Annotated in this window: 47 protein-coding genes and 1 pseudogene (2 of these 48 cut by a window edge); 26 read left to right on the plus strand and 22 right to left on the minus strand. The window is 71.5% G+C overall.

Translation table 11 applies throughout. The features are described 5' to 3' along the window. On the plus strand, positions 1-747 hold the 3' portion of the coding sequence (locus tag ACIREI_RS27820) for an AI-2E family transporter (RefSeq protein WP_403338739.1). Its footprint begins 285 nt before the window's first position; the window shows 747 of its 1,032 coding nt (coding positions 286-1,032); its start codon lies beyond the left edge, outside the window; it ends in the stop codon at positions 745-747. Here ACIREI_RS27820 and ACIREI_RS27825 read toward each other — a convergent pair. Next, positions 681-2,849 (minus strand): SpoIIE family protein phosphatase, encoded by a 2,169-nt coding sequence (locus ACIREI_RS27825; protein WP_403338181.1) that lies wholly within the window; start codon positions 2,847-2,849, stop codon positions 681-683. The two genes, ACIREI_RS27820 and ACIREI_RS27825, sit on opposite strands and share 67 nt — an antisense overlap. A gap of 179 nt (positions 2,850-3,028) precedes the next feature. Between ACIREI_RS27825 and aspS the strand changes: the two genes are divergently transcribed. From aspS to ACIREI_RS27840, 3 genes are all read left to right on the plus strand, one after another. Next, positions 3,029-4,792 carry an aspartate--tRNA ligase gene (gene aspS / locus ACIREI_RS27830; protein ID WP_403338184.1) on the plus strand — a complete coding sequence of 588 codons (1,764 nt, stop codon included), beginning with the start codon at positions 3,029-3,031 and terminating at the stop codon, positions 4,790-4,792. A gap of 152 nt (positions 4,793-4,944) precedes the next feature. Continuing rightward, on the plus strand, positions 4,945-5,874 hold the full coding sequence (locus ACIREI_RS27835) for an intradiol ring-cleavage dioxygenase (protein WP_403338187.1): 930 nt from the start codon (positions 4,945-4,947) through the stop codon (positions 5,872-5,874). Between the two features lie 134 nt (positions 5,875-6,008). Further along, positions 6,009-7,328, plus strand: a complete 1,320-nt coding sequence (locus ACIREI_RS27840) for an MFS transporter (RefSeq protein ID WP_403338190.1) — start codon at positions 6,009-6,011, stop codon at positions 7,326-7,328. Between the two features lie 52 nt (positions 7,329-7,380). Here ACIREI_RS27840 and ACIREI_RS27845 read toward each other — a convergent pair whose 3' ends face one another. Together ACIREI_RS27845 and ACIREI_RS27850 are read right to left on the minus strand one after the other, a co-directional pair. Next, on the minus strand, positions 7,381-10,569 hold the full coding sequence (locus ACIREI_RS27845; RefSeq protein ID WP_403338193.1) for an FG-GAP-like repeat-containing protein: 3,189 nt from the start codon (positions 10,567-10,569) through the stop codon (positions 7,381-7,383). A 207-nt stretch (positions 10,570-10,776) separates the two neighbouring features. Continuing rightward, positions 10,777-11,457, minus strand: a complete 681-nt coding sequence (locus ACIREI_RS27850) for a hypothetical protein (protein WP_403338195.1) — start codon at positions 11,455-11,457, stop codon at positions 10,777-10,779. 204 nt (positions 11,458-11,661) lie between these two features. Between ACIREI_RS27850 and ACIREI_RS27855 the strand changes: the two genes are divergently transcribed. Genes ACIREI_RS27855 through ACIREI_RS27865 form a run of 3 tightly spaced genes read left to right on the plus strand, consistent with a single transcriptional unit; the run spans position 11,662 to position 14,920 of the window. Next, positions 11,662-12,288: a DUF4956 domain-containing protein gene (locus tag ACIREI_RS27855; RefSeq protein WP_403338198.1), complete on the plus strand. Its 627-nt coding sequence runs from the start codon at positions 11,662-11,664 to the stop codon at positions 12,286-12,288. Further along, positions 12,285-13,079, plus strand: a complete 795-nt coding sequence (locus ACIREI_RS27860) for a polyphosphate polymerase domain-containing protein (protein WP_403338200.1) — start codon at positions 12,285-12,287, stop codon at positions 13,077-13,079. Before ACIREI_RS27855 ends, ACIREI_RS27860 begins: the two co-directional genes overlap by 4 nt. Further along, positions 13,076-14,920 (plus strand): carbohydrate-binding domain-containing protein, encoded by a 1,845-nt coding sequence (locus ACIREI_RS27865; protein WP_403338203.1) that lies wholly within the window; start codon positions 13,076-13,078, stop codon positions 14,918-14,920. Before ACIREI_RS27860 ends, ACIREI_RS27865 begins: the two co-directional genes overlap by 4 nt. A gap of 51 nt (positions 14,921-14,971) precedes the next feature. Here ACIREI_RS27865 and ACIREI_RS27870 read toward each other — a convergent pair whose 3' ends face one another. Both ACIREI_RS27870 and ACIREI_RS27875 read right to left on the minus strand, forming a co-directional pair. After that, positions 14,972-15,337, minus strand: coding sequence for a PH domain-containing protein (locus ACIREI_RS27870; protein ID WP_403338205.1), 366 nt, complete (start codon positions 15,335-15,337; stop codon positions 14,972-14,974). Between the two features lie 85 nt (positions 15,338-15,422). Beyond that, positions 15,423-15,899, minus strand: coding sequence for a hypothetical protein (locus ACIREI_RS27875; RefSeq protein ID WP_403338207.1), 477 nt, complete (start codon positions 15,897-15,899; stop codon positions 15,423-15,425). 341 nt (positions 15,900-16,240) lie between these two features. On the opposite strand from ACIREI_RS27875, the gene ACIREI_RS27880 reads away from it, so the two are divergent. From ACIREI_RS27880 to ACIREI_RS27890, 3 genes are all read left to right on the plus strand, one after another. After that, positions 16,241-16,702, plus strand: coding sequence for a zinc ribbon domain-containing protein (locus tag ACIREI_RS27880; RefSeq protein WP_403338210.1), 462 nt, complete (start codon positions 16,241-16,243; stop codon positions 16,700-16,702). Between the two features lie 221 nt (positions 16,703-16,923). Beyond that, on the plus strand, positions 16,924-18,276 hold the full coding sequence (locus ACIREI_RS27885) for a polysaccharide lyase family 1 protein (protein ID WP_403338213.1): 1,353 nt from the start codon (positions 16,924-16,926) through the stop codon (positions 18,274-18,276). A 90-nt stretch (positions 18,277-18,366) separates the two neighbouring features. Further along, positions 18,367-18,714, plus strand: coding sequence for a DoxX family protein (locus ACIREI_RS27890; protein ID WP_403338216.1), 348 nt, complete (start codon positions 18,367-18,369; stop codon positions 18,712-18,714). A 78-nt stretch (positions 18,715-18,792) separates the two neighbouring features. Here ACIREI_RS27890 and metG read toward each other — a convergent pair whose 3' ends face one another. Continuing rightward, positions 18,793-20,409 carry a methionine--tRNA ligase gene (gene metG / locus ACIREI_RS27895; RefSeq protein WP_403338219.1) on the minus strand — a complete coding sequence of 539 codons (1,617 nt, stop codon included), beginning with the start codon at positions 20,407-20,409 and terminating at the stop codon, positions 18,793-18,795. A gap of 107 nt (positions 20,410-20,516) precedes the next feature. Next, a complete protein-coding gene (locus tag ACIREI_RS27900; RefSeq protein ID WP_403338222.1) occupies positions 20,517-22,241 on the minus strand; it encodes a VWA domain-containing protein in 1,725 nt (574 codons plus the stop codon). A gap of 277 nt (positions 22,242-22,518) precedes the next feature. Here ACIREI_RS27900 and ACIREI_RS27905 point away from each other — a divergent pair, with 277 nt between their 5' ends. Beyond that, the gene (locus ACIREI_RS27905; protein ID WP_403338225.1) at positions 22,519-24,609 is read left to right on the plus strand and encodes a PhoX family protein; all 2,091 of its coding nucleotides are present in this window, start codon (positions 22,519-22,521) and stop codon (positions 24,607-24,609) included. Positions 24,610-24,734: 125 nt separating this feature from the next. Here ACIREI_RS27905 and ACIREI_RS27910 read toward each other — a convergent pair whose 3' ends face one another. Beyond that, positions 24,735-24,953 carry a hypothetical protein gene (locus tag ACIREI_RS27910; RefSeq protein ID WP_403338228.1) on the minus strand — a complete coding sequence of 73 codons (219 nt, stop codon included), beginning with the start codon at positions 24,951-24,953 and terminating at the stop codon, positions 24,735-24,737. Positions 24,954-25,119: 166 nt separating this feature from the next. After that, a complete protein-coding gene (locus ACIREI_RS27915; RefSeq protein ID WP_403338231.1) occupies positions 25,120-26,064 on the minus strand; it encodes a LysR substrate-binding domain-containing protein in 945 nt (314 codons plus the stop codon). A 178-nt stretch (positions 26,065-26,242) separates the two neighbouring features. On the opposite strand from ACIREI_RS27915, the gene snpA reads away from it, so the two are divergent. After that, positions 26,243-26,896, plus strand: a complete 654-nt coding sequence (gene snpA / locus ACIREI_RS27920) for a snapalysin (protein WP_403338742.1) — start codon at positions 26,243-26,245, stop codon at positions 26,894-26,896. 162 nt (positions 26,897-27,058) lie between these two features. Here snpA and ACIREI_RS27925 read toward each other — a convergent pair whose 3' ends face one another. Beyond that, positions 27,059-29,005 carry an FUSC family protein gene (locus ACIREI_RS27925; RefSeq protein ID WP_403338234.1) on the minus strand — a complete coding sequence of 649 codons (1,947 nt, stop codon included), beginning with the start codon at positions 29,003-29,005 and terminating at the stop codon, positions 27,059-27,061. Positions 29,006-29,034: 29 nt separating this feature from the next. Next, positions 29,035-29,985 (minus strand): endonuclease/exonuclease/phosphatase family protein, encoded by a 951-nt coding sequence (locus ACIREI_RS27930; RefSeq protein WP_403338237.1) that lies wholly within the window; start codon positions 29,983-29,985, stop codon positions 29,035-29,037. Positions 29,986-30,181: 196 nt separating this feature from the next. Between ACIREI_RS27930 and ACIREI_RS27935 the strand changes: the two genes are divergently transcribed. Next, complete coding sequence (locus ACIREI_RS27935; RefSeq protein ID WP_403338240.1) at positions 30,182-30,382, plus strand: hypothetical protein; 201 nt, start codon at positions 30,182-30,184, stop codon at positions 30,380-30,382. Positions 30,383-30,497: 115 nt separating this feature from the next. Further along, positions 30,498-30,968, plus strand: coding sequence for an NUDIX domain-containing protein (locus tag ACIREI_RS27940; protein ID WP_403338242.1), 471 nt, complete (start codon positions 30,498-30,500; stop codon positions 30,966-30,968). A 420-nt stretch (positions 30,969-31,388) separates the two neighbouring features. On the opposite strand, the gene ACIREI_RS27945 is transcribed toward ACIREI_RS27940, so the two are convergent. Beyond that, a complete protein-coding gene (locus ACIREI_RS27945; RefSeq protein ID WP_403338245.1) occupies positions 31,389-32,174 on the minus strand; it encodes an alpha/beta fold hydrolase in 786 nt (261 codons plus the stop codon). Positions 32,175-32,272: 98 nt separating this feature from the next. Between ACIREI_RS27945 and ACIREI_RS27950 the strand changes: the two genes are divergently transcribed. Then, positions 32,273-33,598: a PLP-dependent aminotransferase family protein gene (locus ACIREI_RS27950; RefSeq protein ID WP_403338745.1), complete on the plus strand. Its 1,326-nt coding sequence runs from the start codon at positions 32,273-32,275 to the stop codon at positions 33,596-33,598. Here the strand turns inward: ACIREI_RS27950 and ACIREI_RS27955 are convergent. Then, entirely contained in the window at positions 33,513-34,439 is a 927-nt protein-coding gene (locus ACIREI_RS27955) for a hypothetical protein (RefSeq protein WP_403338247.1), read from the minus strand. The genes ACIREI_RS27950 and ACIREI_RS27955 overlap by 86 nt on opposite strands. 259 nt (positions 34,440-34,698) lie before the next feature. Then, entirely contained in the window at positions 34,699-35,148 is a 450-nt protein-coding gene (locus tag ACIREI_RS27960; protein ID WP_403338250.1) for a hypothetical protein, read from the minus strand. 122 nt (positions 35,149-35,270) lie between these two features. Between ACIREI_RS27960 and ACIREI_RS27965 the strand changes: the two genes are divergently transcribed. From ACIREI_RS27965 to ACIREI_RS27975, 3 genes and pseudogenes are all read left to right on the plus strand, one after another. Beyond that, positions 35,271-36,494 carry a PP2C family protein-serine/threonine phosphatase gene (locus ACIREI_RS27965; RefSeq protein ID WP_403338253.1) on the plus strand — a complete coding sequence of 408 codons (1,224 nt, stop codon included), beginning with the start codon at positions 35,271-35,273 and terminating at the stop codon, positions 36,492-36,494. A gap of 70 nt (positions 36,495-36,564) precedes the next feature. Beyond that, a pseudogene (locus tag ACIREI_RS27970) lies at positions 36,565-37,215 on the plus strand (hypothetical protein); the annotation flags it as partial. Positions 37,216-38,664: 1,449 nt separating this feature from the next. Next, entirely contained in the window at positions 38,665-39,024 is a 360-nt protein-coding gene (locus ACIREI_RS27975) for a hypothetical protein (protein ID WP_403338777.1), read from the plus strand. On the opposite strand, the gene ACIREI_RS27980 is transcribed toward ACIREI_RS27975, so the two are convergent. Together ACIREI_RS27980 and ACIREI_RS27985 are read right to left on the minus strand one after the other, a co-directional pair. Next, positions 39,014-41,011 carry an Ig-like domain repeat protein gene (locus ACIREI_RS27980; protein ID WP_403338256.1) on the minus strand — a complete coding sequence of 666 codons (1,998 nt, stop codon included), beginning with the start codon at positions 41,009-41,011 and terminating at the stop codon, positions 39,014-39,016. The two genes, ACIREI_RS27975 and ACIREI_RS27980, sit on opposite strands and share 11 nt — an antisense overlap. Before the next feature lie 228 nt (positions 41,012-41,239). Beyond that, complete coding sequence (locus ACIREI_RS27985) at positions 41,240-42,016, minus strand: NPP1 family protein (protein ID WP_403338259.1); 777 nt, start codon at positions 42,014-42,016, stop codon at positions 41,240-41,242. Between the two features lie 369 nt (positions 42,017-42,385). On the opposite strand from ACIREI_RS27985, the gene ACIREI_RS27990 reads away from it, so the two are divergent. The 3 genes from ACIREI_RS27990 (at position 42,386) to ACIREI_RS28000 (ending at position 47,784) form a co-directional block, all read left to right on the plus strand. Beyond that, the gene (locus ACIREI_RS27990; RefSeq protein ID WP_403338262.1) at positions 42,386-46,147 is read left to right on the plus strand and encodes a hypothetical protein; all 3,762 of its coding nucleotides are present in this window, start codon (positions 42,386-42,388) and stop codon (positions 46,145-46,147) included. Between the two features lie 191 nt (positions 46,148-46,338). Next, on the plus strand, positions 46,339-46,992 hold the full coding sequence (locus ACIREI_RS27995; protein ID WP_403338265.1) for a hypothetical protein: 654 nt from the start codon (positions 46,339-46,341) through the stop codon (positions 46,990-46,992). Between the two features lie 141 nt (positions 46,993-47,133). After that, positions 47,134-47,784: a Uma2 family endonuclease gene (locus ACIREI_RS28000; RefSeq protein WP_403338268.1), complete on the plus strand. Its 651-nt coding sequence runs from the start codon at positions 47,134-47,136 to the stop codon at positions 47,782-47,784. Between the two features lie 8 nt (positions 47,785-47,792). On the opposite strand, the gene ACIREI_RS28005 is transcribed toward ACIREI_RS28000, so the two are convergent. Further along, positions 47,793-47,954, minus strand: coding sequence for a hypothetical protein (locus tag ACIREI_RS28005; RefSeq protein WP_403338271.1), 162 nt, complete (start codon positions 47,952-47,954; stop codon positions 47,793-47,795). A 119-nt stretch (positions 47,955-48,073) separates the two neighbouring features. On the opposite strand from ACIREI_RS28005, the gene ACIREI_RS28010 reads away from it, so the two are divergent. From ACIREI_RS28010 to ACIREI_RS28030, 5 genes are all read left to right on the plus strand, one after another. Then, entirely contained in the window at positions 48,074-49,444 is a 1,371-nt protein-coding gene (locus ACIREI_RS28010) for a helix-turn-helix domain-containing protein (RefSeq protein WP_403338274.1), read from the plus strand. A 72-nt stretch (positions 49,445-49,516) separates the two neighbouring features. After that, complete coding sequence (locus tag ACIREI_RS28015; protein WP_403338277.1) at positions 49,517-50,521, plus strand: permease; 1,005 nt, start codon at positions 49,517-49,519, stop codon at positions 50,519-50,521. Beyond that, entirely contained in the window at positions 50,518-51,324 is an 807-nt protein-coding gene (locus ACIREI_RS28020) for a TIGR03943 family putative permease subunit (RefSeq protein ID WP_403338748.1), read from the plus strand. Before ACIREI_RS28015 ends, ACIREI_RS28020 begins: the two co-directional genes overlap by 4 nt. 138 nt (positions 51,325-51,462) lie before the next feature. Further along, complete coding sequence (locus tag ACIREI_RS28025; RefSeq protein ID WP_403338280.1) at positions 51,463-52,206, plus strand: GAF and ANTAR domain-containing protein; 744 nt, start codon at positions 51,463-51,465, stop codon at positions 52,204-52,206. A gap of 28 nt (positions 52,207-52,234) precedes the next feature. After that, positions 52,235-52,510, plus strand: a complete 276-nt coding sequence (locus ACIREI_RS28030; protein ID WP_403338283.1) for a ribosomal protein L7/L12 — start codon at positions 52,235-52,237, stop codon at positions 52,508-52,510. Between the two features lie 15 nt (positions 52,511-52,525). On the opposite strand, the gene ACIREI_RS28035 is transcribed toward ACIREI_RS28030, so the two are convergent. From ACIREI_RS28035 to ACIREI_RS28055, 5 genes are all read right to left on the minus strand, one after another. Continuing rightward, the gene (locus tag ACIREI_RS28035) at positions 52,526-53,311 is read right to left on the minus strand and encodes a hypothetical protein (RefSeq protein WP_403338286.1); all 786 of its coding nucleotides are present in this window, start codon (positions 53,309-53,311) and stop codon (positions 52,526-52,528) included. Between the two features lie 199 nt (positions 53,312-53,510). After that, entirely contained in the window at positions 53,511-54,119 is a 609-nt protein-coding gene (locus ACIREI_RS28040) for a Uma2 family endonuclease (RefSeq protein ID WP_403338289.1), read from the minus strand. Between the two features lie 260 nt (positions 54,120-54,379). Then, entirely contained in the window at positions 54,380-55,390 is a 1,011-nt protein-coding gene (locus ACIREI_RS28045; RefSeq protein WP_403338292.1) for a hypothetical protein, read from the minus strand. Between the two features lie 306 nt (positions 55,391-55,696). Next, positions 55,697-55,948, minus strand: a complete 252-nt coding sequence (locus ACIREI_RS28050; protein ID WP_403338294.1) for a DUF397 domain-containing protein — start codon at positions 55,946-55,948, stop codon at positions 55,697-55,699. Further along, a protein-coding gene (locus ACIREI_RS28055; protein ID WP_403338296.1) for a helix-turn-helix domain-containing protein crosses the window boundary here: on the minus strand, positions 55,945-56,402 show its 3' portion. 364 nt of this gene lie beyond the right edge of the window; the window shows 458 of its 822 coding nt (coding positions 365-822); its start codon lies off the right edge, out of view — the gene reads right to left on this strand; it ends in the stop codon at positions 55,945-55,947. Before ACIREI_RS28055 ends, ACIREI_RS28050 begins: the two co-directional genes overlap by 4 nt.

The raw sequence follows: 56,402 nt of genomic DNA on the forward strand, positions 1-56,402 counted from the left end.
CACTTCGGGGCCGCCGGGACCTCGCTGGACGACCTCGCCTCCAACGCCAAGGAGCTGCTCAGCGACTTCGGGGGGACGGCCGCCTCCGGGGTCATCAGCGGGGTGAGTGTCGTCGCGGAGAGCATCGCCATGGCCGTGCTCGCGCTGCTGCTCGTCTTCTTCTTCCTGCGGGACTCCGACCGGGCCGCCGGCACTTTGCGGTCCGTCGTGCCGCGTGGGGGCGGGGACGTCGTCGAGGCCATGGCCCGGCGGGCCTTCCAGGCGGTGGAGGGGTTCATGCGGGGGACCACCTTCATCGCCCTCATCGACGCCCTGTGCATCACCGTCGGGCTGCTCGTCCTCGACGTCCCGGGCGCGGTCGGGCTCGGTGCGCTCGTCTTCGTCGGGGCCTACATCCCCTATCTCGGCGCCTTCATCTCGGGGGCCGTCGCCGTGCTGGTCGCGCTCGCCGACCGGGGGTTCGTCATCGCGCTGTGGGTGCTGGGGGTCGTGCTCGCCGTGCAGGTCCTGGAAGGGCATGTGCTGCAGCCCGTGATCCAGAGCCGGACCGTGCAGATGCACCCGGCCGTCGTCATGGTGGCGATCACCGCGGGGGCGTCCGTGGCCGGAGTCCTCGGCATGCTGCTGGCCGTACCGCTGACCGCCGCGGCCTTCGGCGTCGTACGCGAACTGCAGGACCGTTACGCGAGCCCGGAGCCCCCCGAGCCGTCCGCGCCCCCCGAACCATCGGCGCCCACGGCCTCGTAGAGCTCGAACCAGATGCTCTTGCCCTCGCCCCGGGGGTCCACTCCCCACGTCTGGGCCAGCAGCTCGATCAGCATCAGGCCCCGCCCGGACGACGCCAGTTCCCCGGGGCGGCGCTTGTGCGGCAGGTCGTCGCTGGTGTCCGTCACCTCGACCCGTATCCGGCGGCCTCCCGGCTCGCCGCGCACCTCGGCGAGGAGCAGGGCGTCGGCGTCGGTGTGCACGAGGACGTTCGTGAGCATCTCGGACAGGAGCAGCACGGCCGAGTCCACCTGGTCCTCGGACGCCCAGTCGTGGAGCAGCTCCCGCAGCTGCTGCCGGGCCACCGCCACCCGCTCCGGCTCCGCCTGGGCCACCGACATCATGGTGCGGCGGATCGTCGGCCGGACGGCCACCGGGGCGCCGCAGCCGCAGCCGTCCCCCTCCCGGCACAGCAGCAGCACCGCTATGTCGTCCTCGCGCCGGTCGGCGAGCGGGCCGGTGGTGTGGTGGGAGGACGGGCCGTGCACGGCCTGGACGAGGGCGTCGGCGAGCGCCTCCAGGTCGCCGTCGTGCTCCTCGAGAATCGCGCGGATGCGCTTCCAGCCGGTCTCCAGGTCGTGGCCGCCTGTCTCGATCAGGCCGTCCGTGCAGATCAGCATGGTCTCGCCGGGTTCCAGGGTGATCCTGGTCGTCGGGTAGTCGGCGTCCGGGTCGATGCCGAGCGGGAGGCCGCCGGCCGTCGGGCGGGCGAGCACCGTGCCGTCGCTCATGCGGATCGCCGGGTCCGGGTGGCCGGCGCGGGCGATGTCCAGCAGCCCGGTCGTGGGATCGACCTCGACATACAGGCAGGTCGCGAAGCGCAGGTCGGACGGGTCCTCGTCGAGGGCGCCGAACGTCATGCCGTGCAGGAAGCGGGAGGCGCGGGAGAGGACGGCGTCGGGGCGGTGGCCCTCGGAGGCGTAGGCGCGCAGCGCGATGCGGAGCTGGCCCATCAGGCCCGCCGCGCGGACGTCATGGCCCTGGACGTCGCCGATGACCAGGGCGAAGCGGCCGCTCGGGAGCGGGATCATGTCGTACCAGTCACCGCCGACCTGGAGTCCGCCGCCGGTCGGCACATAGCGGGCGGCGACGCTCATGCCCGGTATCTCGGGGCCCAGCTTGGGCAGCATCGAGCGCTGGAGACCGTCCGTCAGTTCTCGTGCCGACTCGGCGGCCTCGGCGCGGGAGAGGGCCTGGGCGAGCATGCGGGCCACCGTCGTCAGCACCGACCGCTCGTCCGGTGTGAAGGCGACCGGATAGGTGAAGGCCGCCATCCAGGCGCCCATCGTGCGGCCGGCCACGGTCAGTGGCAGGAACGCCCAGGACTGGCGGTTGAAGTGCGCGGCGAGCGGCCAGGTGACCGGGTAGCGCTCCTTGTACTTCTCGGGCGAGGAGAGGTAGACGGCACGGCCGGTGCGGACCACCTCCGCGGCCGGGTAGTCCGTGTCCAGGGCCATGTGTGTGAAGGGGCCCTCGTCACCGGGCTGGTGGCCGTGGTGGCCGATGATCGTCAGGCGGTCGCCCGTGACCCCGAACACCGCGAGGCCGTCCGGTGAGAAGCCCGGCATCGACAGACCGGCCGCGACCCGCAGCACCTCCGCCGTCGAGCGCGCCTCGGCCAGCGCCCGGCCCGCGTCCAGCAGAAACGCCTCCCGCGAGCGCCGCCAGTCGCCGGTGACCGCGGTACGCCCGGCGGGGGTGCCCGGCGTCGGTTCGGTGACCTCCTGGAGGGAGCCCGTCACCTCGTACGACCGTTTCTCGCGATCGTAGGAGGCGTGGAAGCGGCTGCGGCCGACCCGGACGACCCGGCCCCGTTCGTCCATGATCCGGACCCGCACCTCGCCGAGCGTGCCCTCGGCGACGGCGAGCTGGATCACGCCGCTGATCTCGTTCCAGTCCACCGGATGCAGTCGGGAGCGCACCTGGGCCTGGCTGAGCGTGGCTTGCTCGGCGGGCAGCCCGAGCAGCCGTGCCGCCTCCGCGTCGACCGTGACCAGTCCAGTGGCGGTGTTCCAGTGCCACAGTCCGGTCGCGAGGGCGGCGAGAACCTCCCCCACGGCGGGCAGGGCCTCACCAGTGCGCATTGCCCCACTCTAAGAAGAGGTGATCGCACACTGCCACCGAAGCTGTACGGGGCATCTGGTCGGCGGGGTCCCCGGAGCGCCGTGAAATGGTGGGGAGGCGATCTTGGGGTCCCCGGTAGGCTTGGGGGAAGTTTCACGTGAAACACGCCCCCCGATCCGCGAAGACTGGATGAACGACGATGCATCGGTACAGGTCCCACACCTGCGGCGAGCTCCGCTCCTCTGACGTCGGCACCGACGTCCGGCTGAGTGGCTGGCTGCACAATCGGCGCGACCTGGGCGGCATCCTCTTCATCGATCTGCGCGACCACTACGGCATCACGCAGCTCGTCGCCCGTCCCGGCACGCCCGCGTACGAGGCCCTCGACAAGCTGTCCAAGGAGTCGACCGTCCGCGTCGACGGCAAGGTCGTCTCCCGCGGCGCCGAGAACATCAACCCCGACCTGCCGACCGGTGAGGTCGAGGTCGAGGTCGGCGAGGTCGAGCTGCTCGGCGCGGCCGCCCCGCTTCCCTTCACGATCAACACCGAGGACGGGGTCAACGAGGAGCGGCGCCTGGAGTACCGCTTCCTGGACCTGCGCCGCGAGCGCATGCACAAGAACATCCTGCTGCGTACGTCGGTCATCTCGGCGATCCGCCACAAGATGACGGCGCTGGGCTTCAACGAGATGGCGACGCCGATCCTGTCCGCGACCTCCCCCGAGGGCGCCCGCGACTTCGTCGTCCCCTCCCGTCTGAACCCGGGCAAGTTCTACGCCCTCCCCCAGGCGCCGCAGCAGTTCAAGCAGCTGCTGATGATCTCCGGCTTCGACCGCTACTTCCAGATCGCGCCCTGCTTCCGTGACGAGGACGCGCGTGCGGACCGCTCGCCGGGCGAGTTCTACCAGCTCGACATCGAGATGAGCTTCGTCGAGCAGGAGGACGTCTTCCAGCCCGTCGAGAAGCTGATGACCGAGCTGTTCGAGGAGTTCGGCAACGGCCGCCACGTCACCTCGCCCTTCCCGCGGATCCCGTTCCGCGAGGCGATGCTGAAGTACGGCTCCGACAAGCCGGACCTGCGCGCCCAGCTGGAGCTCGTCGACATCACCGACATCTTCGAGGGCTCGGAGTTCAAGGCGTTCGCCGGCAAGCACGTGCGTGCGCTGCCGGTGCCGGACGTCTCGGCGCAGCCCCGGAAGTTCTTCGACCAGCTCGGTGACTTCGCGGTCTCGCAGGGCGCGAAGGGCCTGGCCTGGGTGCGTGTGGTCGAGGACGGCTCGCTGTCCGGCCCGATCGCGAAGTTCCTCACCGAGGAGAACGTCGCCGAGCTGACCAAGCGCCTGTCGCTGGCCGCCGGTCACGCCGTGTTCTTCGGCGCGGGCGAGTTCGACGAGGTCTCGAAGATCATGGGCGCGGTCCGGGTCGAGGCCGCCAAGCGCGCCGGGCACTTCGAGGAGGGCGTCTTCCGGTTCTGCTGGATCGTCGACTTCCCGATGTACGAGAAGGACGAGGAGACCGGCGCGATCGACTTCTCGCACAACCCGTTCTCCATGCCGCAGGGCGGTCTGGAGGCCCTGGAAACCCAGGACCCGCTGGACATCCTGGGCTGGCAGTACGACATCGTCTGCAACGGCGTCGAGCTGTCCTCCGGCGCGATCCGGAACCACGAGCCCGAGATCATGCTCAAGGCCTTCGAGATCGCGGGCTACGACCGCGAGACCGTCGAGGACAAGTTCGCCGGCATGCTGCGCGCCTTCCGCTTCGGCGCCCCGCCGCACGGCGGTATCGCCCCCGGCGTCGACCGCATCGTGATGCTGCTGGCCGACGAGCCGAACATCCGCGAGACCATCGCCTTCCCGCTCAACGGCAACGCCCAGGACCTGATGATGGGAGCGCCGACGGAGCTGGAGGAGGCGCGGCTGAAGGAGCTGCACCTGTCGGTGCGCAAGCCGCAGCCGAAGTAGGACTTCGCGAAGCCGTAGTCAGCTGTAGGCAGCCGTAAGTGGCTCGGAACCGGCGTCGGTTCCGAGCCACTTACGTTTACGGCGCTCATGCAGGGCTCTCACCCAGCTCTTACCCATGCTCCTGACAGGCGTGATCCCTAGCTTCGCTGCCCATGACGGGAAACCACACGGCCGAAGGGCCGAAACACAAGCGGGACCTCACGCGTCGCAAGGTAGTCGTCGCCGGTGCGGGAGCCGCGGCGGCGGTGGGCGTGGGCGGCACGCTCGCGGCGGGCGCCTTCGCGGGTGAGACGAACGGGTCCGCGTCCGCGGGTGCCACCGCGTCGAGCAGCTCGTCGAGCGCCGAGGTCTGCTACCAGCTGACCTCCGAGACGACCGAGGGCCCCTACTACATCGACGCGGACAAGCTCCGCCAGGACGTGACCGAGGACCAGGAGGGCATCGCGCTCACCCTGCGCCTCAAGGTGATCGACTCCGAGACCTGCAAGCCGATCAGGAACGCCGCGGTCGACATCTGGCACTGCAACGCGCTGGGCGTGTACTCGGGTTATGAGGCCATGGGCAGTGGCGGTGGAGGCGGGGGCGGCACCCCGCCGTCCGGCGAGCCGACGGGCGAGCCCCCGTCCGGCGATCCCTCGGGCGGGCCCGGCGGCGGTGGCGGGGTCCACGAGGAGCCGACGGACGACGAGCGGTATCTGCGCGGCACGTGGAAGACGGACAAGAAGGGCGAGGTGGTCTTCCGGACCGTCTTCCCGGGCTGGTACCAGGGGCGCTGCGTGCACATCCACACCAAGGTGCACGTGGGCGGCGAGTGGACGGACGCCGGGTACGAGGGCGGCAACACCTGCCACACCGGTCAGCTCTTCTTCGAGGAGGAGGCCGTGCTGGCGTCCGCCGAGGTCGAGCCTTACTCCACCAACACCACGACCCGTACCACCCTCGACGAGGACACGATCTACCCGGACAACGGCACCGAGGGCGGTCTGCTGAAGCTGAAGTACAGGAAGAACGACATCGCCAAGGGGGTCCTCGCCACGCTCACGATGGGCGTCGACCCCGAGGCCACCAACACCGGCAGCTGAACGACCGGGGCGTGCGCACGAAGGACGTACCGTGCGCACGCCCCATTGACCCGGAAGGAAAGCCTCCATTAGCTTCCCTGAAGCCGCGTACGTGACCACTGTTCACATACATGTACAGCTCAGGGGAGACAACGATGTCAGACCTAGCGATACCCGACGCCGAACGCCGCGCCGTCGGCAAGTTCCTGCGCCGGATGCTGCCGATCCTCGTCCTGATGCTGCTGGTCAACCAGATGGACCGGACGAACGTCGGCTTCGTCCAGGACGAACTCAGGGCCGACGTCGGGGTGAGCGCCACGGCCTACGGCCTCGGCGCCGGACTGTTCTTCATCGGCTACGCCCTGTTCGAGGTGCCCAGCAACATGCTCCTTGAGCGGTTCGGCGCCCGGGTCTGGCTGACCCGCATCATGATCACCTGGGGCGCGGTGATCGTGGCGATGTGCTTCATCCACAACGTGTGGATGTTCTACGCCCTGCGCTTCCTCCTCGGCGTCGCGGAGGCCGGCTTCTTCCCCGGTGTGCTCCTCTACTTCACCCAGTGGCTGCCGGACTCCAGCCGGGGCCGGGCGAGCGCGATCTTCCTCGGCGGCTCGGCGACGGCGTACATCGTGACCGGCCCCATCACGGGTGCGCTGCTGGAGCTGCACGGGGCGGGCGGGATCGCCGGCTGGCGCTGGATGTTCGCGCTGGAGGGGGTCTTCTCGATCCTGGTCGGATTCATCGCCGGCTTCTTCCTCGTCTCCCGTATCCAGGACGCCCGTTGGCTCACCCAGGAGGAGAGGGACGCGCTCAGCGACGCGGTCGCCCGGGACAAGGAGGCGCGTGACCGTGCCCCCAGGACGTCCCGGCTGAAGCTGATCCTCCACCCCCAGGTCGCCCTGCTGACCACGGTGTTCTTCGCGATGGCCCTCACCGGGTACGCGATCACCTTCTGGCTGCCGAGCCTGGTCGACGACATCGGCGGGCTGTCCTCCTTCGAGGTCGGGCTGCTCACGGCCGTGCCATGGATCTGTGCCGTGATCGCGATGTACACGATGGCCCACTTCACCGACCGCGCCCCGGACCGCCGCCCGTACCTGGCGATCGCCCTCGTCCTGTCCGCGGCCGGCACCTTCCTGGCCACCCTCGGCTCGCCCTGGTTCGGCCTCGCCGCGCTCACGCTGGCCGCGGTCGGGGGGAAGTGCGCGGCCACGCTGTTCTGGCCGATGGCCCAGTCGGGGCTCGACCTGAAGATCGCGGCGCCCGGGCTCGCCCTGGTCAACTCCCTGGGAAACCTGGGCGGTTTCGTCTCGCCGACCCTCTTCGGCTATCTGCAGGACACCACGGGCAGTACGAACGGGGGCCTGTACACCCTCTCCGCGGCCTCGGTCCTCGCGGTGTGCGGCGTGGCGTTCATCCGCCGGTCGCGGACGACGGCCGTGCCGGCACCGGAGACGGCGGCGACGCGGGCGTGAACGCGGAAGGGGGGCGGCCCCGCAGGACCGCCCCCCTCCTCGTCCATGCCTGTCAGGTCAGGGACTTGTAGCCGCTCCACCCGCTCGCGATCTGCGTCCGCGAGCCGAACGACCCCTTCCCGTCCCCGCTGTTGCGCCAGACGTTGCCGCTGGTGTCGCGGGAGACGAGGTCCGGGCGGCCGTCGTCCGTGATGTCGCCGATGCCGACGACGACGTTGTAGCTGCCGCCCCAGTTGCCGAACAGCTTCACGCGGGCGGCGAAGGTGCCGTCCCCCTTGCCGTTGTAGCGCCACAGGGTGTTCGCGGTGTCCTGCGCGAGCAGGTCGGGCTTGCCGTCGCCGGTGATGTCGCCGACGCCGACGATCTTCTTGTAGCCCTTCCAGCTGTCGTAGAGCTTGACGCGGGACGCCAGCTTGCCGGTGCTCGTGCCCTTGTAGAGGTAGACCGTGCCGGTGGACGCCTGGCGGACGATCAGGTCCGGGCGGCCGTCGCCGCTCACGTCACCGGGCGAGGTGAGCGCGTTGTACTGGGTCCAGCCGCTGCTCGCCAGGGTGGTGTACGACGTCGACGGCTTGACCGCCGAGCCGCAGCCCGGCTTGTACAGCCGCAGGGCGCCACTGCTGTACCGCACGAGGACGTCGTTGCAGCGGTCACCGCTCAGGTCGCCGAACGGGACGGCCGTGACGGTGGTGGGCCATCCGGTGCCGGTGTACTTGGAGTTGACCTTGCCCGTGCCGGTGCCGCTGTGGAAGGTCAGGCCGCCGGACGAGTTCAGGGTGAGCAGGTCGCCGCGGCCGTCGGGGCCGTCCGGGCTGGTGAAGTCGCGGCGAACCGCGGCTCCCCGCATGAGGTACCCCTCGCCGGTGGTGACCGTGGCCGCGGTGGAGCTGCCGAGGCCGGTCGCCCTGAGGGCCCAGGTGAACTCGCCGTTCGGGAAGTAGCCGCCGCTCGCCGTCCTGCCGTTCCAGACCGCCTCCACCAGCCCGGCGCTCGCGCCGCCGGTGATCGTGCGGGTCGCCTTGCCGTTCGCGCCGCTCTGCACCGACGTGAAGGTGAGGGACCAGGAGGTGACCGGCCGGGACAGGAACCACAGGCCGTTCCACGGGTCCGACCCGGGCGGATACGCGGAGGTCTCCGCGTCCGTGTGCAGGGCCGTCGGCGCGGACGGGGCAATGCCGGTCGTGGCGACGTGCGTCTGCTCGTACGTGTCGAACCAGGCGACCAGGCCCGTGTACTCGTCGACCGTCCAGCGGAAGCGGCGGTCCTCGGCCAGGCCCGTGTCGGGCAGCCGGGACGCGATCACGCGGGTGGTGCCCGTGGCCGCCTCGGTCAGGACCAACTGGTCGGCGCCGTGGTCGTGGCGGACGGTGAAGCCGTCGCCGAGGAGGACGTCACCGGGGGTCACCGACCGCGCCGTACCGGCCTTGGTGTCGTAGACCCCGGCCGAAGCGGTTCCGCACGCCCAGTACAGCCAGCGGCCCGCCGCCTGCAGCTCGCTCGGCACGCAGGCGAGGTCCGGGACCGTCACCGTGGCGAGGGTCCTGTTCTCGGTGAGGCTGTACGAGGTCAGCTTGCCGGCGGTCGTGGTGGCGCTCCACAGGGTGGGGCCGTTCAGGGCGGCGGCGCGGATGGAGCGCTTCAGCCGCTGTCCCTGGCCGAACTCGCCGACGTACTGCGCCGGGGTGGCGCCGCCGGAGTTGTAGACGGCGTAGTCGTCGGAGACGTCGACGATGGCGCCGCCCTCGGTGTGGAACTCCAGGCGGTGGCCGTTGACGGAGACCAGCGCGTCCGCGTGCTCCAGGCCGCTGCCGCCCTCGTCACTGTCGTAGTACGTGTCGAGGTAGACGTCCCGGGAGCCGTCCCCGTCGTGCATGCCCCACAGGGCCGAGCACGTCGCGCCCGGGTACGGGCACTTCGGGCTGATCGAGGCGCTGTCCGTGGCGGTGGCCGCGGTGAGCTCGGCGCCGCCGTCGGTGGTGAGGGTGCGCAGCGAGGTCGTGTCGGAGGCGCTGCTCGGGTTGTCCTCCGCGACGCGCAGAGTGCCGCGGCTGAGCGCGAGCCCGGTCTTGGCGTTCTCGTACGGCGCGACCTTGTACAGCTTCGTCAGCTGCGGGGTGCCGTCGGCGCCGATCGACACCCGCTGGATCCACCAGTCGGCGGGGCCGGTGCCGCCGGTGACGAGGGCGTCGCCGGAGGGCGTGGCCAGCGGGGTGCCGAACGACCTGGTCAGCAGCGTCTCGGCGGTGCCGCCGGTCAGGGAGACGGCCTTGACCCAGCTGCCGGAGGCGCCCAGGACGAGCCAGTCCCCGACGAGGACGGGGTCGGGGGCGGCGGTGGTCTCCTCGCCGGCCACCGGAACCGTCTCCTCGGCGGCGAGGTCGGCGCGGGGCTTGAGGTGCAGACCGGCGCCGGGCGTGTACCAGCCGACGCGGTCCTCGGTGAGGATCAGCTTCGGCGCGATGTCGGCGCCGGTGAAGGCCACCGTGAAGGTGGCGGTGGCGAAGTCCAGGTAGCCGACGGTGTACGAGGTGTCGCCGTTCTCGTCGTTCACCGGGTGGGCGAACAGCGCCCCGTCCTTGTCACCGGTGCGCTCGGACGGGCCGGGCCCCCAGGCCGCCTCGGCGGACGGATAGCCGGTGACCCAGCGCTCGCGCTTGACGCCGTCGACGAAGTCCACGAGCTGGAGGGACGTGCCCTCCACGGCCACGCTGTCGATGACGGCGCCGCGGTCGGCCAGAACGATCGTGGAGCCGTACGTGGCGACATAGCCGTCCGGCACGGTGACGGTGCGCAGCGCGCCCCCGTCGGGCGTCCACAGGGACACCTTCTCCTCGTACTGGTCGGGCTCGGCGACCGTGTCGGCGCCCTGCCCGTACCGGCCCGAGGGACAGGGGTCGGAGATGTAGTAGCAGGTCCCCGAGGTGGGCCGGTAGATGCCCGACGCCCCCTGGACGGTGACCGTGTCGCCGTCGTCGTAGTCCGTCCACAGCAGCCCCGCGACCCCGGCCTGGCGGTGCAGGAACCCGGTCTCGCCGGCCGAGAGGAGCCGGTCGGAGCGGGTGGTGTTGTTGGCCGGATCGTCCAGGACGATCTCGGTGGTCTCGGCGGCGGCGGTGGTGGCCGCCTGCGCGCCGGTGTCCTCCGTGCTGGAGAACAGGGTGATCGAGCCGGCCGCCACTGCCACGGCCAGAGCGGAGACGAGCGTGGCGCGGCCGGCTCGTCTCGGGGCGTGTCTGCCCACGTGAGTTCCCTCCCCTACGAGGGTCCCTGCCCTCGCACAAGTGGCCGGATCGTACCAAGGTGGCTGGTGTTCGACCTGCCGGTGATCTCCGCTCGCCCATCGCCCGTAAGGCTCGGCCCGTCGCCCGTAAGGCTCCGCTCGTCGCCCGTGAAAAGGACCGCCCGAGACCGCGAGGTCCCGGGCGTCGCACAGTCTCGGGAAGCCTCGTCACTCATCCGCGTCGGCCGGAGGCCTGAGCGCCTCCTCCTCCAGCAACCGCTCCGCGATGTCGTCCGCCCACGCCCGCACCCACCGGCGCAGCGCCCGCACCGGCTCCTCCTCCAGGCCGCCCGCGACGAACTCCCGGTCGTCCAGCAGTTCCGTCGCCTCCAGGCGGGACTGGAGGTCCGCCAGGTCGAGGTCGTCCCAGGCGTGGCGGCGGCCGAGTTCCTCCAGGTCGGGGTAGCTCCAGTGGGCCGCGGCCGCGTAGATGTGGACCACGTCGCGCGCGGCGCCGCGGTCGGTCAGCGCGCGGACCTTCGTGCCGATCAGGTCCTCCAGGGAGAGGGCGGGGCCCAGGCCGGTCATCACCGGCGGACGCCAGAAGGTCTCCTTCAGCAGGTCGACCGTGCCCTCCTCACCCGTGTCGGGGTCCGTGACGAGCAGGCGGGCGGCGAGCGGGTCGGTCTCCACGGGGCGTACCCGCCACCCGCGTTCCGTCAGACCGAACCGGACCATCGCCGCGATCTGGTCCATGGGCTCGGGGTTCTCGGTCGCCACCTCCACCGATGTCACCTGCCGTGCGGTGAGGTCGTGCGCCCGGGCCGCGCAGTCGCCGGCCAGGACGAGCGGGTAACGGGCGCCGACGATGAGGACGTCGGGCAGGAGAACGCGGGGCGGGGGCAGCATGGTGGCCCGATTATCGCGTCCGTGCCCGGATCGCCCGGCCGTCACCATGCCGCCGTACAGGTGTAGTTCACCTCACGGCCTCGTCCTGTTTTTCTCAAGGGCGGTTAAAGAAACCCAAAGGCTTCTCACAGACCGCTCCCCGATCGTCCTGGACATGAGCCCGTACAGCCCACGCCACGACAGACCCGGGGAGAGGCAACTGCCATGGACCAGCTGATCCTTGTTGCCGTCGACCTCGTCGCCATCTCCCTGCTCACCTTCGGCGTCTACTTCCCCCGCCACCACCGCCGGGACCTGCTCACCGCCTTCCTCGGCGTGAACGTCGGCGTCCTCGCCGTGGCCATGACGCTGAGCTCCGCCTCCGTGGGGATCGGGCTGGGCATGGGACTGTTCGGGGTCCTGTCGATCATCCGGCTCCGGTCGTACGAGATCGCGCAGCATGAGATCGCGTACTACTTCTCCGCCCTCGCCATCGGTCTGCTCGCCGGGCTCCCCGCGCGCCTGAGCGTGCTGACGGTCGCCCTGGTGGGGCTGATCGTCCTCACCATGTACGTCGGCGACCACCCCCGCCTCTTCGGCCGCCACCGGCAGCGGAGCCTGAAGCTCGACTCCGCGTACACCGACGAGGACGCCCTGCGCGCGCACCTGGAGGTGCTGCTGGGCGGACGCGTGGTGAACCTGGCGGTCAGGAGCGTCGACCTCGTCAATGACACCACCCAGGTCGAGGTGCGGTACGTCGTGACGCAGGACGCGAGGCCCACCGCCCAGGGGGCCGAGAGCCGACAGGCCCAGGAGACCGTGTCCGCCGCCAGGCCGGGAGTCCGGGCGTGACCGCCGCCGACCCCCTCACCCGCGTCACCGGCGCCCTGCGGCCCATCGGGCTCGACGAACTTGTAGCCCGCGCCTCGCTGCTGACCAGGCTGGACCGCAAGTACATGCTGCCCGTGCGTGAACTGCCCTTGTTCCTGGCCGGGTTGGGGGACGACGCCCAGATCCTGGAGATGGCCGGGCAGCGGCGCTTCGGATACCGGTCCGTCTACTTCGACACCCCCGGCCTGGACGGCTACCTGGGCGCCGCCCGGCGCCGCCGGCGTCGCTTCAAGCTCCGGGTCCGCACCTATCTCGACTCCGGTGACAGCTACTTCGAGGTCAAGACGCGTGGCCCGCGCGGGGCGACCGTCAAGGAGCGCATGCCGTACGAGGGCGAAGCCTGGCGCCTGGACCCGGCGGCCCGGGCGTACGCCGACGAGGTGCTCGCCGGGGCCGGTATCAACTCCGACAGCTTCCGGTTCGTGCCCTCGCTGGTCACGTCGTATCGGCGTACGACCTTGTTCCTGCCCGCGAGCGACAGCCGGGTGACCGTCGACACCGACCTGACCTGGGCTCTTCTCGACGGGACCGAGCTGCGTACCCCCGACCGGGCCGTCGTCGAGACCAAGTCGGGGCGCGCCGGGTCGGGCGCGGACCGGCTGCTGTGGTCGCTGAAGCACCGGCCCTGCCCGGTCTCCAAGTACGGCACGGGGCTCGCCGCCCTGCGCCCCGAACTGCCCGCACACCGTTGGCTGCCCGTCCTGCGGCGCCACTTTCCGTCCCCACTCGCACTGACCGGGAGTCCAGCATGAGCAGCAGATCCGCACGCGGGAGATCGCCACGACGAGTGCGTACGACGCTGATGGGCGCCCTGGCCTCCGTCGCGCTCGGTACGGCGGTGCTGGCCGGGTGTTCCGCCGAGTCCGGTTCCTCGTCGTCGGACTCGGCGGGCTCGGGCTCCACCTCCTCCTCCGGGGCCGCATCCGTCGACGGGGCGCAGACGGCCGCCGCCGTCCTCGCCGGCAACCAGGACGTCCACGCGAAGGACGGGGACACGGACGCCGACAGGTCCGGGGCCGTGGAGATCGAGCTGAACGGTGACTCCGCGTCCGCCGAGGGAGACGGGGTCACCGTGGACGGGGCGACCGTCACCATCACCGCGGCCGGTACGTACCGGCTCAGCGGCAGCCTCGACGACGGGCAGATCGTGGTGAAGGCCCCCGACGCGAAGGTGACCCTCGTCCTCGACGGAGCCGCCATATCGAACTCCCGCGGCTCCGCGTTCGACATCGCCGACGCCGACGAGGCCGTGGTCGTCCTCGCCGACGGCAGCGAGAACACGCTCGGCGACACCGACACGTACGCCGGGGACGCGGAGGCGAACGCCGCCCTGCACAGCGCCGCCGACCTGACGATCGGGGGCAGCGGCTCGCTCACCGTGAAAGGCAACGGCAACGACGGCATCGCGAGCACCGACGGCCTCGTCATCCAGGGCGGCACCCTCACCGTCGACGCCGCCGACGACGGCATCCGCGGCAAGGACTACGTGGTGGTGAGCGGCGGCACGGTCACCGTCACGGCGGGCGGCGACGGGCTCAAGGCCGACAACACCGAGGACGCCGACCGGGGTTATCTCGCCGTCGGCGGCGGCACGGTGAAGGTCACCGCCGAGGGCGACGGCGTCGACGCGGCCACCGACGTGGTCGTCACCGGCGGGAAGCTCACCGTCGGCAGCGAGGCCTCCGACGACTCCTCCGCGCACGGCCTGAAGTCGGGCGTGATCACGGTCCTGGAGGGCGGCACGGTCGACGTCGACTTCTCCGCGGACGCCCTGCACGGCGACGGTGCCGTCCACCTGGCCGGCGCGACCGTCAAGACCGCCGCCGGAGACGACGGCGTCCACGCCGAGGGCGACCTGGTGATCAGCGCGGGCAAGCTGGAGATCACGGAGTCGAACGAGGGCCTGGAGGGCAAGGACATCCTGGTCAGCGGCGGCTCGACGACGGTCACGTCCGGAGACGACGGCGTCAACGCGTCCGGCAGTGAGACGTCGTCCGACGAGCAGGGCGGTCAGGGCGGCTTCGGCGGCGGAGGCGGTGGCGGTGAATCGGCCGGGGACTACTCGGCGAAGGTCACCGGCGGCACCCTCGTCATCAACGCCGACGGCGACGGCTTCGACTCCAACGGCACCGCCGAGATCAGCGGCGGCACGGTCGTCGTCAACGGCCCGGAGAGGAACGGCAACGGCGCGCTGGACGTCAACGGCGGCTTCACCGTGAGCGGCGGCACGCTGCTCGCGGCCGGCAGCGCGGGCATGGTGGTCGCCCCGGACACCGAGTCCGAACAGGGCTGGCTCTCGGCCACGCTCGACTCGTCCGTCCCCGCGGGCACGACCCTGCACGTCGTGGACTCCGACGGCAGGGTGGTGGCGACGTATGTGACGTCGAAGTCGATCCAGAACGTCGTCTTCTCGTCCTCCGCGATCAAGAGCGGCGAGGAGTACCGGATCCACTCCGGCGGCTCGGCGTCCGGTGACTCCACCGGCGGCCTCGCCGAGGCGGGTGACCTCGGCTCGGCCGACGAGATCGCCACGGTCACCGCGGGCGAGGCCCCGGAGGGCGGCTTCGGCGGCGGACCGGGCGGACGGCGGTAGGGAACGGCCGTAACGCGAACGGCCGTAACGCGAACGGCCATAGGGAACGGGCTACTTGGCCACGAACTGCGTCAGGATCGCCTGCACCTCGTAGATGTCGACGCCCTTGGTGAACGTCTTCTGGATCGGCGTCGCCGATCCCGAGAGCCAGATCTTCAGCTCGGCGTCCAGGTCGAAGGTGCCGGCGGTCTCGACCGCGAAGTGCGTGATGCTGCGGTAAGGGATGGAGTGGTACTCCACCTTCTTGCCGGTGATGCCCTGCTTGTCGACCAGGATCAGACGGCGGTCGGTGAACAGGATGGTGTCGCGTATCAACAGGTACGCGGCGTGCACCTGCTCCCCGTGGCCCAGCAGACGGGCGTAGTCCTGCTGCGCCTTCCCCTGGTCGACGGTGTGCGCGTTCCCGAAGAGTGCCATGGATGGATCCCCCCACTTGATGGCCTTGCGTGATCTTCGCAATGTACAGCGCCTCGGGGGTGTTCCGGCATAGGGGCGCAAACGATCAGGTGTCGTACGAACCGTCCCAGGGTGCGCCGAAGCCGAGGAGGTCCGGGTACAGCTCGGCCCAGGCCTCGCCGTCGTCCTCACCGGTCACCATGCCGAACAGCACGCCGTCGACGGTGAGTTGGAAGGGCCGGATCGCGATGTCCGTGTAGGTGCGCCGGGGGAGGCTGCGCAGTCCGGTGGCCAGGTGGGCGCGGGCGCGGGCGAGGACCGAGTCGGGTCCGTGCGGCGCGCGCTGCTGCTCGGCCCAGGTGCCGGCGCACCAGATCTCCGAGTCGCGGTATCCGCCGTCGGCGTCGAAGGTGTGCAGGACCGAATAGAGGCGTTTGTGCTCTTCCCAGCCGGAGCCGAGGTCGAAGCCCTTGGGGAAGGCGTAGGTGACCGAACCCATGAACTGCCCGTCCGCGTAACGGCCGATCGCCTCGGTACGGCCGTGCGGCTCGTAGGCGATCGGGATGACCTCTGGGACTGCCATGGCGGAAACCATACGGTCGTGCCGTGGGGCATGGTGGCGGTGGGGCGCGATCGATGCCAACCGGATGGGCAACATCCGCATGACGTCCTCAACTTGAGCACTGATCAGTCAAAAGATTCACCTACTTCTGGCGAGGACGCCCCGGCATTCATGGTGGAGGAATCTCCTGCTGCGGTCGCGACACGGAGCGTCGCCACGTCGGCCCTGTGCCGGGCGGGGAGCGGGGTGCGGATCCCCGACGATCCGGGAAATGCGAACAAGCAGCCTGTGGGTCACTGGTTGGGGTGAGCGCCGAGTGAACGGTGGTCGTATGTGCGGCCATCGCACTACGGTCCGATGCCGTGAAGCTGGTGGTGCAGGTGAAGCTGCTGCCGACGCCCGAGCAGGCGATGGCACTGGAGGTGACGCTGCGTACCTGCAACCGGGCCGCTACCTACGCCTCGCAGGTTGCCTTCGCCAAAGGCCTCAAGGACCGCAACAGTCTGCAGAAGGCGGTGTACGCGGATGTGAAGGCGACATTCGGGCTGTCGGCGCAGCCGGTCGTGCGGGCGGTGAAGAAGGTCGTCGACGCCTATACGACGCTGAAAGCCAGTCTGGAGGCCGGGAATCTGGACGCGGCCTACACCTCGCAGCGCTGTCCGCGCTGCGGGCATACCGAGCGGGCCAACCGGCCTACCCGGGACCATTTCTGCTGTCGTCGGTGCGGGCTCGCTGGCCCGGCCGACATCGTCGCCGGGGTGAACGTGCGCGATCGCGCCCGCTCGGCGTGGGTGCTTGTCACCGCACCCGCACCCTCCCCCTGAACAACAGGGGTGGGTGGATGCGACCCGTGACCGCCCTGTCGTAGGGGGCAGTCGGGAGCGCGACGAGGTGTGAACGACCGAGTGCGCAAGCTCGGCCGGTCACGGCCGAGAAGGTGACGGCAACCTTTCAGATCTCCGCGACCACAGACGGATCGGAAGCCCGCTCACGCGGGCCCGCTCGCCGGTGCGCGAGCCTCACCGAGGTATGTAAGGACTCATTCGTGGCATCCCCTTCCTCCCGCCCTGCCCACCGCCGTTCCCTCCGCGGGCGCCGTACCGCTGTCATCACCGCCGCAGCCGTGGCCGCCGGCGTCGGTGCCGGAGTCTTCGTGATGAACGCGAACGCCGGCCCGGTCGACCTGTACCACCAGGCGCTGCCCGCCAAGGACGGCTGGGCGGCCTCCGGCGCCGGTACGACGGGCGGCTCGAAGGCGGACTCCGCGCATGTGTTCACCGTCAGCACCCGCGCACAGCTCGTGAAGGCGCTGGGGTCGGTCTCCGGCACCACGCCCCGGATCATCAAGGTCAAGGGCACCATCGACGCCAACACCGACGACGCCGGCAAGAAGCTGACCTGCGCCGACTACGCCTCCGGCACCGGCTACTCGCTCTCCGCCTACCTCAAGGCCTACGACCCGGCGACCTACGGCAAGAAGGCGCCGTCCGGCACGCAGGAGAACGCCCGCAAGGCCGCCGCGGACAAGCAGAAGAAGAACATCGTCTTCCGGGTGCCCGCCAACACCACCATCGTGGGCGTCCCCGGCACGAACGCCGGCATCAAGGGCGGCAGCCTTCAGGTGCAGAACGTCAAGAACGTCATCGTCCGCAACCTGACCTTCGCCGACACCCGGGACTGCTTCCCGCAGTGGGACCCGACCGACGGCTCGTCGGGCGAGTGGAACTCCAACTACGACTCGGTCACCCTGCGCGGGGTGACCAACGTGTGGGCGGACCACAACACGTTCACCGACGCGCCGACCTTCGACAGCTCCGAGAAGACCTACTTCGGCCGCAAGTACCAGGTCCACGACGGCGCCCTCGACATCACCAACGGCTCCGACCTGGTGACCGTCGAGCGCAACGTGTTCAGCAATCACGACAAGACGATGCTGATCGGCAGCAGCGACACCGACAGCACGGGCAAGCTGCGGGTCACGATCCACCACAACGTGTGGAAGGGGATCGTGCAGCGGGCGCCCCTGGCCCGCATCGGCCAGATCCACCTCTACAACAACGTCTACGACACCACGACGCTCAACGGCTACGCACCGAAGTACAGCATCGACTCCCGCGCCAAGGCCCAGGTCGTCGCCGAGCACAACGTCTGGAAGCTGCCGTCCGGCGCCAAGGTCGCCAAGCTGCTGAGCGGCGACGGCACCGGCTCGATCGCCGGCGGCGGCAACCTCGTCAACGGCACCACGACCGACATCGTGGCCGCCTACAACGCCGCGAGCTCGAAGAAGATCAAGACGACGGTGAACTGGAAGCCGACGCTCACGGCGGGCCTGCAGACCTCGGCGAAGAACCTGGTGACGGAGCTGGCGACGACGACCGGTGCCGGGGTGCTCTCCTGACCCGGGACGCCGAGTTCTCGGCGGGCCGTCACACTTGTGCGGCGGGTGGCGTCAGGGAGGCAGTGGACCGTACCTGACAGGGAGTTCCCCATGCAGACCGCGTATGTCGTCGTGACCCTCGCCGCCGCCCTGATGGCCGGTTTCTCCGGCACTGTCCTGCTGATGCGCGCCCAGTGGATCGTGCAGGCGCTGACCGAGTACGGCGTTCCCCGGCCGTGGTGGACCTGGCTCGGGCTGGCCAAGGCCGCCGGCGCCGTAGGGCTGGTGGCGGGGCTGTTCATGCCGGTGATCGGGGTGCTGGCGGGGACGGGGCTGGTGCTGTACTTCCTCGGCGCCGCGGTGACGGTGGCGCGGGCCCGTAAGTACGCGCACATCCCGTTTCCGCTGGTCTACGCCGCCCCCGTGGTCGGCGCGCTCGCTCTCGGGTACGCCGCCTGAACCGGGGCGTACGGCAGGGGCCCGGAACCAGCCGAGTGCGGTTCCGGGCCCCTGGACGTGCGTGTCCTCCTACGAGTTCTACGCGGTGGGCTTCTCCTCCAGACGCGGGAACAGCACCGCGCCCTTGGTGACCGTGGCCCCGGCCGGGAGCCTGCCCCAGTCACCGGCCTCCTGGACCTGCTGGTCCGCCAGGGCGCCGAGGGAGGCCTCCGCGCCGAGCGAGTCCCAGAGCTTCTGGGAGGTCTCCGGCATGACCGGGTTCAGCAGCACCGCGACGGCCCGCAGGGACTCCGCGGCCGTGTAGAGGATGGTGGCGAGGCGGGCCTGGCCCTCGGCGGAGGTGTCCTTCGCGACCTTCCAGGGCTCCTGCTCGGTGATGTAGCCGTTGACCTGTTTGACGAAGTCGAAGACGGCCAGGATGCCGCCCTGGAAGTCCAGCTCATCGCCGATCTTCCGGTCGGCCGCCGCGACCGCCTTGGCCAGGCCGTCGTGGATCGCCTTCTCCGCCTCGCCGTCGGCCGTCGCCGCCGGCAGCTCGCCCCCGAAGTACTTGCCGACCATGGCTGCCACGCGGGAGGCGAGGTTGCCGTAGTCGTTCGCCAACTCGCTGGTGTAGCGGGCGGAGAAGTCTTCCCAGGAGAACGAGCCGTCCTGGCCGAACGCGATCGCGCGCAGGAAGTACCAGCGGTAGGCGTCCACGCCGAAGTGCGAGGTCAGGTCCTGCGGCTTGATGCCGGTCAGGTTGGACTTGCTCATCTTCTCGCCGCCGACCATCAGCCAGCCGTTGGCGGCGACCTTGCCCGGCAGCGGCAGGCCGTTCGCCATCAGCATGGCCGGCCAGATGATCGCGTGGAAGCGGAGGATGTCCTTGCCGACGAGGTGGACGTCGGCCGGGAAGGTCGACTCGAACTTCTCCGGGTTCTCGTTGTAGCCGACCGCCGTGGCGTAGTTCAGCAGCGCGTCGATCCAGACGTAGATGACGTGCTTGTCGTCCCAGGGGATCGGGATGCCCCAGTCGAATGTCGAGCGCGAGATGGAGAGATCCTGCAGCCCCTGCTTCACGAAGTTCACGACCTCGTTGCGCGCGGACTCGGGCTGGATGAAGTCCCGGTTGGCCTCGTAGTGGGCGAGCAGTTTCTCGGTGTACTCGCTCAGCTTGAAGAAGTAGTTCTCCTCCTGGAGGAGCTCCACCGGCTTCTTGTGGATCGGGCAGAGCTTCTGACCCGCGTACTCGCCCTCGCCGTCGAGCAGCTCACCGGGGAGCTTGTACTCCTCGCAGCCGACGCAGTACGGGCCCTCGTAGCTGCTCTTGTAGATCTCGTTCTTGTCGTACAGGTCCTGGACGAACTCCTGCACACGGTCGGTGTGCCGCTTCTGCGTGGTGCGGATGAAGTCGTCGTTCGCGATCTCCAGGTGCTCCCAGAGGGGCTTCCACGCCTCCTCCACGAGCTTGTCGCACCACTCCTGCGGAGACACTCCGTTGGCGTTCGCGGTGCGCATGATCTTCTGACCGTGCTCGTCCGTGCCGGTGAGGTACCACACCTTCTCGCCGCGCTGACGGTGCCAGCGGGAGAGCACGTCGCCTGCGACGGTCGTATAGGCGTGGCCCAGGTGAGGAGCGTCGTTGACGTAATAAATGGGGGTGGTGACGTAGAACGCCTTTCCACCCTGCTTCTCGGATCCAGTGGCCGCCATGGTCGAAATCCTACTGGCCCCGTGAGGATCGACTCACACGCGTTTCGGGGGGTGGACGGCCGTCCACCCCCCGAGGTCGCTGTTCGTCGTCGGTCCCGCGGGTCGTTTTACGGACGCCAGTTCGCCAGGATGCCCTCGTAGACCTGCTTGTCGGTCAGCTCCAGCGGGGTCTCGCCTGCCAGGAAGTGGGCGGTGTTGGCCGTCTTGAGCTTGCGGAGGTAGTCGAACGCCTTCTGCTCGGGGTCGCCGAAGGCGACGAAGGAGAAGAACACGGAGGGGTGGTTCTTCGCGGCGTCGGCGAGGGCCTGGTTGGCGGGGGTCTTGGCGTCGGGGGCGCCGTCGGTCTGGAAGACCACCAGGGCGGGGGTGCCGGGGGCCGTCTTCTGGTGGTGCGTGACGACTTCCTCGACGGCTACGTGGTAGCTGGTACGGCCCATGCGGCCGAGGCCGGCGTGCAGCTCGTCGATCTTGTTCTCGTGCTCGGTGAGGGTGAGGTCGGCGGTGCCGTCGAGTTCCGTGGAGAAGAAGACGACGTGGACCGTGGGGTTGGCGGTCTCGGGGTCGAGGTGGGCGGCGAGAGCGAGGGTCTGGTCGCCGAGGGCCTGGGCGGAGCCGTCCTTGTAGTACGGGCGCATGGAGGCGGAGCGGTCGAGGACGAGGTAGACCTTGGCGCGGGTGCCGGTGAGGTCGAGCTTGTCGAGGGTGGCGGCGGCGGACTTGTAGGCGGTGACGAGGCCTGGGGGGAGGGTGGGGGTGGTGCCGGTGCCGGTGCCGGTGCCGGTGGCCTCGGCTTCGCCTTCGGTATCCGTGTTCCCGCCCGCACCACCCGTGCTGGGTTCGTCGTCGGCTGCGAGCGGCTCCTGTGGGGCTTCCTCGCCGTCGGCGGCCGCGGGCTCGTCGGGCGCCGGCTCCGTGACCGGTTCGGGGGTGGCTTCGGCGGCTGCCGGCTCCGCGATCGGTTCGGGGGAGGTCTCGGCGGCTACCGGCTCAGGGTCGGGCGTGGCCTCGGCGGACACCTCGGGCTCGGGGGCCGCCTCCGGCGTGGCCTCGGCGCTTGCCTCCGGCTCGGGTGCCGACTGCTCGTCCGCCGCGACCGGCGCGGGCTCCTGGGCCACCGGCTCCTGCTCCACCTCCGGCTCGTCCGGCACCGGCACGTCGGCCGACGTCTCCGCGACGGGCTCTGCCTGTACGGGGGCCTCGGCGGCGGGCGTTTCCTCGGCAGGCTCTTCGGCCGCGGGCGTCTCGATGACGGGCTCTGCCTCGGCGGGCTCCTCGGCGACGGGCGTCTCGGCAACAGCCTCCGCCTCGACCGCTTCCTCGGCGACGGGCGTTTCAGCCGCAGGCTCCTCGGCCACCGGCGTCTCCGCGACCGGCTCCGCCTCGGCAAGGCTCCCGGCGACCGGCGTCTCCGCGACGGCTTCCTCGGCCACCGGCGTCTCCGCCCCCGCCTCCTCGACCACCGGCGTCTCCGCGACGGCCTCCCCGGCGACCGCCGCCTCCGCCCCCGCCCCTTCGGCCACGTCCGTCTCCGCCGGCCCCGCCGGCTTCGGCACCGTCACGTTGTCGAACGCGGCCGAGACCAGCTCGTGCTCGCTGTCCTCCGTCTGCTCGGGACTGCTGAGGGCGTCGGACTTGTCGGGGTTCTCCGACTTTGCCGTGCCCTCCGACGCGCGCGGTTCCGGAACCTGGGCGGTGGTCGCCGGCTGGGGTTCCGGGGAGGGGGACGGGACCGTCGGCTGTGGCTCCGGCGAAGGAGTCGCACCCTCTGCTTCGGCGGTACGCCCCTTGCGTGACCGGCCGAACGCGTTCCGCAGGAGAGTGAGAATGCCCATGTGCGCAACCCTTCGCATGAGTTGATGCCCGTAGATCCCTGGCCAGGACGGACACGTAAGGTTAGCGGCCCCGGATGGCGATCTTGGGGAGGGGCGGACACAGGGGCTCCCGGTACGTCAAGGGCCGCATCGAGCCGAGTCCGGCCGCACACTCAACTGCCGTACGTCCACGCCTGATTCACCTGCCGTTCATGTGGTCGCCCCGCTCCCGCACAAACGTGCCCCTACCGTCCGTCACGCTGCACTCAAGGGGAAGCAAGGGGAGTACAAAAACGCCATGCGCATCCAGCTGCCGATCATCCGGACCAACAGTGACTCGCACTCTGGTGGCCGGTCCGCCCTGACCTGTCGGTTCCGGTGTGGTGACGCCTGTTTCCACGAGGTGCCGAACACCACCACGAACCCGTACGTCGGTGACGTCATCGCCGAGGCCGTGAGCCGCCGCACCACGCTGCGCGCCGCCGCCGTCGTCACCGCGGCCGCCGCCGTGGGCGCCACCACCACCGTCGCCGCGCCGAAGGCGGACGCCGCCGAGGCCGCTGCCGGGGACGCCGCCGCGGCCGAGCGGACCGGCGGTACCTTCGGCCGGGGCGCCCGCGGCCTCCGGTTCACGCCCGTCGCGCCGAACACCGCCGATACCGTGACGATCCCGGACGGTTACGCGCAGAACATCGTCATCCGCTGGGGCGAGCCCATCCTGCGTGGCGCCCCCGCGTTCGACCCGGAGAACCAGACGGGCGAGTCGCAGTCCCAGCAGTTCGGCTACAACAACGACTTCCTCGCCCTGCTTCCGCTGCCCGGCGAGCGAGGCCGGCAGATCCTCGTCGCCAACCACGAGTACACCGACGAAGTGCTCATGTTCCGTGGGTACGACGCCGCCAACCCCACCAAGCAGCAGGTCGAGGTCGCCTGGGCCGCGCACGGCCTGTCCGCCGTCGTCGTCGAGGGGGACCGCAGGAGCGGCAAGCTCACCGCCGTGCCGCGGCACCCGCTCAACCGTCGCGTCACCGCCACCACCGAGTTCAAGGTCACCGGCCCGGCCGCCGGCTCCGACCTGCTGAAGACCTCCGCCGACCCGTCCGGCACCAAGGTCCTCGGCACGCTGAACAACTGCTCCGGCGGCGTCACCCCGTGGGGCACCACCCTCCACGGCGAGGAGAACTTCAACCAGTACTTCGCCAACGCCACCCGCGCCACGGACAAGCGCTACGGCCTCGGGACGGGTGCGAGCGAGCGCAAGTGGGAGCGTTTCGACAAGCGGTTCGACGTCGCCCAGGAGCCGAACGAGCCGCACCGGTTCGGGTACGTCGTCGAGCTCGACCCCTACGACCCGTCCTCCAAGCCGCGCAAGCACACCGCGCTCGGCCGCTTCAAGCACGAGGGCGCGACCGTGCGGCTGACCGAGGACGGGCGGCCCGTCGTCTACTCCGGTGACGACGAGCGCTTCGACTACTTCTACAAGTTCATCGGCAGCAAGCGGATGAAGAAGGGGACCTCGCGGGCGGTGCGGGAGCACAACCTCTCGCTGCTCGACGAGGGCACGCTCTACGTCGCCAAGCTCACCGGTGACTCCCCCGCCATCGAGATCGACGGCACCGGCAAGCTTCCCGCCGACGGTGAGTTCGACGGCAGCGGCGAGTGGATCCCGCTGGCCACCGCCACCGCCGACGGCGCCGTCTCGCACGTCGAGGGGATGACCGCGGACGAGGTGTTCGTCTTCACGCGCGTCGCCGGTGACAAGGTCGGCGCCACCAAGATGGACCGGCCCGAGGACATCGAGCCGAACCCGTACTCCGGCAAGGTCTACGTCGCCCTCACCAACAACACCAACCGCGGTGTCGGTACGAACGCCAAGGCCGACGAGGCCAACCCGCGCAACGCCAACAAGCACGGCCAGGTCCTGGAGCTGACCGAGCGCTGGAACCGCGCCGACAGCAAGAAGTTCGCCTGGACGCTGTTCCTGGTGGCGGGTGACCCGGAGGACCCGGCCACCTACTTCGCCGGGTTCCCGAAGGAGGACGTCTCCCCGATCTCCTGCCCGGACAACGTCGCCTTCGACTCGTACGGCAACCTGTGGATCTCCACCGACGGCAACCAGCTCGGCTCGCACGACGGCCTCTTCGGCGTCGCCACGCGCGGTGACCGGCGCGGTGAGCTCAAGCAGTTCCTGACGATGCCGAAGGGCGCGGAGACCTGCGGCCCGGTCATCCAGGACCGCCGCGTGCTCGTCGCCGTGCAGCACCCGGGCGAGATCGACGGCGCGACGGCCGAAGAGCCGCTGAGCACCTGGCCCGAAGGCCCCGGCAAGCTCAACCGCCCGGCGGTCGTGGCGGTCTGGCGCAAGGACGGCTGCGACATCGGCGTCTGAGACGTCCGAGGCACCTCAGGTATCCGAGGCACTTCAGGCATCCGGGGCGCCTGAGCGTATACGCGCCCATACGTCTGCGGGCCGCCCTCATCACGAGGGCGGCCCGCATGCGTTTTCCGTGCAGTTCAGGGAGCGAGGCAGCTCACGGCCGGCGCCCCGGCCGGGTCCAGGAGCGCGGCGGGGTCGACCAGGGCGGTCGGGTCGGCGGCGAGCTCGGTCACGGCGGTGGGGGTCTCGCTGAGGCAGGTGACGGTGCCCACGGGGTCCGGCACGGCGCTGGCGGCCGGGGCCATGGCTCCGGCGAGGGCGAGGGTGCCGAGCAGGACGGTGGCGGTACGACGCATGGAAAATCCCCTTGTCGGGAGAGCGGCTGAGCAGATCGATCATTGCGTCTGCCCGCCCCCGGATTCGCCCTCCGTCACCTGCACGAGGATGACGTAACGATCCTCCGCGTGCACGGGGTTGACCCGGGGGTGCCGAGGGCGTTCAGCGGGAGGCGCTCACTGGCGCTCACGGCAGCGCCGGGACCGGCGGCTGCCGCTCGCCGTCGCGTTCCAGCCACTCCCGGTACGCCGGTGCCTGCCGGGCCACCTCCCAGTACGCCTCCTCCAGCGCGGGATAGACGCCGTCCAGGTCCGTCTCGGTGCGGGCCGCGAGGAGCAGTCGTACGCCCAGCGGGTCGCCGTGCAGGCGCCGTACCGCCATCGTGGGGCTGTCGGCGTGGGTCGGCTGGCAGACGGCGACCACCTCGCCGGTGGCGACCAGGGCGTCCGCCGTGTAGTAGTCGCCGTGCAGGACATGGGGGTTGACGCCGGCCGCGCGGAACATCCGCTGCACGGCGTCCCACTCGCCGTCCACCGTCGGGTCGACCATCCAGCGGTCGTCGGCCAGGTCGGGGAGGGTGACCTCCGCCTTCGCCGCGGCCGGGTGGTCGGTCGGCAGTGACACGAACTGCGGCTCACGTTCCATCAGCACGCGGAGACGGAGCTCGGGCGGGATGCGCAGGGGGGAGCCCTCCACCTCGTGGACGAAGGCGACGTCCAGCTGGCCGTCGGCGACCATGCGGAGCAGGGCGTTGGGGGAGACGTTCATATGGAGGGTCGGGTCCTGGCCCTGGCCGCGCAGCCGGCGCAGCCAGCCCGCCAGGGCCTTGCTCGCCGTCGAACCGACCCGCAGCTCCGGGCCGCCCACGGCCGCGGCCCTGGCCTCGGCGACCAGGGCACGCATCTCGGCCACCAGCGGGCGGGCCCGGCTGAGGACCAGACGGCCGAGCGGGGTGGGGCGGCAACCGGATCTCGCACGCACGAAGAGTGCGCCGCCCAGCTCCTGCTCGATCCGCCGCAGCTGAGTGCTGAGCGACGGCTGGGCGACGCCCAGCTGGCGGGCTGCCCGGTGCAGACTGCCGGTGTCGGCTATGGCGCACAGCGCGCGGAGGTGTCTCACCTCGAGGTCCATGCCCTCGGAGACTAAAGCGGAAGCACAGGTTTCACCAGCCGCACAAATCCCCCCGGAAGCGCGCCAATTGGGGTCCCGATAGGACCGTGCTATCACCGGTTGCCATCATCACAGCCGCCGCACAGGCGCCGACACTCGCCTTGACGACTCACCCCCCACCTAGGAGTCATCAATGCGTATGTCCTTTTCCCTGTCCGCCCGTTCCGCGGTGGCGGTCGGTCTCGGTGTCGCCGCCCTCGGCTTCGGCACGGTCGCTCCGGCGACGGCGGCTCCGGCCCGTGCCGAGGCCGGCTACGTCGCCAAGTCGGCCGAATCCGACGCCAGTCGGGCCTTCTTCCAGGCCGTCCTGAAGTCGGTCGCCGAGAAGCGCGCCGCGAACCCGAAGGCCGCGGCCGTCACCGTCACCTACGACGCGTCCGCCGCGCCCACCTTCAGCGCCCAGATAGCCCGCAGCACCGAGATATGGAACAGCTCGGTGTCCAACGTGAAGCTCCAGCAGGGCTCGAACGCCGACTTCACCTACCGCGAGGGCAACGACTCGCGCGGCTCCTACGCCTCGACCGACGGTCACGGCAACGGCTACATCTTCCTCGACTACGCGCAGAACAAGGAGTACGACTCGACTCGCGTCACCGCGCACGAGACGGGCCATGTCCTCGGCCTGCCGGACCACTACGAGGGGCCGTGCAGTGAGCTGATGTCGGGCGGTGGGCCGGGGCCGTCCTGCACCAACGCGCTGCCTGACGCCAACGAGAAGGCCAAGGTCGAGCAGCTGTGGGCCAACGGGTTCGCTGCCGCGATGGACAAGGCGTTGGAGAAGGCCGGCCGATAGGGCCGCCGCTCAGACCCACCCCCCACATGGCGCGGTCGCCCTCCTGCACGGGGCGGCCGCGCCTTCTTGTTCGCCCAGTAGCTCGGGTGGTTTGGCTTCGTGGGCGGCTGCGGGCCCCTTGTGGCTTGTCGCGCAGTTCCCCGCGCCCCTTTGGGGCGCGTTTCAGTGCGGGGACGCGATGGCGCGTGCCGCGGCCACCTCCTGGCGCAGGGGCTCCAGGACGCTGTCCGCCGGGCCGGTCAGGTCGGTGCGGACCGCGTACAGCGTCTCGGCCTCCCGTACGCCCTGGGCCAACTCCCTCAGCTGACGGGCGACTTGGTTCACCTCGGCCGCAGTTGGCCGCCCCGCCCCGTGCTTCACCCGCACCCGGGCCGCTGTCGTCGCGTCCACGATGCGTTCCACCGCTACGACCAGTGGCCACCATGCGGCCGCCCGGCGGCCGGTGGGCGGGGGTTCGGTCAGGGCGCGTTGGAACTCCGTGCGGATGGTGGAGAGGTTGCGGTAGAGGCGGCGGCGCATGCGGGCGCGGGCCGGGGGGTCGACGGCGTCCGGGCCGAAGGCGCCCTCCACATAGCGCGCCGTGTCCTCCACGGCGTCCGCGAGCCGGTCGCCGACCCGGGTGTGCCAGCTCTCCGGCCACAGCAGATACCCGGCGACGAGGGCGATCGCGCACCCCATCAGGGAGTCGACGAGGCGGGGCAGCAGCAGGGCGGTGCCCTGGCGGTTCAGGACGTCCGACAGGAGCAGGATCACCGGGGTGATGGCGGCCGTCTGGTAGCCGTACCCGCGCGGGGTGAACGCCGGGATCAGCGGCGCGAGCAGGAACAGCACCGGTACGTCCCACCAGCCGCGCGGCACCTCCGCGAGCACCGCCGCCGCGATCACCAGCCCGGCGACCGTGCCGAGGGCGCGCAGCAGCGCGCGGGAGAAGACCGAGCCGAAGTCGGGCTTGAGGACGAAGGTGATGGTGAGGGCGACCCAGTAGGAGCGGGGGACCGGGATGAGGGACACCAGGATCTGGGCCAGGCCGATGCACAGGGCGAGGCGCAGGCCGTAGCGCCAGGAGGCGGCGGAGAGCGTCACGCCCCGCAGGGCGCGGGCGGCGCGGATGCCGAGCGCGGCCGGCCGGCCGAGGCGGTCGTCGATGCCGCGGGGGTCGACGTCCGGGTTGGTGACGACCTCGGCGGCGTGGCGCAGGGCGTGGTCGACCGCGCGGGCGGTCTCGGTGGTCGGGGCGGGGAGCTTCAGGACTGTCGGGCCCGGGCGGCCGGTCTCGACGGCGGAGGCGAGGTGCCGTACGGCCTCCGGGACCTCGGGCGGGAGCCGGGTGCCGCTGAGGTGCGCCGCGGGGGCGGCCTCCACGACCGGGGTGATGGCGTTCAACTGGGCGAGCAGCCGGGTCAGTTCGGGGCTGCGGCCGTGGTGGCGGGCGCGGTGGGCGAGGACGATGTCGTACGACTGGTTCAGGGACTGGGTGACGGCGTGCCGGGCGTCGTCGTACGCCGGGGTGCTGCCGCTGCCCCCGGCCGCCAGCAGCTCGGCGATCGCCCGGTAGGTGTCCGCGACGGCGGCCCGCTCCGGGACCCCCGACCTGAGCGGCCAGGCGAGCAGCGCGAGGACCAGCACCAGCAGCCCGCCGCCGGACATCAGCAGCGGGGCGAGCCACCACTCGCCCGGCATCGGCAGGCCCGCGCCGACCACGCAGGTCAGCAGCAGCACCAGCCCCGCCGCGGAGGCGACCGCGCCGATCGTCGAGATCATCCCGGAGACGAGCGCGACACCGGTGACGGCGGCGACGGCGACCCAGCCGTGGCCGTACACCGCGGCACCGACGGTGACGCCGACGGCGCCGAAGAGCTGGGGGATGGCGATGGTGGGGATACGGACCCGATAGGCGGCGGCTGTGTCGCTGATGACGCCGTTGAGGGCGCCCATGGCGGCGAGGGCGCCGTAGGCGGGGCGGTCGACGGCCAGCCCGATGGCCAGCGGGAGGGCCATCGCGAGCGCGGCGCGGGCCACGGCCGGCCAGTTGACGGGGGCCGACTGGGGCCGGAGGTTCCGCACCAGCCAGTCGGGGGGAGTGCGGCCGATGGGGAACTCGCGGGACATGCGGCCCATTATGGGCACCCCGGATCAGCTCATCGCCGCTGGTGAAGCGTGAGGTCGGTGACAAACGAGCGATGGTCGGTGTCCGCCAGGTCGAGGAAACGGGCGGCGCGTACCGAGAAGTCCGCGGAGAGCAGCACATGGTCGATCTGCACGCCGAACGTCGGTGCCGTCCGGGCCGGCCAGCTGGGCGTGCGGTCGTGCCCGGCGAGCCGGGCGGCGTCGTGCAGGCCGGTGTCGAGGATGCGGCGGAAGGCGGCGTGGTCCTGGGAGGCGTTGAAGTCGCCGGCGAGGACGAGGGGCGTCCCGCCGTCCCCGGTGTGGTCGGCGGCGAAGTCCCGCAACTCGCCGAGCTCCCGGCGCCACAGGTCGGTCCGGCCGGGCAACGGTGGCATGGGGTGCGCGAGCTGGAGCCGTACGGCGTGCCCGCGGACGTCTGCGACGGCGCCGGGCATGGCCATGGTGCCGTCCACGCCGTCGGCGGGGCCGAGCGGGAAGCGGCTGAGCAGGACCGACCCCGCCGAGCCGCCCGCCACCTGTGCCGCCCGGTGCGGATAGCCGGTGCCCAGGGCCTCCTTCAGCCGGGCGTCGCAGGTGTACTCGCACTCCTGGACGAACACGAGATCCGGCTTCTCCCGGCGGACGGCCGCGACGAGGGCGTCGGTCGCGTGCCCGAACTCGACGTTCGAGGTCAGTACCCGGAAGGAGACGAGCGGTCGCCCACCCGGCTGACCGGCCTTCCCGTACGGCTCGATGAACCACGCCAGCAGCCCGAGCAGTACGACGGCCCACACGACGCCGAACCACCAGCGCGCGAACAGCGCGAGCAGCACCCCGACTCCGGCGGGCAGGAGCAGCCACGGCAGGAAGGCGAGGAACTGCGGGACGGGGGTGACGCCGTCGGTGTCGGCGACCCGGCAGCCGACGACCACGCTGACGCCCAGGAACAGCAGACCGGCCGACCAGGTAGCGGCACTCTTCAACGCCCGGCCTCCGCTCGCGGGTGGGATGCCCGAATCCTCCCTCAAAGACGAGGGGGGTGGGGGGAAGGTTGCGTGGAGGCGGGGCGGCGGGGGCGGACCGGGAGGGGCGGATGGGCGGAGGCGGACCGGGAGGGGTCCCGGCCGTGCGTGCCGATGATGAACCGTCGGTCACCGCTGTGGAACAAGGAGATCCGCGATGACGCCCGTACAGGTCAACTGGCTGACCCTGGTACTCGCCCCCCTCGCCGTCGTCGGACTGCTGGTCGCCTTCACGGCGGCCCGGTCGGCGGCCAAGAGGGGCGAGCCGATGCCCGGCTGGGGGAAGGCCGTCCAGGGGGTTGCGATCGCGTTCGTGCTGCTCGTGGCGCTGATGAATATGGCAGCGAGCGGTTCGTGAGCGGTTCGTGAGCGGGAGGGGCGGCACGGGGGACGGTACGTGGGGCAGCAGGCGGAGCGTCACGCGTCGACCCGGGCGTCCTGGAGGCCGTGACGCCGTTGAGGGAAGAGTGACCATGGCACGGACCGAGTTCTACGACGACCCGGCGGCACCTGAGCCGAACAGCTTGGTGGTCGCCGCGTCCGCCGTGGTCACCGACGACGAAGGGCGCATACTCCTTCAACGCCGACGGGATAACGACCTCTGGGCACTCCCTGGCGGCGGCATGGAGATGACCGACTCACTCCCGGGAACGGCCGTCCGCGAGGTGAGAGAGGAAACGGGTCTGGACGTGGAGATCACCGGGCTCGTGGGCACCTACACCGACCCTCGCCACGTCATCGCCTACTCGGACGGCGAGGTGCGCCGACAGTTCAACGTCTGCTTCACCGCCCGCGTGGTCGGTGGCCGGCTCGCGATCTCGGACGAGTCCACGGAGCTGCGGTTCGTCCAGCCGGAAGAGATCGACCAACTGCCGATGCACCACACACAGCGACTCCGGATCCGTCACTTCCTGGAGCACCGTGAGCGGCCCCATCTCGGCTGACCCTGTGGGTGGCGGTGACGGCACCTGAGACGGGGGGCGTGTCAGAGCTCAGCTTTACTGCTCGTCGGCCGCGAGGGCGGCGGTGTCCTTCGCCGGAGGGGTCTCGATGACCCCGGGCTGAGCCAGTGCCGGCCGACATGTCGTTGGGCTCGGCCCGCATGCGGAACTGCTTGGCATGGCCGTCGCCGTCGATCCACAGGTCCACGGTGAGTGCGCGGGAGACGCCCAGCCCCATGAACTGATCGAGGCTCTCGATCCGGAGCTCCCGAGTTGCCTCGTCCGGGGCGGCTTTGCGGGCGGCGAGAAGGCCGCCGCTGGAACCAATGACCCACGCCAAGGCTGCGAGCGTATCTCGGGGGTGGGGCCTCTGATCCGCTGGGCTCTTGTGAAGCACGCGCGCTGTGAGTAACCGGTCCTCTGTTATCGGCCGTTGTCCAACCGCCCCAGAAACTCCCCCAGCACCCCGTTGAACTCCCCCACCCGCTCCAGGTTCGGCATGTGCGCCGCCCCCTCGATCACCGCCAGGGTCGAGTCCGGGAGTGCCGCGTGCATCGCCTGCGCGTCCGGCACCGGGGTGTACGTGTCGTCCGCGCCCACGACGACCAGGGCCGGGACCCTGACCCGGGTCAGCAGGGTGCGGTAGTCGGGGCGTTCGGCGCGGCCGCGTAGGGCTGAGGCCGCGCCCTCGGGGGGTGTGGCCGTCATCATGCGGTGGACGTGGGCCTTGACCTCGGGGGGCGCGTACGGGGCGACCATCTTCTCCAGTACCTCGTCGGCGTATCCGCGCATGCCCTCGCGCAGGAGGCGGTCCGCCATGGTGTTCCGTGCCCGTTTGCCCTCGGGCGTCTCCGGGTCCGGGAAGGTGTCCGCGAGGACCAGGCCCCGGATGCGGTCGGGGAAGCGGTCGTAGCACTCCATGGCGATCTGGCCGCCCATCGACAGGCCGGCGAGGACGAAGGTGTCCACCTTCAGGGCGTCCAGGAGGGACTCGATGTCCTCGGCGAAGGTGGAGAGGGGGGTGATGCCGGGGACGACGGGGGAGGCGCCGTAGCCGCGCAGGTCCGGGGCGATCACGCGGCGGGTGGTGGAGAACGTCTCGATCTGCGGGGTCCACATCGTGCGGTCGAAGGGGTGGCCGTGGACCAGGACAAGGGGGGTCAGTGAAGTATCGAAGCCTTTGTCCTCGTATGCGAGGAAGGGGCTCATGTGGACGACCCTAGATCCGCTCAACTCCTCGGTGCAATAAGATCTTTGCCCTCGGTGCAATCCGAGATGACTGCGCAGGGGGAAGTTTCGTGAAGCGGATGGATGACTACCGGCGCCTCGCCGATCGCATCGCCGACGACATCGCCGCCGGGCGGCTGGAGCCGGGCCAACGGCTGCCTCCGCAGCGGGTGTTCGCGCGGCGGCGCGGGATCGCCGGGTCGACGGCGGGGCGGGTGTACGCCGAACTCGTCAGGCGGGGGCTGGTCGTCGGCGAGGTCGGCCGCGGCACTTTCGTACGGGCGGCCCCGGCGAGGCCGGGTGGGCGGGCGCTCGTCGAGAGCGGAGCCACCGCCGCGCCGGTCAACCTGGAGCTCAACTACCCTTCCGCGCCCGGTCAGGCGGAGCTTCTCGCCCCGACCCTCGCACCGCTCCTGCGCCCCGACGTCCTGACCGAGGCCCTGCGCCCGGCCGCCGCCGACGGCACCCTCGCGGCCAGGGAGGCCGCGGCCGCCCTGCTCGCCACCCCGGGCCGCCGCCCCGCCGCCGACCGGATCCTCTTCACCGGCAACGCCCGCCAGGCCATCGCCGCCACCCTCGCCTCCCTCGTCCGGCCCGGCGGGCGCCTCGGGGTCGAGCCGCTGACGTATCCCCTGGTCAAGGAGATCGCCGCCCGGCTCGGCATCACCCTGGTCCCGCTGGCGGCGGACGAGGGCGGGGTACGTCCGGAGTCGGTCGCCGCCGTGCACCGCAGTGCCCCGCTGTCCGCGCTCTACCTCCAGCCGACCCTGCACAATCCGACGTCCGTGACGGTGAGCGGCGAGCGGCTCCGCCAACTCGCCGCCGCCGTCCGCGCCCTGGGAATCCCCGTCGTCGAGGACCGCATCTGGTCCTTCCTCACCGACGACGAACCCCTCGCCGCCCACGCGCCGGATCTCACCCATGTCGTCGACGGGCTCTCCAAGCGCGTCGCCCCCGGCCTCACCGTCGGCTTCGTCGTCGTACCCGAGGCGCGCCTCGGGGCGGTGGCGGCGGCCGTACGGTCCGGCGGGTGGAGTGCGGGGCGGTTCGCGGTGGAGGCGGCCACGCGGTGGATCGGGGACGGGACGGTGCGGCGGCTGGTCGCGGCGAAGCGGGCGGACGCGGCGCGCCGACAGCGGATCGTCGGCGAGGAACTGCGCGGATTCGCCGTACGGTCCGACCCGCGCGCCTATTTCGCCTGGTGGGAGCTGCCATCCCCGTGGCGCGCGGACACCTTCACGGCCGCCGCGGCCGCGCACGGCATCGCGGTGACGCCGGGCCCCGCCTTCGTCGTCGACCCGAACCGCACCCCGGACGCCGTCAGGCTCGGGCTCGCGTCGGCTCCCGAGCCGGATCTGCGGCGGGCGCTGCGCACGCTCGCCGCCGTCGCGCGAGGTACTCCGTGAGCCGGCAGACCAGGGCCACCGTCAGGCCGAGGGCGATCAGCAGCCAGGACACCGTGCGCAGGGTCTGCGTCAGGGCGTCGTAGACCGCGCCCGCGGCCGGGCGGTGGGCCGCCTCGGGCAGGTCGGCCAGCGTGAACCGGCGGCCTAGGGCCACCGCCAGCGCCAGGAACGCGCCGCCGAGCGCCGTGCCCAGCGCGGTCGCCGTGACCGCGCGGCGGCGGCAGGCGGCGACGGCGATGCCGGTCGCGGCGAGCGCGGCGGCCGAGACGGGCAGCCAGAAACCGGCGACTTCGAGCACGGCGTACCCCTTTCGGAGCCGGTCCAGTTGGTGGGCCGGGAGCACGGGGACCTCGGTGTGCTCGACCGGGATGCGGTGCGCCAGCGAGACGTGGTCGTCGATGAGCTGGTGTTTGACCTGGGCGGTGATGGGGGCGACGTCCACCGTGACGGTGCGGTCGCGGCCGTCCCGCAGGGCGCTCAGCACGGCGTCGTGGACCGCCCTGTTGCCCGCGTCCCACGCCGTGCGGAAGGCCTCGGTCCGGGTGAACGAGAGCACCGCGTCGTGCACGAAGGGCCGCATGGTGCGCAGCTCGGGCGAGGCGGGGGACTCGGCCAGCCTGCGGTCGACCTCCTGCGTGATCCCGGCCCCGACGGAGTCCGCGACCGCGCCCTGCACCGCGGGATCCGCGGCGAGCGGCGCCATCGCGGTGACGTACCGGCCGGTGTCCGCCAGCCCGTACGTCACCCAGGCCGCCAGGACGCCGAACGGCACGAGGAGGCACGACAGGGCGATCAGCGCTGCCGACAGGGCGTTCCGCAGACGGGGCAGACGGGTGGGCACCTCTTCAGGCAAGGGCCATCCGGGCGGGCGGGCCAGTGGTGTGCCTGCATACGGCGGCACTGTTCCGCTCTCCGGTGGAGCGTTCACCCGAACGGGTGTCTCATGGTGCAGAGGAGCCAGGAGCGCGAGGAGTGCGAGGACGCTCCCGGTTCCGTGGGTGGATGAAGGGGAACAGGTCGGCCCCGGCCCAATGTGGCCGGGGCCGATCTGTGCGCGATCTGTGCGTGAGCCGGCCGCGTCTGTCGTTCGTCCGCGTCCGTCAGCCGATACGGCGGCCCTGTGCGTCCTCGTGCGTGTAGTAGCGGTAGAACAGCACGGCGAAGAAGACCGCGCCGATCACCATCCCCATGAGCGCGGACCTGAGGACGGTCTTGTCGGTCTCGCTGTACAGGAACCCGAACGCGCTGCCCGCGAAGGAGGCCCACAGGATCGCGTGCACCTCGCGGATCGAGCGTTCGGCGACCCAGCGCACCGCGACGTACAGCACCATGAAGGCGGCCGCGGTGACGAAGCCGAAGAGCAGGTTCCAGCCGGTGATCTCACCGCCGGAGCGCCGGTTCGCCGCGGCCCAGTAGCCGTAGACGAGCCCGAGGACGATCGGTACGGCGATGCTCGCGACGCGGTGCGTCCGCGCGCTGAAGACATCGGGCAGGCCGCTCGTGCCCGTCCGCGAGGTCCTCCTGCCGGGTGCGGGTGCCGCATGAGCCATGAGAGCACTCCTCTCTCCTCGCCCCCGCCATCCAGGGCACACCTGAGGGCGGCCGTTCGGCAAGTCGTGGGGGCCCGGGTACCCGGATGCGGCTGGCCGAACGCCGTGTTTCGCTGAAGCCCATGAGGGCCGTAAGCGACGGTGGAGCCGGCCCGCAGGGCGAGGGGCGTCGGCCGCAGCTGCTGCGCGTGCGCGGCCGCAGCGTCGCCTGGGTGCCGCCACTGCTGTTGCTCGTCGGCATCGTGGCGGTCGACTTCGAGACCAGCAGCGACTTCCGGATCCTGTCCTGGATCGTGCTGGTGCCCGGTATCGCCGCCGCGATCTGCGGGGTGTGGGGGACGGCCGTGTTCGCGGTGCTCGCGCCCGCCACGTACGTCGCCGCGGACGCCGTCCTGCCGCACGAGTACCAGGCCGGCCTGCCCGACCTCGTCCTCGCCGGCATCGGCGGCGTCCTCGCCACGCTGGCCTGCGCGGTCCGGGTCCGCGGCGAGCAGCGCATGCTGCACATGCAGGACGTCGCCGAGACGATCCGCCGTACCGTGCTGCGTCCGCTGCCGGAGGGCTGGGGCGGCCTCGACCACGCGGCGGTGTATCTCGCGGCCGACAGCGAGGCCAAGGTCGGCGGAGACTTCTACGACATCCAGATCGGCCTGCACGGCACCCGCGTCATCCTCGGCGACGTGCAGGGCAAGGGGCTCGGCGCGGTGGAGGCGGCGGCCGCGCTGCTCGGCACGTTCCGGGAGGCCGCGTATCACGAGCCGGATCTGACGACGGTCGCCGTACGTCTGGAGGTGCGCATGCAACGGCACATCCGGATGGGTATGGCGCTCGGCAAGGAGGAGGGCGACCGTTTCGCCACCGCCGTCCTGCTCGGCTTCCCCGAGGAGCGGAGGGACGCCATGGACGCCGTCGTCCTCGGCCACGAGAGCCCGCTCGTGGTCTGCCCCGACGGCGTACGGTCCCTGCCGCCCGACCGCGGCCTCCCTCTCGGCTACGGCGGACTCGCCCCCGTCGACGGGCCGCCGCCGGTGCTGCGGGTGCCGCTGGCTCCCGGCGAGACGCTGCTGCTGACCACGGACGGTGTGACCGAGGCCCGGGACGGGGACGGCGCCTTCTATCCGCTCGCCGACGAGGTCGCCGCCGCCGTCGCGGCCGACCCGGGGCTCGCGCAGCCGCGGCGCCTGGTCGCCTTCGTACGGGAGCGCACGCTGCGGCACTGCGGGGGGCGTCTGGACGACGACACGACCGTGTTCGCGGTGCGGAGGGGGAATGGGGTGCAGGGGAACGGGATGCGAGGGGACGGGATGCGGGGGAATGGGGACGGAAATGGACGTTTGCGGTCCTGAGATCCCCCGTTCGCAGCCGCAGCGGTTACGGTGCTGCCGTACGTGATCGACGGGGGATGGGGAGGGACCGATGCCCGGAACCGTGCTGCTGCTGGCCGCCGCACCGGCGGCCAAGGGCTGTCTGGTGGACGCCGCCTCCGTGCTCCCCGTCCTTGCCGCGGTCCCGCCCACGGTGCTGTCCGGCACGGACACGGCGAACGTCGTCGAGCTCGCCGACCCGCTGGAACCGCAGGCCGTCCTCACCCGCCTGCGCGCCGCCGCGGCCGCCCCCGCCCCGCTCACCGTCTTCGTCACCGGCCAGCTGCAACTGGACCGCCGCCAGCACCTGCCCCACCTCGCGCTGGCCCGTACGACGCCCTCGACCGTCCGCTACACCGGCTTCCCCTGGCACTGGTTCCGTGAGGAACTGCGCCTGCGCGCACCGGGCTCGACCACCCTGCTCCTGGACCTGCACGCCGACGCCGAGGCCTGGGAGTGGCTCCTCGCCAACCCCCTCGACTCGGGCCGCAACAGCACGGTGTACGGCCGTGTCGCGCCCCCGCCGAACCGCCGCACGGTGGCCGCGCCGGCCTACATGAAGGCCGTCGCCACCCTCCTGCGCAGTGGCCACCGTCCACCCCTCGACCAACTGCACCAGCAGGCCCTGTCCCGCATCGCCCCCGACTCCGGCCCCGGCACCGACATCATCCTGACCGCCCAGGGCCCGACCCAGTTCCCCCCACCGAGCCGCGCAACGACCCCTGCCACACCCGGCTCCGCGCCGATGCCGGGCGCCGCGCAGGGTGCCGTGCCGGTACTGGTGCCGGTTGCGGTGGCGGGTATTGACCAGGGTTCGGTGCGGATGCCGATGCCGGGTGCGGGCCAGAGTTCAGCGCAGTTTCCGGTGCCGATGCCGGGCGGCGCGCAGAGCCCTGCATCGGCCCCCATGCCGGCTCTCGCCCAGACTCCCCCGCCGGGTCCTGCGCAGAGCCCCGCAACAGCCCCTGCGCAGAGCCCCGCACCGGGCCCTGCGTCGAGCGCCGGGCAGAACCTCCCGCCGATGCCAGGGCAGGCCCCTGCCCAGGGCCCTGCATCGACTTCGGGACCGAGCCCCGCGCCGAGTTCCACGTCGGCCACTGTGCCGACTTCCGCGTCGAGTCCCGCCCCGACTTCCACGCCAAGCTCCGGCCCAGCTTCTGAGCCGGGCTCCGCCCCGGCTTCCGCGCCCACTTCCCCGTCGAGTGCCGCGCAAAGTCTTCCGCCGGTCGCGGGGCAGAGTCTCCCGCAGGTGTCTGGCCGCGGCTCTGCCGCGACTTCTGTGCCGAACACGGTGTCAACTTCCGGGGTGGCTACCGGGCCGAGTCCCGCCCCGGGCTCTGAGTCAGGCTCCGCCTCAGCTTCTGCGCCCACTTCCGTGGCGGCTTCCACGCCAGGCTCCGCATCGGCTTCGGTGCCGAGCCCCGCCCCGGCTTCTGCGTCGAGTCGCGCCCCGGCTTCCGCGCCAAGCGCCACGTCGGTCTCCGCGTCGGGTGCCGCGCAGAGTCTTCCGCCGGTCCCGGTGCACAGTTCCCCGCAGGTGTCCGGCCACGGCTTTGCCTCGGCTTCTGCACCGAGTCCGGTGCCGACTTCCGGGGCGGCTTCCGTGTCGAGTCCCGCCCTGACTTCCACGCCAAGCTCCGGCCGAGCTACTGAGCCAGACTCCGCCCCGGCTTCCGCGCCAAGTGCCGCGTCGGCTTCCGCGCCGAGCCCCGCCCCGGCTTCTGCGCCCGCTTCCCTGTCGAGTGCCGCGCAGAACTTCCCGCCGATCCCGGCGCACAGTCCTCCGCAGATCTCTGCCCACAGCCCCGCAACGGCTTCCACGTCGGGTCCCATGCCGGCCGCCGTACCCAGCCCCCTGCCGGCTTCCGCGCCCAGCCCCGCATCGGCTTACGCTCCCAGCCCCCTGCCGGCCGCCGCCCCCAGCCCCGCACCGGCTGGCGCCCCCAGCCCTCTGCCGGCCGCCGTTCCCAACCTCACGCCAACTTCCGCTCCCAACCCCACGCCAACCCCCGCCCCCAACCCCACCCTCGCCTTCACCCCCACCCCCGCATGGGCCTCCGCGTCCGCCCCCGCTCGCGCCCCCCTCCCGAGTGACCCGCACGCCGACATCGCTGCTGCTGTTGAGGCGGGGCGGGCCGGGGAGGCTGATGCGTTGGCTGCTCATCATGAGCAGGTTGCTGTGCGTAGTCATGGGCCGTACTCGGAGGAGGCCCTGCACTGGATCGAGGTCCGGGCGGATCTGGCGATGCTGGCGGGGGACTCGGTGCGCAGTTGCCGGACCTGGCTGACGGTCGCCTCGGCGCGGCTCTCCGCGGGGCAGGCGCCGGACGCGCCCGCCGTGGAGGCCGCGGTGGATCGGGCCCACCATCAGTGGGGGCAGATCCACGACACGGCCCCCGCGCGCGAACTGGGGTCCGCCCTCGCGGAGTTGAGGGGGCGGGTGCCGGGCCGCCGACGGGGTGCCCTGGAGAACGTCCATCAGCGGCTGCGGCAGTTGCGGGTCAGCGGGTGAAGGTGAAGTACTTCCAGCCGCCGTACGTCGTCATGTTGACGTTGTCGCCCGACGTCGTGTCGATGTAGGAGGAGCGGAGCCGGAAGCGGACGCCCGTGGGCGGGGTGTCGTCCAGGAGGACGGAGTCCTTGCCGTAGCTGTCCAGCCCGAAGTACTCGGTGGTCGTCGTGTGCCAGGCTCCGCTGTAGAACTGCTGGATCTGGAACTGGTACCTGCGGCCCGGGTACATCGTCATCGTGGTGTTGTAGACGGGGTCCTTGGACTGGCGGAAGTAGTAGTACTTCGCGTTCCAGGCGGTGGCCGTCTTGTAGGCGCCGATCAGCGAGGTCGAGATCGCCACCTTGGTGTAGACGGTGTTGGTCGTCGTCTTCGCCGCGTACCGCGTGTCCCCCGTGAACTTGGCGCTGACCTTGGTGTCCCGGGTGAGGTGGACGGTCGCCGTCAGGTTGCCGCTCGAGTCGACCGTGCCCTTCTTGACCAGCGTGTTGGGCTTGTCGGAGCCGTAGGGGTCGGCCCAGATCTCCACGGTGCGGTTCTTGTACGTGGTGCCGAGGTGCGCGGTGAAGGTGACGTTGCTGCCGTAGCCGTACACCTTGAGGTTGTTGTTCAGCGTCAGCGTGGTCGCCGATTTGGCGACGGTGACCGAGTCGGCGGCCGTGGCGCCCGCGTGGTCGGCGTCGCCCGCGTAGGTCACGGTGTAGGTCACCTTGCCGCCGGCCGGCGGGGTGTCGGTGAAGGAGTACGAGCCGTCCGCGGTGACGGTTGCCGTGCCGAGCGCCTTGCCGGCCGGCGACTCGTCGTCGGTGCGGGTGACCGAGACCGTCGTGCCCGCCGGCAGCGCCACCGGGGAACTCAGCGTGCCGGTCACGGTGAGGGGCTTGGCGCGGGTCGCCGTGGCGGGGGCGTCGGCCGTGAGGGTGGTGGACGCCTTCGTCGGGGCGTCGAAGACGCGCAGCGAGTAGGCGTCGCTGTCGTTCTTCGACACCGCGAACAGCTTGCTCTCGTCCGGCGCCCAGGCCAGACCGCGCGCGGCGAGGGTGTCGGAGCCGCTGCTGGTGCCGGTGTTGGGGAAGTCGTACTGCTTCAGCGGGGTGGACACGCCCTGCTTGAAGACGTGCACGTCCGGGTCGTACCAGGAGAAGGTGCCCGCCGCGACGTCGCCGTTCGGGGCGATGTCCACCGCGTTCGGGTAGGTGTTGGTGACGTACTTGCCGTCCGCCGAGAGGTCGGAGAGCTTGTAGGCCGCCTGGTAGTACGGGGCCCCGCTGGCCGTGATGACGTCCTTGCCGTCCGGCGTGACCGCGAGGTCGGCGAGGTTGCCGCCGCCGGTGTTGCCCGGGTCGAAGGCGTACGCCGTCCGGCTCGCGGTGCCCGAGGAGACGTCGTACACGGCGAGGACGACCGGGCTCTGGCTCGGCGCGCCCGTGACCAGCGTGCCCGGAGCGCCCGCGGAGGCGTCCAGGATCGGCGCGTCGTAGAAGGTGCGGCTCGTGTCCTGGCCGAGGGTGACGACCGGGTCGGTGCCGCTCAGGTCGAGCGAGCCGATGTTGCCGTCGCCCCCGGCGCCGTAGCTGAACCAGAGCTTGCCGCCGGTGAGGGCCACGTATTCGGGGCCGGCCGTGCCGGTGGCGTAGCGGTGGGCCTCCGTCGCGGTGGCCGTGTCGATCGCGACGACCGCGTCGGCGTCCGCGACGGCCGCGTACAGCGTGCCCGAGTCGGGCGACAGCTCCAGGCCGTGGACGCCGGGCAGGGAGCCGACGGTGCCGACGAGCTTGCCCGCGTAGTCGGTGACGACGACCTGTCCTGCGGTCGGGTCGCTGATGAAGACCCGCTGGTGGACCCCGTCGACGACGACGTCACCGGTCGACTTCAGGGACAGGGGTGTGCTGGAGTCGGCGGCCGCCGACCCGGCGCCGGTCGCGACCAGGGCGACCGAGCTGAAGAGGACCGCGAGCGCTGTCGCGGTGGGGAGAGTGCGTCTGCGCACGATGGTTTCGAACCCCCCGGAACGAAAGAAGTGATGAGGGCGGACGCGGCAGAAAAGGGCGCGCGTACCGCAGCGAGTAAGCGATCGCAGGCTAAGTCATCGCACTGACAGCCGGGTTAAGCCATGTGTAAGAGCCGGGTGTGAACGAGCCGGGGTGAGCAGGGGGAAGCCCCCGGCGGGACAGGGGGGAGTGTCCCCGCCGGGGGTGGTGCGGTGGCGGGCCGTGCGTCAGAACGCGGGGACCGCGGCAGGCCGGGCCTTGTTGATGTTGCTCTGCAGGTTGCCGGTCAGCGGGAAGTTGGCCTTGCCCCACGTGGAGTTCCACAGGGCGTTGCGCGGCGCGTCGGCCATCTGCGGTACGTCGACCAGGGACATGCGGTCCCACTGGCCGTACGCCTCCGGGCGCTCGCCCCACTTGGCGAAGCGGAAGGCGTGGGTGCTGGCGCCGTCCTTGTGGTAGACGATCTGGACGTGGTTGCCGTTCATCGGCACCTCGTTGATCGGGTGGGTGCTGTAGCCGCCGTGGCGGGACGCGGCCAGGTAGCGGGGCCGCTCCTCGCCCTGCTTCTGGAAGACCACGACGGACTCCCAGTCGTGGCGGTGGCCGAAGGCGTCGGCGCCGTTGAGCGTCTGGTCCTTCTCGAAGTAGAGCGCGTAGACGTAGGCGCACCAGCCGTTCTTGCACATGGACTGCGTGTACAGGTTGGCCACGTGGGGGTGCCGGCAGGCGCCGGTGATCGACCCGCTGTTCTTGAGGCCGCCGTTGAGGTGCCCGCTCGGGTCGACGGCCGCCACGGGGAAGCAGCTGTTCGAGTCGTAGTCGAACTCCGGCATGTACTTGAGCTGGAAGGCGCTGGCCTTCTGCGGCAGCAGGGTCAGGACGGCGGCGTTGGCGCTGCCGGTGATGCCGACGGTCAGTGTGGCGACGCCGCCCGCGACGAGCGCGAGCTTGCCCAGGCGGGACAACTTCTTGGTCTTGCGCTTGGTCTTGGCTGCCTGCGACATACGTCTCTCCTCCAGTTGCTCGGTCTGCCGGGTCTGCCGGGAATCCGGCGTGGCGAGATCGAGACTGGGAGAGCGGAGAGTTGTTCGGCAGGCCCCCTGACCAGTGCAATCAATGACTCGTGGCGTTTCGGGGGGCTGTTCGCCCGCGCGTCATGCCCCGTCCCGGACGCGTTGTCCGCCGTTCACTTCGCGTTTTCACGGCCGCGGGGCAGCAGTCGACCTCCGCGACCTATTCCTGGAACCGGAGCGTTGATTGCCGCATCTCCTTTGTCAGGACAATCAAAATTTCATGATCAGTGGTGATTTGCTTCATCAGCCGTTTCGTCAGCTGCTCCGTCAGGGCTGTCAGCTGTATGGAGGTACGTGCGCATGGGTCGTCCCGAAAGACCCCTGGACCCGCAGTCCGGTCCCATAGCCCGGCTCGCCCATGAGCTCCGCGAGGTGCGCAAGGCCGCGGGCACGCCCTCGTACCGGCGTATGGCCGAGGCGGCCGGGTTCTCCGCGACAACGCTGTCGCAGGCCGCGGCCGGCGACCGGCTGCCGTCCCTCGCCGTCGTCCAGGGGTACGTCAGGGCCTGCGGCGGCGACCCCGCGGAGTGGGAGCCCCGCTGGAAGGAGGCGGAGGCGGAGGTCGCCGAGGCGGTGCGCGAGGAGTCGGCGGACGCCGCGCCGCCGTACCGGGGCCTGGCCCGTTTCGAGCCCGGCGACCGGCACCTCTTCTTCGGCCGGGACCGGATGGTCGAGGAGTTGCGCCGGCTGGTGTGCGACCACCGGTTCGCGGTGCTGTTCGGGGCGTCCGGCAGCGGCAAGTCCTCGCTTCTGCGGGCCGGGCTGATCCCCGCCCTGCGCGAGGAGATCGCCCGCCGCAGCAGCCCGGCGGTGCTGCGGGTGCTCACCCCGGGCCCGCGGCCGGCGCAGACGTACGGACACCTGCTGGCACCCGCCGAGGGCGAGTTGGAGAGCTGGGTGGTGGTCGATCAGTTCGAGGAGGCCTTCACCCTGTGCCGGGACACGGCGGAACGGGCCCGCTTCATCGACCTGCTGCTCGCCGCCCGGGACCCGGCGAGGCGACTGCGCGTGCTGGTCACCGTACGGGCCGACTTCTACGCCCGCTGCTCCGAGCACCGGGGCCTGGCCGACGCGCTCTCGGGCGCCGGGCTGCTGCTCGGGCCGATGACGGCGGACGAACTGCGCGAGGCGGTGACCAAGCCCGCCCAGGCGGCCGGACTGCTGGTGGAGCGGGAGCTGACCGCACGCGTCGTCGAGGAGGTCGTCGACCAGCCCGGCGGGCTGCCGATGCTCTCGCACGCGCTGCTGGAGACCTGGCGGCGGCGCAAGGGCCGGGTGCTCACCCTGGCCGCGTACCAGGCGGCCGGCGGGGTGCGCGGCGCGATCGCGGCGACCGCGGAGGAGGTGTACGAGCAGCTGACCGAGGACCAGGCGCGCACCGCCCGGCACCTGCTGCTGCGGCTGGTCGAGCCGGGCCGGGGCACCCCGGACACCCGGCGTCCGCTGACCCGCGCCGACCTGGCGGAATGGACCGACCCGGAGGCGGCGGAGGTGGTCGACCGGCTGGCCCGCGCCCGCCTGCTCACCGCCGACGAGGACGGCGTCCAGCTCGCCCACGAGGCCCTGCTCACCTGCTGGCCGCGCCTGGCGGGCTGGCTGGACGAGGACCGCGAACGGCTGCGTCACCACCGCCGCCTGACCGAGGCCGCCCGCGCCTGGCTGGAGCACGACCGCGACCCCGGCGGGCTGTACCGGGGCAGCAGGCTGGCCCGGGCCGAGGAGCTGTTCGGGGACGACGACGGCACGCTCACCGTGTCGGAGCGGTCCTTCCTCGTCGCCGCGCTGGAGGCCCGGGAGGCCGAGCAGCGGACCGCCGCGCGGACCGCCCGAAGATCCCGGGCGCTGGTCACCGCCCTGTCCGCGGTCCTGGCGGTGGCCCTGATGGTGAGCCTGGCCGCCTGGAGCCAGCACCGCGACAACGAGCGCCAGCGCACCGACACCGCCGCCCGCCGCATCGCCGCTGTCGCCGACGCACTGCGCACCACCGACCCGCGCACCGCGATGCTGCTGGGCGTGGCCGCCTGGCGCGTCTCCCCTCTCCCCGAGTCCCGTCAGGCCCTGCTCGGCGCCCTCGCCCAGCCCGAACAGGACACCTTCTCCGACCCCGCCCCCGGCGACAGCCCCCGCCGCTTCCTCACCGCCTCCGGCCGCACCCTGCTGAGCGTCGAGGGCCGCACCTGGAAGACGTACGACGTGACCACGCACCGCCGCACCGGCGCGGGCCGGCTGCCGGTCGACGCGAGCGATGCGGTCGCGTCCTCCGCCGACGCGAAGGTGATCGCGCTGTCCGGCCGGGACGGCATCGGCCTGTGGGACACGGCGAAGGGCCGCTGGACGGGCGGCGGACCGTGGCCGGCGCTCTCCGACGTCGGTTTCGGCGACGGTGCCTACCTCGTGACCGGCAGCGACGACGAGCGGGCCCGCGTCCGCTCCCTCACCGACGGCGGGCCGCTCTTCGAGAGCCCCGCGGCCGGCCGCGTCGACATGGCCCCGGACGCCCGCGCGGTCGCCCTCTGCCCCGCCGACCGCGAGGGCGCCACGCCCCAGGTGTGGGACACCGTCCGCCACCGCGCCCTGCCCGGCGAGTGGACGCAGGACAAGGAGGTCTGCGCCGACAACGACGCCACACTCGTCATGGGCGACGGGCAGCGGATGGCCGCCGTCTCCCCGTCCGGCATCCGCGTCTGGGACACCGGCTCCGGGCGGCTGCTGGCCGACCTCACCGCCCCGAACGTCGAGTACACCGCCTTCAGCAGGGACGGGAAGTTCCTCGCGGCGGCCGACAGCACCGAGATCAAAGTGTGGCGGCTGTCGTCCGCCGACGCCCCGGTCTTCCGGCACTCCCTCAACAACCAGTACGTGTACGGCGGTCTCGCCTGGGACCCGAAGCGCCCCGTCCTGCGCTACCTGGAGGCCGGTACGGTCCACTCCCTCGACGTGTCGGCGGCGACGACGCCGGCCTGGCACGGCGACGACCTGTTCGGCGTCCGGCTGGCCCCCGACGGCCGCACCCTCGCCACCGCCGAGCGCACGGACACCGGCACCGGCTACCGCTTCCAGCTGCGCGCCACCGGCGACGCCGACGCCGTACGAACCCTGCCGTCACCGCCGGCCCCCGTCGCCGTCAAGGGCACGGACCCGGTCGTACCCGGCGACACCCTGGCCCTGACGGCGTTCAGCCCGGACGGCGCACTGTTCGCGTACGGCGTCTCGGCGCCCGGCCGGGAGGCGGCCCCGCAACGGATCACCATCTGGGACGTACGCCACCACAGGGTCCGCGACACCCTGGACCTGTCCACCGCCGACTCGGCCGGAGCGGTGATCAACCTCGCCCTGGGCTCCGGCGGCCGCACCCTGTACGCCGTGCGCACGCCCGGCATCGGCGAACTGCGCGACGAGGTGTGGGACACGGCGACCCGCCGCCGCACCTCCGTGGTGAACGGCCTGGCCAGCAGCCACCTCGCCGTCCGCCCCGACGGCGGCCTGCTGGTCGGCGACAACCGCGTCGCCCGCCTCCCGAAGGAGCCGGTCTCCGGGAAGGCGACCGGGAAAGCGACCGGCAAGGACCTCGTCCAGGGCGACCAGATCGGTGCCATCGCCTTCGGCGCGGACGGCTCACGGCTGGCGGTGGGCGACGGAACGGGACGGGTCGCCCTGTGGGACGGGGACCTGCGGCACAAGGCCGGGGTCCTGCGCAACGTCTTCCCGGCCCGGCTCGGCGACACCCCCGAGGGCGTCAGCGCGCTGGCGCTCAGCCCCGACGGCCGCACGCTCGCCGTGGGCGGGACCTCGGGCACGCTCCAGCTGTGGGACGTGGCCACGCAGCAGCCGCTCGGCGGCCCCCTGCCGACGCCGGGCGAGGAGATCGTCTCGGTGACGTTCAGCGAGGACAGCGGCACGGTGTACGCGGCGGGGGCCCATGTGCCGCTCCAGCGGTACGTCGTCGATCCCGAGCGGGTGGCCGAGCGGGTGTGTGCCCGAGTGAGCGGGCGGCAGCTGACGCGGGCGCAGTGGCGGACGTACGCGCCGGACGCGCCGTACCGGGAGGTGTGCGGGGGCTGACCGGACGGTCGTGCTTCGGCCGTGGTTGTTTGTTTTCCCTGATGGGACGGGGTACCAATCAATTCTCCCGCTTGTCAGCCTCGTTCGAGCCGTGGCGCGGGCAACCTCCTCCGCTCGCGCCGCGGCGTGCTGCCCCGATCAGGGCCGCGAAGGGCAGCGCCCGACACGACCGAACCGGGAGATCCCTCCACATGAAGTCCATCAAGAGCGGTGGCCGGCGCCTCGCCGTGCTCGCCCCCGCCGTCGCGCTCGCCCTGATTCCCTTCTCCACGGGCACGGCCAACGCGGCCACCCCCGGCTGGGGCTCCGACAAGCCCGACGTGATCGGCGACTGCAACGCCGACAAGCCCGACCTGTGCCAGTACCACGAGGTCAACGCCTGGACCGCGCCGGGCAACTGGCACGCGGCGAGCAACGTGTTCAACAACTGCCAGGGCACCGACAACGCCACGTACGCGCGGGCCGCCGCCTACGAGACCAACACCTCCTACACCTACGGCACGAAGGAGACCGTCGAGGTCAGCGCCGGCTTCTCCGACGAGATCCAGTTGGGCATGAAGGCCAGCGTGGAGAGCAACGAGAGCTGGACCGTGGGCGACAAGCGCACCGTCACCGAGACGCTCACCAACACCGTCCGGCCCGGCTACAAGGGCCAGTACTGGTTCCAGCCGCTCATCCGGCACTCGCAGGGCTGGCTGGAGGTCCACTACGGCAGCCGGAAGTTCGGCCACTACTACTGGTACTACCCGGGCCAGGGCTCCACCGGCTTCCGGATCGCCACGCCGGTCGCCTGGGGCGACGGCACGCTGAAGGGCGAGATGAAGTGGACGACGTGGAAGTGCTGACCTAGGCGCTGCGCCTGCCCCACGAGATCGCCCGCACAGGGGAAACGTAACAGCACACTCGTTCGAGTGAACGGCTTCGGATTCCTTGTGCGGGCTCCGCGTCTACCCTGGGAGGGTCGCGTCGAGCGAGGGAGGTCTGTCATGGCGACGGCGGAGCCGATCATCATGCCGGGGTACCAGGGCGAGGCCATTCACGGGCCGTACGACGACCCGGACGGCGACAGCGACGCGGACAACGGCGTGCCCGACTACACGGGCGCGAGTGTGCAGCAGGTCTTCGAGCTCTTCAGTGCGACGGCTCCCCGGGGCTGGCGCGTGGAGTTGATCGAAGGAGAGATCTGCGTAAGGCCACCGGCCAATGGGGAGCACGAGGAGATCGTGTCCGAACTCAGTGGGCAGGTCAGGGACCACGACAAGGGGCTGGGCCGATACACGGGCATCGGGCTGAACGTCCCCGGAGCCTCCGCCACGGGCCACGTCGTCCCCGACCTGGTCATCGCTCCCAGAGGCAGCTTCGCCGACCAGGAAGAGTGGCATGAGCCCGTCGGCGTACTCCTCGTGGCCGAGGTGACGTCCACCAGCACGGCCGACCGCGACCGCGAGAAGAAGATCCACGGCTACGCCCGCGCCGGCATCCCCGTCTACCTCCTGATCGACCGGGAGGAAGGCGAGGTGACCGTCTACTCCGAGCCGTCGGGCGACGACTACGCCAAGGGCCCCAAGCACAAGCTCGGCCTCACCGTGCCGCTGCCCGCACCCCTCGGCTTCGAACTCGACAGCGCGGAGTTCTGAGCGCTCACCTACGGCGCGGCGACGACCTGCTGCGCCGGCTGCTGTGCCGGTCCCGGCTCCGCCGCCCGGGCCGGCCCCGCGTTCGCCGCCAGGATCAGCGTCGCCACGGCGATCACCGCCGCCGCGAAGCCTCGGGTGTAACGCTCGGTGGTGCTGGTGCGTTCCTGCACGGCGACCTCGCAACAGCCATGGGTTAATCGCGTTTGATCCGCCGTTTAACCTAGGGGCTGTCGGACCCGAACGGCAAGGGTCGCAGCGGGAGTTCGGCGAGGTGGGGGGGCGTTGAGGGATGGCCGACCGTGACGATCCGGAGACCATCGGGCGCAGGGTGCAGCGACTGCGGGCCGACCGCGGGCTGACCCAGCGGCAGCTGGCGGAACCGGCGTACACCCCCGCGTACATCTCCACCTTGGAGGCGGGCCGCGTCCGCGCCTCCGACGACGCGTTACGGCACATCGCCGAGCGGCTCGGCGTCGCCTTCGAGGAACTCGCCACCGGGCGCCCCGCCCACCTCGTCACGGACCTGCGGCTGAGGCTGACCGAGGCCCAGCGCGCCCTCGCCGCCGGCGACGCCGGGACGGCGGCCGAGCAGTACGCCGCGCTGCTCGCGGAGGCGGAGACGCACGGGTTCGCCGAGGAGCGGGCGGTCGCGCTGCTGGGGCTCGGCGAGTGCGGCATCGACACCGGCGAACTCGCCGCCGCCCGGCGCTGCTTCGAGCGCGCCGAGCAAGTGCTCACCGAAGCCGACGCCCCGCTGCCCGCCCGGGTGCCCGCGCTGCGCGGGAGGGCCGTGTCCCACTACCTCGCCGGCGAGCTCCGTTACGCCGTCTACCTCCTCGAATCCACCCTCGACGAGCTGAACCGCGGCGGACTGCACGACCCCGACGCCCTCCTCCTGCTCTACGCCAGTGTCATCGGCCCCTACATGGACATGGGCGCCCACGCCCGCGCCGCCCAGGCCGCCGAGTACGCCCTCGCCCTCGCCCCGCAGGCGGCGGACCCGGCCCTGGTCGCCCGTATGCACCGGTCCGTCGCCCGCACCCTCCTCGCCGAAGGGCGGATCGCGGAGGCCGACGCCTCCCTCGCCAAGGCCGCCGAGCTGTACCGGCAACTCCAGATCCGTACCGAACTCGCCAACTGCCACTGGATGCGCGGCTACGTCCACGCCCAGAACGGCGAACTGGAGCGCGCCGAGGCCGAACTGCGCGAGGCCCGCTCCATGCTCACCGCCCAGCGCGCCGCCCTCTACACCAGCCAGGTCGCCGTCGAACTCGCCGACGTGCTGCACCGGCGCGGCAAGTCCGGGGAGGCCGCCGCCCTTCTCCACGAGGTCCTCAGCGACCCAGGAGTCCGCGGACAGCCTCTCGGCCCGGAACGCGGCGCCCTGCACGCCGCCGCCGCCCACCGCCTCCTCGGCATCATCGCCGAGGACGCCCACGACACCGAGACCGCCGAGGAGCACTACGTCCGCGCCCTCAGCCTCCTGGAGCGCGCGGGCGCGGCCGGTGACCTGGCCGACCTGTGCCGCCTCCTGGGCGACCTGCTCCGCCGCACGGGACGGGTGGAGGCGGCCCTGGACGCGTACCGCACGGGCCTCGGCCACCGCACGGCCCCCGGCACCACCACCCTCGGCCCGGCCCCCGCACAGCCTCCTCTGTGAGGAACCCAAGGCCCCCCACAGGTCGCACCGGTTAGCCTGCGCGTGGACATTCGACAGGGTGGGGACAGGCGCGTGCAGAACCAACGGACCGTGGCCGACGGGCTGCGGCTCGGCGTGCGTGCGCTCGTGTACGCGGTGCTCGGCGGCGCCGCGCTCCTCGCCATCGCCACCGTCGTCTCGGTCCTCGGGCCGATGCTCGCCCTCGACCTCTACACGCCGCCCGTCGCCGCCTGGTGGACCGTCTTCACGGCGATCGCGGTGCAGGGCGTGCCCTTCCTGCTGCTCGGCACGGTCGTCTCGGCGGCGATCGGTGCCTTCGTGCCGGAGAAGGTCTTCAGCCGCCTCCTGCCCCGCAACCAGGCGCTCGCCGTCCCCGTCGCCGGGGCGGCCGGTGTCGTCCTGCCGGGCTGCGAGTGCGCGTCCGTGCCGGTGGCCGGGAGCCTGATGCGGCGCGGCGTCGCCCCCGCGGCCGCCCTCGCGTTCCTGCTCTCCGCCCCGGCCATCAACCCGGTCGTCCTGGTCGCCACGTCCGTCGCCTTCCCCGGTCAGCCGAGGATGGTCCTCGCCCGTCTCGTCGCCTCGCTGGCCACAGCCGTGGTGATGGGCTGGCTGTGGGCCCGGTTCGGCCGCGAGGAGTGGCTGCGGCCCCCGAAACGGCACACCGACCCCACCGCCACCGGCCTGCGCGCCTTCACCGCCGGGCTGCAGCACGACTTCCTGCACGCGGGCGGCTTCCTCGTCCTCGGCGCGGCGGCCGCGGCGACCTTCAACATCGCGGTGCCGAGGTCGGTACTGGATCTCTTCACCGGGTCGGTGTGGCTGCCGGTGCTGCTCCTGGCGCTCCTCGCGGTCGTCCTGTGCGTGTGCAGCGAGGCGGACGCGTTCGTCGCCGCCTCCCTGAGCGGCTTCTCGCCGACCGCCCGGCTGGCGTTCATGGTGGTCGGGCCGATGGTGGACCTGAAACTGATCGCCCTCCAGGCGGGCACGTTCGGGCGGTCCTTCGCCGTGCGGTTCTCGTCCGTGACCTGGGTGGTGGCCGTGGCGAGCAGCGCGCTGGTGGGGTGGTGGCTGCTGTGAGGCGCTACGGACCGGCGGTGCTGCTGCTCCTGACGGGCGCGGCGATCCTGCGGATCTCGCTCTTCAGCGAGCTGTACCTGCGGTACGTGCAGGCGGGACTACGGCCATACCTGGTCGTGTCCGGGTGCCTGCTGGTGCTGCTGGCGGTGGCCGCGGCGGTCGTCGGGCGACCGGAACAGGAACCGCACGCCGAGCAGCGCCAGCACGCAGAGCACGGCGAACACGCCGGCCGCGATCAGCAACGCGAGTACGGCGAGCACGGCGAATCCGGCGACTATTCCCACGCCCACGATCAGCACGGCGGCCACCATAGCCCCCGCGTCGCCTGGCTCCTCACCCTCCCCGCCCTCGCCCTCCTCCTCTTCCCGCCCCCCGCGCTCGGCTCCTACAGCGCCGAACGCGAGGCGGCGCAGCGAGCGGCGCAAGGGGTCGGGGCCTTCCCGGCGCTGGCCGCCGGGGACCCGGTGGAGCTGACGGTGGCGGAGTTCAGTTCCCGGGCGATCTACGACAGCGGACGGTCGCTGGCCGGCCGCACGGTCCGGCTGACCGGCTTCGTCACCCGCGACGACGACGGCACCTGGTACGTCACCCGCCTCTTCGTCGCCTGCTGCGCCGCCGACGCCACCACCGGCAAGGTCGAGATCCGGGGCGCGGACGCCCCGCCGGTCGACGCCTGGGTCACCGTCACCGGCACCTGGCACCCCAAGGGCGCGCTCGGCACGGACGCGGCATGGCCGCCCGTCCTGGGCGCGACGTCGGTGCGGCGGATCGCGCAGCCCGCGAACCCGTACGAGAAACGGTAGAGGCGGCGCGTCGCGCGGCGGTCGGCGGGGTTTCGCGGGACGCGCCACGGGTAGTCGGGCGGCGTCCGGGCGAGTGGTGGAACGGCCACCCCGAGGACCCTGGACCAAGCAGGCCGCTCTCGTGACGAGGAGGCTGCCGTGCGGCCCAAGGACGGTCATCGTGACGAGCGGGGACGAGAGCGGACCGGTGCCACGGACGCGATCGCCGAGGGCGTGCGCGGCGCGGGCCCCGGCGAGATCCCGGCGCGGCTGTGCCACGTCGCCGTCGAGCTGCTGCCCGTGACCGGCGCGAGCGTGTCGCTGCACAGTGACGGCATGCCCGTCCAGCTGGGCGCGAGCAGTGCGCAGGCCGCGTATGTGACCGAGATCCAGGCCACCTTGGGCGACGGCCCCTGCCAGTCCGCCGCACAGAGCGGTGCGCCGGTGCTGGCCTGCGATCTGACGGCCGGGCGGGACGTCCTGCGCTGGCCGGTCTTCGCCCAGCAGGCCACGGCCGCCGGGGTGCGGGCGGTGTACTCGCTGCCGCTCGGCAACGACACCGTGTGCGTGGGCACGCTCGACCTCTACCGGGACACCCCCGGCGACCTCACCGACCGGGACCTGCGGACGGCACGGCTGGTGGCCGGGATGATGACGGTGGCGCTGATGGCGCTGCCGCGCTCGGAGGACGCGGGCGACCAGGACGCGGAACAGTGGCTGAGCGGCCTCGCCGCCGACCACGACCAGGTCTACCAGGCCACCGGCATGATCATGGCCCAGCTGGGCGTCGGCACGGACGAGGCGCTGGCGCGGCTACGGGCCCACGCGTTCGCGGACGGAAGCACGGCGCTCGACGCGGCACGGGACGTGGTGGAACACCGGTTGCGGTTCGACCGGGAGTAGCCCGCAGGCCCACATAAGATCGTCGACCATGGACATAGTGGGACTCTCCTTCGTGCTGGCGGCGTTCGCGGGCATCATCACCATCCAGAGCCGGATTTCCCGCACGGATCAGAGAGTTGCCCGGGTCGAGCGCAAACTCGACCTGATCCTGGACCACTTGGGGTTGCAGGACGACGAGCCCCGCATGGACGAGGTCCTCGTGCTCCTGCGGAACGGCAAGAAGATCGAGGCGATCAAGGTCTATCGGGAGATCACCGGGGCGGGCCTGAAGGAGGCCAAGGACGCGGTCGATCGCATGGCCTGACCGAGGAGTGAGGGGTCAGACCTCCACCCGACCCCGTTTCCTGACCTCCGTCAGGCGTTGGGCGCCCAGTTCGACGGCGGCCAGGGTGGCGTCGCCCGGTACCTCGCCGAGGCCGCCGTTGGTGACGATGATCGCGTCGTCGCCGACACGGACGACGGCGACGTGGAGGGTGAGCGTGGGCGCCTCCTGGTCCTCGGAGACGCCGCTGAGGACGATGTGCAGACCCCGCCGGGCGTCGCCGACCTCCGGCATCTGCGCCTCGCCGACCTCCACGGTCATCAGCCCGCCCCGCGCGGTCCTCGCCGTGAACTGCCCGCACGTGTCCGGCAGGCTGCCGAGCCACTCCAGCGCCCGGTCCACCTCGTCCGGCCGGTGGGCCACGACCTGGTAGCGCAGTTGGGCCCCGTCGTACTCGTCGTCCAGCCCGACCGAGGCGCGCGTACGGGCGTCCGGCCCGAACAGTTCCTCCGCGTACAGGGCGTCCAGCAGCCGCCGGCACTCGGCCGACTCGGCGCTCGCCTTGAGCATGGCGTCCCGCCAGGTGGCGACGCCCTGGGTGGGGACCCAGGGCTCCCCGAGATCGGCCTCGCTGATGAGCGCGGCCCGCGCCTGCGCCTCGGTGAGGGTCGGGGCGGCCGCCGGGGTCGGGGACCCGGTGGCGGTGTCCGCGGGCGAGACCGCGGCGGGGACGCCCGAGACCGTTCTCTCCGGCTGGACGAGGGAGCAGCCGGAGGCGGTGGTCAGCAGGCTGGCCGCCGAGAGCGTCGAGGCGATGACGGCGCGGGCCGGGGGACGGGGCATCGCGGGCCTCCTGGGCTGGGTCGGGCGTCCGCCCAAGATCGGGGCGTGCTTCTTAAGGCACCACCCCGCGAGTACGACCACCAGCGCGCCGGGCCGTCCGGGTGACGTGGGGGTACAGCGGAGGGTTCTCGCCCCCGCCGCCCCTACCCGTCCCATCCCCAGGGGCTCCGCCCCTTCGACCCCGCCGCGGGCTGCGCCCTCAGCTGGGGTCCGGGCCCAGCATCATGTCCTTACGGGTGTAGAGCGGCAGCCCGCTCGTGTCGAGTTTCCAGGTGCCCAGCTCGGTACTGATGGCGAGCGGGGTCCCGTACGGCTGCTTGTGGAGCCGGTTGCCGTAGCCGGGCCTGCCACCGCAGGTGTCGATGTCCCACTGGTAGGTCCAGGTGCCGTCGCGAGGATCGAGGATCAGGTAGTGCGGGATGCCCATCGCGGGGTAGTCGCGGCTCTTGGTCTCGTAGTCGTTGCTCGGGTTGGACGGCGAGACGATCTCGATGGCCAGGAGGATCTCGTGCGGGTCCAGTGGATCATCGGTCAGCATCGCCTCGCGGGCGGTGACGATGATGTCCGGGACCCGCAGCTTGCCGAGGGAGTCGTCGTCGGTGTCGGTGGCTTCGAAGGCGAAAATCCCTTCGGGAAGCTGCGGATCGAGCTGCCGCGTGACGTCCTTGGCCGTGACCTGGTGACGCGGGCGCGGGCTCATCATCATGACGAGCGTGCCGTCGCTGATCTCCGGGTGCGTGAAGCCGGGCGGCGGGGTGAAGTGCTCGCGCAACTCGCGCAAGTGCCGGTAGATGGCCTGCTCGGTCATGCCCGCCGTCCCCCTTCGGAGCGATCACCAGACCCTGGTCCGCGCAACGCGAACCCCGCGATCTGCTGGTGAAATCCATGCTAGCCGCGCCGCTGACCCGGGAGTGGGAGGCCAAGGCACTGCGGACTGCTGGATCGTCCCGGACGACGTGCAGTTCACCGACCGCGACTACCACCACCGAGCCCGCCTCGGCCGTCTCGACGATTGGCCCCGTTCTATTCTGCGCCGGGCAGGGCGGGAGAGATACGGGAAGCCGCACTTCAGGCCAGGACATGGGTCAGGTTCCTCCGAGAGGTGCGCACGGCGCCCCGCAGTTGCTCCGCGAGGGCGCGCACGGTGTCGGGGGTCGCTGCGGGACGGGTGGGCGGCGCCAGGGGTGACACGGCGCTCCCCTCGCGCCCTCGGGCTCCTTGGATCCCCTCGTCCCGGCACCCCCGGCAGAGGCCCCCTGGAAGGGCTTCAGGGCGGCCCGGTACTCCGCAGTCGGTGCACTCCATGAGGCGGCGGGGCCCGGGCGACACGGGCTCTGTGGGCGCTGCGAGCCGCTCTGGCGGCATCTTGTCGCGGAGGCGGCGCTGGACGAAGGCGCGGGGCGAGTGGACCTGGTCGGGGAGCCCGGCGACGAGGCTCCGCGCCAGGTGAGCCGGGGTCGCGCCCCGGGCGAACCACTCCTCGGCGAGGGCTTGCAGGGCCTCGCAGTCGGCGGCGGAGAGGGCGAGGCGGGGGTCGTGGAGGCCGAGTCGGGCGAGCGTGGTGTAGGCGGGGGTGGGGTGCGGGCGGGCAGGAGGGTTCGGCGGCTCGGCCTCGGCCTGCGGGGGTACGTCGTCGGGCGCGGTCTGCGGCCGTACGTCATCTACCTCGTCTACGTCGACGGAGGCGCCCTCGGGTGCGGAGTCCGCCCGCGTGTCGGCCGGCACGTCACCGGCGAGGAACCGGGCCCACCACTCGCTGGAACGTGCGGTACGGGACCAGTAGGTGTGGAAAACCCAGCGGGTGGCGTTGTCGGCGCCGGTCTCACCGGGCTGGGCGCGTCGGCGTACTCGGCGCAGGTGGCCGTGCCTGCTGAGTTCGTTGAGTGCGCTGCGAACGGCTTGCTGGCCGTAGAGGGGCTGCGCCTTGGCGATGGTCTTGGCGTCCATGGCCGCGTTGTCGCTGAGCCGGTCGAGGAATCCGGCGAGGTACGCCTCACGGGGCGGGAGGTGCGAGAAGTCGTCGGCCCGGGGCGGCACTTGGTCCGGGGCGGAGCGTTTTCCGTAGCCGGGCTTGGCCATGGGATGCACTGCGGGCGCGGGCAGGGGGACGTTAGAGTTTTCGTAAGCCACGAGATCGGTCCTTGCTTTCACGATCTTGGGGTGAGACCCCGGCGGGTGTTGGTAGCACCCGACCGGGGTTGTTTGTTGTCGCGAACCTAGAGGGTCGTGACGTCGTGTCGCAAGCCGATCACGAAAAGTCATCTGTGCTGGCACACGCGAGAGTTGGCGCCCGTGGCGGCACGGGGAGGGCGGGAGGGTGGGTTCTGTTCTTCCCGCCCATTCCTTGCAAAAGGGGCTCGGATGTCGGGGTCCGACGCCCGGGGCTCAGGCTGCGGCGTCGTGCGCGTACGTGACGAAGGCGGTCCATGTGTCGGCGGTGACACTGAACTTGGGGCTGCGAGCGCCGAGCTTCGAGTCGCGGACGTGGATGGCGTGGGGGCAGGCGGCGACTTCGAGGCAGGCGCCGCCTTGCGAGTCGCTGTGGCTGGACTTGCGCCAGGTGTAGGCGACTTCGAGGCATTCGCCGCCCTGGGAGTCGCTGTAGCTGGACTTGAACCACGCCAGCGATTCGCTCATAGCTCCTCTGCCACCTTCCTGATGAACGCTGCCGACTCCTCAACTCCGAGAGCCTGCATGCGGATCATGCCATGCACCTGCGCGAGGTCGCTGACCTTGTCCGCGTCGGCGTGCAGCACGCTCGTCTCCGGGCCCTCGACATAAGCAAAGCGCTCGTGGTCAGCAGTCTCAAGCAAGACGAAGGAGCCGTTGAGCGCAAGCCCGCCGCACTTCCCGAAAGGCAGCACCTGGATGGACACGTTGCGCGATGCTCCCGCTGTCGTCAGAAGGAGCAGTTGCTGTCGCATGACCCCTCGTCCGCCAACCTCCGTACGCAACGCGGCCTCATGGATAACGAAGCCGTAGACCGTGCTGGCGCGGCGCACCAACGCTTCCTGCCTCGCCAGTCGGGCCCGTACCCGCTCCTCCACCGTCTCGTCATCCAGTGGCGGGCAGCTCTCACTGATCAGCGCTC

Origin of the sequence: Streptomyces sp. NPDC093591, from assembly GCF_044764885.1 — a bacterium.
In the GTDB taxonomy this organism is placed as follows: domain Bacteria; phylum Actinomycetota; class Actinomycetes; order Streptomycetales; family Streptomycetaceae; genus Streptomyces.

What these genes read in the sequence shown, in the direction of transcription:
- ACIREI_RS27850 (WP_403338195.1), bottom strand. Translation starts at nt 11,457, where the DNA reads ATGCTGCCCCCGCCCCGCGTTCTCCTGCCCGACGTCCTCATCGTCGGC.
- ACIREI_RS27910 (WP_403338228.1), bottom strand. Translation starts at nt 24,953, where the DNA reads ATGCGTCGTACCGCCACCGTCCTGCTCGGCACCCTCGCCCTCGCCGGA.
- ACIREI_RS28040 (WP_403338289.1), bottom strand. Translation starts at nt 54,119, where the DNA reads ATGACCGAGCAGGCCATCTACCGGCACTTGCGCGAGTTGCGCGAGCAC.
- ACIREI_RS27835 (WP_403338187.1), top strand. Translation starts at nt 4,945, where the DNA reads ATGACGGGAAACCACACGGCCGAAGGGCCGAAACACAAGCGGGACCTC.
- ACIREI_RS27965 (WP_403338253.1), top strand. Translation starts at nt 35,271, where the DNA reads ATGAGGGCCGTAAGCGACGGTGGAGCCGGCCCGCAGGGCGAGGGGCGT.
- ACIREI_RS28030 (WP_403338283.1), top strand. Translation starts at nt 52,235, where the DNA reads ATGGACATAGTGGGACTCTCCTTCGTGCTGGCGGCGTTCGCGGGCATC.
- ACIREI_RS28045 (WP_403338292.1), bottom strand. Translation starts at nt 55,390, where the DNA reads ATGGCCAAGCCCGGCTACGGAAAACGCTCCGCCCCGGACCAAGTGCCG.
- ACIREI_RS27865 (WP_403338203.1), top strand. Translation starts at nt 13,076, where the DNA reads ATGAGCAGCAGATCCGCACGCGGGAGATCGCCACGACGAGTGCGTACG.
- ACIREI_RS27825 (WP_403338181.1), bottom strand. Translation starts at nt 2,849, where the DNA reads ATGCGCACTGGTGAGGCCCTGCCCGCCGTGGGGGAGGTTCTCGCCGCC.
- ACIREI_RS27890 (WP_403338216.1), top strand. Translation starts at nt 18,367, where the DNA reads ATGCAGACCGCGTATGTCGTCGTGACCCTCGCCGCCGCCCTGATGGCC.
- ACIREI_RS28035 (WP_403338286.1), bottom strand. Translation starts at nt 53,311, where the DNA reads ATGCCCCGTCCCCCGGCCCGCGCCGTCATCGCCTCGACGCTCTCGGCG.
- ACIREI_RS27900 (WP_403338222.1), bottom strand. Translation starts at nt 22,241, where the DNA reads ATGGGCATTCTCACTCTCCTGCGGAACGCGTTCGGCCGGTCACGCAAG.
- metG (WP_403338219.1), bottom strand. Translation starts at nt 20,409, where the DNA reads ATGGCGGCCACTGGATCCGAGAAGCAGGGTGGAAAGGCGTTCTACGTC.
- ACIREI_RS28010 (WP_403338274.1), top strand. Translation starts at nt 48,074, where the DNA reads ATGGCCGACCGTGACGATCCGGAGACCATCGGGCGCAGGGTGCAGCGA.
- ACIREI_RS28050 (WP_403338294.1), bottom strand. Translation starts at nt 55,948, where the DNA reads ATGAGCGAATCGCTGGCGTGGTTCAAGTCCAGCTACAGCGACTCCCAG.
- ACIREI_RS27935 (WP_403338240.1), top strand. Translation starts at nt 30,182, where the DNA reads ATGACGCCCGTACAGGTCAACTGGCTGACCCTGGTACTCGCCCCCCTC.
- ACIREI_RS27945 (WP_403338245.1), bottom strand. Translation starts at nt 32,174, where the DNA reads ATGAGCCCCTTCCTCGCATACGAGGACAAAGGCTTCGATACTTCACTG.
- ACIREI_RS27995 (WP_403338265.1), top strand. Translation starts at nt 46,339, where the DNA reads ATGAAGTCCATCAAGAGCGGTGGCCGGCGCCTCGCCGTGCTCGCCCCC.
- ACIREI_RS27940 (WP_403338242.1), top strand. Translation starts at nt 30,498, where the DNA reads ATGGCACGGACCGAGTTCTACGACGACCCGGCGGCACCTGAGCCGAAC.
- aspS (WP_403338184.1), top strand. Translation starts at nt 3,029, where the DNA reads ATGCATCGGTACAGGTCCCACACCTGCGGCGAGCTCCGCTCCTCTGAC.
- ACIREI_RS27985 (WP_403338259.1), bottom strand. Translation starts at nt 42,016, where the DNA reads ATGTCGCAGGCAGCCAAGACCAAGCGCAAGACCAAGAAGTTGTCCCGC.
- ACIREI_RS27915 (WP_403338231.1), bottom strand. Translation starts at nt 26,064, where the DNA reads ATGGACCTCGAGGTGAGACACCTCCGCGCGCTGTGCGCCATAGCCGAC.
- ACIREI_RS27960 (WP_403338250.1), bottom strand. Translation starts at nt 35,148, where the DNA reads ATGGCTCATGCGGCACCCGCACCCGGCAGGAGGACCTCGCGGACGGGC.
- ACIREI_RS27855 (WP_403338198.1), top strand. Translation starts at nt 11,662, where the DNA reads ATGGACCAGCTGATCCTTGTTGCCGTCGACCTCGTCGCCATCTCCCTG.
- snpA (WP_403338742.1), top strand. Translation starts at nt 26,243, where the DNA reads ATGTCCTTTTCCCTGTCCGCCCGTTCCGCGGTGGCGGTCGGTCTCGGT.
- ACIREI_RS27875 (WP_403338207.1), bottom strand. Translation starts at nt 15,899, where the DNA reads ATGGCAGTCCCAGAGGTCATCCCGATCGCCTACGAGCCGCACGGCCGT.
- ACIREI_RS27840 (WP_403338190.1), top strand. Translation starts at nt 6,009, where the DNA reads ATGTCAGACCTAGCGATACCCGACGCCGAACGCCGCGCCGTCGGCAAG.
- ACIREI_RS27950 (WP_403338745.1), top strand. Translation starts at nt 32,273, where the DNA reads ATGGATGACTACCGGCGCCTCGCCGATCGCATCGCCGACGACATCGCC.
- ACIREI_RS27870 (WP_403338205.1), bottom strand. Translation starts at nt 15,337, where the DNA reads ATGGCACTCTTCGGGAACGCGCACACCGTCGACCAGGGGAAGGCGCAG.
- ACIREI_RS27925 (WP_403338234.1), bottom strand. Translation starts at nt 29,005, where the DNA reads ATGTCCCGCGAGTTCCCCATCGGCCGCACTCCCCCCGACTGGCTGGTG.
- ACIREI_RS27990 (WP_403338262.1), top strand. Translation starts at nt 42,386, where the DNA reads ATGGGTCGTCCCGAAAGACCCCTGGACCCGCAGTCCGGTCCCATAGCC.
- ACIREI_RS27905 (WP_403338225.1), top strand. Translation starts at nt 22,519, where the DNA reads ATGCGCATCCAGCTGCCGATCATCCGGACCAACAGTGACTCGCACTCT.
- ACIREI_RS28000 (WP_403338268.1), top strand. Translation starts at nt 47,134, where the DNA reads ATGGCGACGGCGGAGCCGATCATCATGCCGGGGTACCAGGGCGAGGCC.